Source organism: Leisingera sp. ANG1 (assembly GCF_000203975.2).
GTDB lineage: Bacteria > Pseudomonadota > Alphaproteobacteria > Rhodobacterales > Rhodobacteraceae > Leisingera.
The window spans coordinates 351345-408571 of record NZ_AFCF02000003.1; the positions used below are offsets into that span (position 1 = coordinate 351345).

Here is a 57227-nt window from a genome sequence, read left to right on the forward strand (position 1 = left end):
CAGCAACCGTGTGTTTGCGGCCATCCGGATTTGCGCGTTTCCGGCAAGCTCTGCGAAACGGTTTAGCTGGTTGAAAGTGTATAGGTTGCCCCGGGTGCTTTCCAGCAACTCCTCAACCACCGATCCGAAATGCAGCGATGCAATCAATGCAACCATGTCTGCCGCGGATTCGTGAAATCCATAGTATTCACCCGGAACATCCTCGGAAACCGGCATCCCGGTGACGCTGTAAATGATGGCATGTCCGATCTCATGGGCAACCACGTCAAAATTCAGGCTGTAGGCGCGGTACTCATCGCCGTGTTCGCTGGTACCCCCTGTTTCCAGAAAACCCCAACCGATGTGCGCGTTATCCAGGCTTGGCAGCAGCGACAATTCCAGCCGGTCGTAATCGCGGGCGAAGTGCCAGGGGATTTTATGGCCGAAATAGGCCTCCCACACATCCAAGGTGAAATGCGCCGCGGCAAAAAGATGTGCTGCTTCGAACCTCGGGTCGGAAGGCTCAATATGAAAGAAGTGCCCGTCCTCATCCGGTTCAGGCGGTGCATGCAGCTCACCGTGCCAGGGCGGCAGATACATGCCTGGCCCTTCAGGCCCCTGCACGATCGCTCCATAAGGGATCGTCTTGCCCTGCGCGTTAACTGTATACATCCGCGGCCCCGAAGGCCCCGGACCAATGGTGCCCGGCGGGGCTGAAATCTCGACCAGCTCCAGCACCGGCTCGTCCGTTCGGAACGGTGATTGCGGAAACAGCAGAAACCGCGTTCCCGGCGCTTCTTCTGCCGTCTCAAAAGGATCGTCCATACATCCTCCAATCCTGCGGAGGTATCACCCGGCTTGTCCTGCCTCGTCCCTGCTGTCCGGCGCAGGCCTTGTGTTGACACCCTGATGATACATGAATTCACGCCGGATCAGCTCAAAGAATTCCTCGGTGCCAAGCCCGACCGACAACGCGTGCGCCTCAAGATCCTCCGGGATGTCTCGCTGGAGGACGTATTCGAAATACCATGCCGTCATATGTAACCGCTCGCTCTGCTGTTTGTGACTGTCTGGCTGCGCCTGCTCCGCTATCAGCTTTTCCTTGGCCTCGGCCCGCGCTTTTAATCCGGCGAAAGCGCCTGCCAACTGCAGTTCCGCCAGCAAGCAGGGCTCCAGCTCTTTCTGCAAAGCACTGACAGCCTCGGAGATTTGAGCCGTTTCCCCAAGTTTTGCCTCATATTGCATAGCCGTTAGCCCATTAGCTACCAGCCACGCCTGCAGATCCTTGCTGCGCAATAGGCTGTGCTCCTGCCGGTGACTGTTCAGCTGCGCCAACAAAGCCTTGCGCTCAGGCGGCACTCCTGCCTTGCGCACCTTTTGCAGTGCCAAGCAGCGTAGCGCAGCCCGGTTCCTGAACTCGGCAAAGCGCTCGGGTTTCAGCCGCAGTTCGTCCAGTACCCACCGCTCTGCATCCTGCAATGTTTGTTCCTGCGCCTCCGCGCGGCGCACCAGCCCTTGCCAGGCGAGAGTCTCCTCCATTTGTTCACTCATTTGGCGATTTCCCGGCGCCCCAGCGCCAGAAAACACCGCCATCTGCGCCAGCATCTCCTGCGCGTCATTGCGCTTGGCATCAATCGCGCCAGTCTCCAGCCAAGAGGAAAACCGGTCCCGCCAGGGCGACACCGGAAGATCTGCCAAAATCTGTTTCCAAGTCCGCTGCTGGTAGAAACGCGCCTTAGCTGTCTCAAGGACCGTTGCCGCCTGTGCCGCATCCAAAACCATGCCGCTGACCGCGCGGTCCACCGTCGCACGGATCGAGACCATTGGCTCACTCAGCGGTGCAAAACCCAGCTCGGCAGGGCTGTGCAGGACCGCAACCTCGTCATCGTCGGCGATCGCGCCTGAGGCATAAGCCGCATAGATTCTGCCAACTCCAATCATACCAAAGGCCGAAAGCTCTGCCGCCCGCAAGGCTCCCATGCTGGCGCTTCCGAACACGGTAATGCCCTGCTCCATCGCCCACAGGATCTCCTTGTGCCAGACCGAGGGAACCCCTTCGAAATAACCGTCAATCAGCCCAATTGCTTCGGCACCCTGGCGCGCTGCTCTGTAGATATCCCCCTGACCGGCAGGGGGAAGCACGATGGAGCCTGGCAGCAGAGCTTGCGCCTCCTCCGCACCGATAGTCGGTCCGGCGAACACCACTGCAGTCACTGGCTTGCCTCCGCTGCTTGTAGCGCCCGCGTACCAGCGATGAAGTCAGGATCGTCGTGCGGCGCTTCCAGCCCAGGGATCACTGCACGCACCACGGATACTCCCAACCCAGGACGCGACAGATCCACTGTCAGCACTTGCTTCATTCCAGCTGCTGCCAGCCTGACGAGCAACCATGACTGATCCTTTTCGAAGGAAGAGGAGGAAAACGCCGGGCAGTCTTGAAACCGGACCACGGCCTTGGACTGGGAGAACAACCGGCGCACATATGATGCTCGCTCAGCGGAAGCCGCTGGCGTAAACTCCTCAGGGTTCAGGTCATCACGTGCGCCGGAAATATAAGTCAGCCGGGTCTGCGCCGCCTCTGTAAGCGCCCTTAACGCAGCAATAGCCCTGTCTGGGTGACAGCCGCTGCCAATGCCGATATGTCCGACCCGGCTGCCAGCCTCGCAGATCATGCAATGAAAAGCCGGAACCCCAATGTCAGAAGTGATGTTCCAAATACCGGCGTCCAGCCCCGCCGCGGCAAACCGGCCGATCGCTTCTTGACAGCGTGCGTCATCTATTGTGTCCGGATCAATACGAGGGCCTGGTGCCGCATGGTGCCACAGTGTTATCGCATCGCGTTCAATCAGCTCGCAAATCGCATGGCAGGAAGCTTCCGCAAGGCTATTGCCCGACGCCAGCCCGTTTGTGGTGCGCGGGAACGCCCCCTGCCCGCCGCTTGGAGGACCAGTATAGTCAGTATCCACCATTTCGTAGGGAAGCCAAAACCGGGTTCCAGTTGCCAGGTCGGTGCCTTCAATCCACAACATCCGCCGTTGCGGGTCAAAGCTGGCACCGGTCACACGCGGCAGCCGCGCCACATCCGCAACCATGGCCTCTTTTTGCAATTCATGAAAGCTGGCTGAACGCAGCGGCAGGTTAATCCGCTCCGCGTGCCAGGCCTCAATAGCCTCCATCACACCGGAGGCCTTCGCCGCCTCCAGCGTCAGCCCCTTGCCCAGCGACACTGCAACTGACCGGGAGTTCGGCCGCGTAACCATAACCGTGGGCAGGCCCACTCTGTCCAGCCCGGTCAGATTGGCAATCCGGGTAATCCCCATATCAGTCAGATGCGGACGCACTCTTGCGAGCGTCTGCGCAGGATCACACAGCCGGTGGGTGTCATGCAAATAGCCTTTCTGCTGCGCCTCGGGCATCTGTCAGGTCTCGCAGTCATGACAGCCGCGATAAATCTGTGCTGTCCGAAACAGCAGCTGGCGGCCACAGCCGAAGGATGGCCGGCCGCAGGCTAGCGGTCAACAACAGGGCAGCCGGATGTGCGTAGCCCTGACACCCTTGCCCTACTGATGCGGCTTAAAATCGAAAACAGGCACGAAACTAGCGGGAGCCAGGGTCTGGTCCAGCAAGTCCCCTGACTCTGTGCTGCGGTCAAAGATCCTGATGGCAGGCCCGGCGTGTTTGATATTCAATCGGCCTTCGATTGCGCGCACTGCCATTTCGACTGCCAGCCGCCCTTGAAGCACGGGAAAATCCGTCGGCGCAGCAATAATGCGGTCGCGAAGGACCCCGCGGTAGACCGCATGAGTCATGTAGTCCGACACAACTTGAACTTGCCCCTGCATACCACGGGCACGCAACACTGACACTGCGGCTTCTGCAGCAGGCGCGGAACCGGCAATGTAGTCTAGGTCCGGAACCGCATCTAATGCTTCCTCAACTAGCCGCACCTGAATTTCGCGCCCGGTATCACCATATTTTGTAACCGCGATCTTGGCTGAACTGCCAGCAAGTGCGGCGCGGAAACCCTCCTCGACAAAGGTCACCCAACCCGCCTTTACCGGCCCTGGAAACCAGGCAACCTTGACTTCAGGTGCCCCCTTTGGATGGCGCGCGGCAATGAGCCTGCCTGCTTCGGCCCCCATTTCCGTCCACGACACCCCTACTTTGGCCGTGATCCCGGCATCGGCAATGTCATTGACAGCAGCAATTACCGGAACAGAAGCCGAAATCCGCTCAACCGTGCTGGTAAGGCCTGCGAAAGATACAGTGCCAAGAATCAGCGCATCAGCACCATCTGCGACACAAGCCTCAGTCTGCTGTATTTGCCGCCTGAGGTTGGGATAACCTCCTGCTTCGACCAGCTTGAAAGACACCCCCAGCCGGGCGGCTTCCGCCACCATGCCGTAGTTAACACTAAGCCAATAGGCATCTTTTAAGTGCGGATAGGCAATACACAGGCGCCATTCCTGCTCCGCCCGTTCGAGCGGCGTATAGTCCATGGCCTCCAGCCCGCTGCCGTAGTCAAAAGCGGTCCGCGGCACCTGCAGCCGCCAGCTGTCCGCAGTCGCCATTGTGCTGAAACACGTGAAAAGCAATAGCCACACTGCGCGCATGAGGTCCCCTTCTCCAAGGTTGGAGGATAGGCAGCGGAACCGAAAAGGGAAATTCAAATTTGCGAAAACGGCAAATGCAGGCGAAAGTTCCTGAATGTTAGGAAAGCTCGGCCTTGGCGGAAAACTGAGCCTCGCATTCATCGTGATTGCGGGACTGCCAACCCTTGCCGGGATTCTTGGGCTGATCGAATTGCGTGTGCTTGCACGGCGACAGGCAGAAGTGATCAGCCAGACCATTCCCGCCATCGCCGAGGTCCGCGGCATGGCTGAGGAAAGCACCCGGATCATAGCCATTGCCCCGGAACTGGCAGGTGTCGCAACTCAGGCGGAGCGGGCAAACCGGGCGCAGTTTCTGTCCGCTCAGATCGGGGCGCTCACCCGGCGGCTGGACGCCCTGGAGCGTGGCGGTATTGCCGGATCCAGCCCGCTGCGGGAAACCGTTACAGATGCTGCAAGGGTACTGGCGCTGCTTGATGAACTGGTGGAAACCCGCATCGCGCTGCACAGCGGGCTCAAGCAGTTGACCACCCGCAACCTGACCGCCGCGAATAACCTGCTGAGCATGGCCGACACGCTGGTTGCAAATGCCGAAATGGGCACAACAGCCGTCATTTCGAGCCTCTACGGGCCGGGCAGCTCTCCAGTGGAGGAGCAGGCCCGCACCGATTTGCTGGACAAGCTGATTGAGGTGGACCTGTTTCAGCTTGGCCTGATGTTCGAACTCAGATCCCAAACTGCAGAAATCGGACTGTTGATAAACCGGATCGAGGAAGCCGGAACTGTGGAGGAATTGGAGAAAATTGAAAACGCGTTGACCAGCCGCCTGGAGATCGTATCCAGACGGATCCAGGCAATTCGCGATCCCGGCCGACGGCAGCAGGCAGAAAAGTATGCAGCGCAGTTGCAGACCTTGCCAGAAAGCAACGCAGGCCTATTCGTCCTGCGTGCCCGGATACTGACGACCGAAACCCGCATCACCGCTCTGAAGCAGGAACTGCAGAACACCGCGCTGCAGCTGGGTGATGAGGCATCGGCCGTCGCTGATCAGGCGCAAGCGCGGGCGATCAGTTCGGGCAATGCCGCCGCCGCCGACATTCAGCGGGCACAGCTGCGCAATGGTTTTGCCGCCATCACCGGCTTCCTTCTGTCGCTGGCTGTCTTGTGGTTCTATGTTCGAGGCAGCATCACCCACCGCCTCAACAATCTGGCGGGCACCATGGCCGCGCTTATGCGCGGCCAACTGGACCACCCGGTCCGCCCCCGCGGGCAGGATGAAATTGCCCGTATGGAGGCGGCAGTGGAGGTGTTCCGCCAGCAAGCGCTCGACAAGATGGAACTGGAAAAGGTCCGCGACCGTAACGAGCAAGAGTTGCGGGAGCATCGCAACAATCTCCAGTCGCTGGTGGATGATCAAACCGAGCGTCTGCGGGAAGAAGTCGAAGCCCATGATAAGGCCCGGCAGAAGGCAGAAGCTGCCGATCAGGCCAAATCTGAATTCCTGGCAATGATGAGCCACGAAATCCGCACTCCAATGAACGGTGTGCTGGGTATGCTGCGCAGCCTCTCTGACGACGGTCTGCCGCCCCGGCAAATGGAACGCCTGCGGGCAGCGCTTGTCTCCGGCCAGAACCTGCTTAAAATTCTGAACGACATCCTGGACTACTCCAAGATCGAAAGCGGCGCGCTGAAACGGGATGATGTCACATTTTCCCTTCGCAGCCTAGTGGATGACATCGTCGTCCTTCTGCGCCCGGGGGCGGACGACAAGGGAGTGCACCTCTGGCTCGATGCACCGGAGGAACTGCCTGATGTGGTGAAAGGTGATGCTGCCAAGCTGCGGCAAATCCTGTTCAATCTGCTCTCCAACGCACTCAAGTTCACTGATGAGGGAGAAGTCATTCTGCGGGCCCGCACCACTGGCAGGACAGCCGGGATGCACCGGGTCACATTCGAGGTCAGCGATACCGGCAAAGGTATCTCAAAAGAGGCCAAGGCGCGCATCTTCGAAGCATTTGAGCAAGAGGACACAGACACCGCCCGCAAGTTCGGCGGCACAGGGCTGGGGCTGGCGATCAGCAAGCATTTCGCCCAAGCCATCGGCGCACGTTTGTCTATGGAAAGCACAAAAAATGTCGGCTCAGTTTTCACCTTGGCAGTAGAGCTGGCGCCAGGCGATCCTGCGGCCTTGGAACCCGAGGAGCCGCCGGTTCAAATCAACCATGCCGGGATTGCGCTTTCGATACTGGTGGTGGAGGACAATGAAATCAACCAGATGGTCGCGCAGGGCTACCTTGAGCGTATGGGCCACAACTGCCAATGTGTGACTGCCGCAGAAGACGCGCTGGCCTTGCTGCCTGCATCCCGTTTTGACCTTGTTCTAATGGACGTGAACCTTCCAGGCATCAGCGGAACTGAAGCTACCCGCCGCCTGCGTGCGATGCCGGACCCTCGGCTGTCCAATCTTCCTGTCATCGGTATTTCAGCACATGTGCAGGAGGAGCAGATCGAAACCCACTTGCAGGCTGGAATGAATGGGTTTGTGGCCAAGCCAGTCTCTCCGGAACGACTTGCAAAAGCACTGGAGAGCGTCATCCAAGGCCGCGAAGGCGCGGTCTACCTGTCAGCCCGCCAGCATTCACCTGAGAGGGACAGGCATACCAGTTTACATAGGCAGATGCAGGAAAACACACAGGATCTTGGAGCCGAGAAGGCCTTGGAAATCGCCGCACTCTTCCAGGAGGAACTGCCCCGGGGCCTTGAGAGAATGGACGCGGCCCATACCGCGCAGGATCTTGCCCAGCTTGCAAAAGAAGCCCACCGTGCCAGGGGCGCCGCAGCCAGCTTTGGCCAACAAGACTTGGCTGGCCTGTTTGCTGAACTGGAAGAAGCGGCTGCCAACGGGCACCAGTCAGTGGCTGCAAAGCACATGAGGGAACTGAGCGCTCTAACTCCCAAAATTCTGGAGTCGCTAGACAGCGTATTACGCGACTACAGAAATCAGCCCAAGGGTGCAGTGAAAACATAGCCTTCACCGTGCACGGTGGTGATGACCCGGGGATTGGCAGGCTCTTCCTCCAGCTTGCCGCGCAGACGCCGGATCAGCACATCGACGGTGCGAGGGTTTGCACCATACTGCCGGTGGGTAACCCTGCTCATCAACGCATCGCGGGACGCGACCTCGCCCGCCCGGCTGATCAGCATATCCAGCACTTCAAACTCCGCCCGGGTCAGCGGAATGCTATCGCCTTCAACGGTTTGCAGATGCCGGGCTGCTACGTCGAACCGGAAATTTCCAAAATTGTAAACCCGCCGTGCCAGGCGCCGTGCCTCTTTCGTACGGCGCAGCAGGTTCTTCAATCGGGCCAAAAGCTCACGCCGGTTGAATGGCTTGCAGACATAGTCATCCGCACCAAGTTCCAGTCCAACAATTCTGTCGACCTCGTCATCCCGGCCCGTCACCAGGATAATTCCAATCTCAGATTTCGCCCGCTGCTCCCGAGTGATCTGCAACCCGTCTTTGCCGGGCAAGTTGATGTCGACCAGTAGCAAGTCAACGTCCCTTGCCTGCAATATCCGTTCGGCCTCCTCGGCGGTTTCGGCTTGGGAAACCGTATAGCCTTGCGCATCCAGGTAATTGGCGAGGGTGCTCCGGGTAACCGGTTCGTCCTCAATGATCAAAATATGCGCCATACAGGTCTCACCCCATCAATATTCCCGCCAGTTAACAAATTTTAACACAAATAGCCAGCCCGTTCATCCCTTCAGGCTGACCTGTTCACATCTGCGGCCTAGCCTCCGTCTCCGAAAGCAGGGCTTTCACTCAGCAACAACGCTCAGGCCATCAGGACCGGGGCTGCGACAACAGGGAGACACACATGAAATTCCGGAACCACCTTATGGCCAGTGCTGCGGCCTTGGCGATGGCAGCTCCGATGGCGATGGCCGAAGACTCCTCCGATCCCATCATCATTCCAATTCACAACTGGTCCAGCCAGATTGTGATGAGTCACGTTGTCGGCCAGATCTTCGAGTCGATGGGCAACAATGTCGAATACGTCTCGACCGATAGCCAGGCAGTCTATGAATCTGTGCGCCTGGGTGACGTGACACTGGAATTGGAAGTTTGGGAAGGAGCATTCGGCAAATCATTCAACGAAGCACTGGCCAAGGGCGGCCTGCACGACGCAGGTGACCACAACGCGGTCACCCGCGAGGACTGGTGGTATCCGGCCTGGACCAAGGAAGCCTGCCCGGGATTGCCGAGCTGGGAGGCTCTGAACGACTGCGCAGCGGTCTTCGCTACTCCGGAAACCGGTGACAAGGGCCGCTTCTTGGGCGGACCTGTTGACTGGCTCAAACATGATGCCGAGCGCGTGGAAGCGCTGGACATGAACTTCACCGTGGTAAACGCAGGCTCTGCATCCGCCCTGTGGGCCGAAGTGGCAGCCGCTGAGAAAACCAAGAAACCGGTTGTTATCTTCAACTGGACCCCGAACTTCGCCGAAGCTGTCTGGCCGGGCGAGTTTGTCGAGTTCCCAGCCTGGGAAAACGGCTGCGACAAGGACCCAGCGGTCGGGCCGAACCCGGATGCCACTTACGATTGCGGCAACCCGGCAAACGGCTATCTCAAGAAGGCCGCCTGGGACGGCATGAAGGACAAATGGCCAGCGGCCTACGAAACGCTGACCCAGATAAGTTTCACCAATCCGCAGATCGCCGAGATGGCCAAGTTGGTCGACATTGACGAGATGGAACCTGAAGACGCCGCCGCCGAGTGGCTGGAGGCCAATGAGGATCTCTGGAAACCCTGGACCGGTTCCTGACGTCCGCTTTTCTCTCCAACTCACCGGGGCGGTTCACTGCCCCGGATTTCTTACTAACGAAAGTAGACCCATGACCGCCGCCTCCCCCGTCATTTCCTGCAAGAACGTCTGGAAGCTGTTTGGCGCCAATCCGGAACAGTACCTGAAATCGCTGACCGGCAACCCCGGCTTTGATGAAATCCGTCAGGCTGGCTACATCGCTGCGGTGCGGGATGTGTCGCTGGACATTGCCCAGGGAGAGATGCTGGTGATCATGGGGTTGTCCGGCTCTGGCAAATCGACCTTTGTGCGCTGCCTTTCGCGGCTGATCGACATCACCGGCGGCGAAGTTCAGGTCGAAGGGCGGAACATTGGCGAAATGTCCGAGAAAGAGCTGATTGACCTGCGCCGCAACAAGATGGGCATGGTGTTCCAAAGCTTCGGACTGCTGCCGCACCGCACCGTGCTGGACAATGTCGCTTTTCCGTTGGAGATGCGCGGCCAGGACCGCCATGCGCGGCGCGCCCGCGCGCTGGAAGTGATCGAACTGGTGGGCCTCTCAGGCCGCGAAGACTATTTTCCAAGGGAACTCTCAGGTGGCCAGCAGCAGCGCGTCGGCATCGCACGAAGCCTGGCGATCGAACCCGATATCTGGTTCCTGGACGAGCCGTTTTCTGCACTGGACCCTCTGATCCGCCGCGAAATGCAAGACGAGTTCCTGCGCCTGCAGGAAATGCTGGGCAAGACCATTGTCTTTATCACCCATGATTTCGACGAGGCGCTGCGCCTGGCTGACCGCATCGCCATCATGAAGGACGGCGTGGTCGAGCAATGCGACACCCCCGATCAGATCGTGCTGAATCCGGCCACCGAATATGTCGCCAAGTTCACCGAAGAGATCGAGAAATCACGCGTTGTCCACGCTGGTGTTCTGGCGCGCGATGTGAACGGTCACAGCCTGACAGGCGCACCAGTCGGAGAAAAACAGACCATCTTGGAACTCGCACGGCTGCTGGTCAATGACAGCCGCGACTTCCTGCCGGTAGCCAACAATGCAGGCAGTTTGATCGGCGCAATGAACCGCCAGGAAGCACTGGATGTGCTTCTGGGAGAGGCATCATGACGGATCAAGCCATAATACTGACTGGAAAACCACAGACCTGGACACGGGCCAGAACCGGCTGGGCACTGTTCGCGCTGGCCTGTGTTCTGGCCGCCGGAAATTATGTCCTGCCTGCCGGCTTGGTGCGGCCGCCGGAGTGGCTGATCCTACCCTTCGCTGACTGGATCAACGCGATCTTTGTTTTTCTGCGCGACGATCTGGGTCTGCTCTATCTGACCCGAGCCTTTGCCGATGGGGTCGAATGGCTGCTCGATGTGACTGCCAACCTGCTGTACGGCAAAAACCGCTGGCCCCGCGTCGGCCCCATTCCATGGACCGTGATCGCTAGCATCGGCTTTGTCATAGGCTATGCCCTGCAGGGCTGGCGGCTGTCACTTCTGACCGGAGGCACTTTTGTTTGGATCGCCGTCATGGGCCAGTGGAAATGGGCGATGGAGACCCTTTCCGTGATCGTCGTTGCAGCCCCTTTCTCTATCCTGTTCGGCCTTGTGATGGGCATTCTCGCCTGGCGTTCCAAGACGTTTGAACGGATCCTGAATCCCGTTCTTAACGTTGCGCAAAGCCTGCCGCATTTCGCCTACATGATCCCGGTGGTGGTCTTCATCGGTGTCGGACCCAAGGCAGGCGCCATTGTCACCATCATCTTCTCAGTTCCGCCTATGATCCGCATGTCGCTGCTGGGGCTGCGAAAGGTTCCGCACGAGGTGATCGAAAGCGGCCATATGTGCGGCTCAACCCGCTGGCAGCTATTGCGCTATGTACGTATTCCAACAGCGCGGACCGAGATTCTGGTCGGCGTGAACCAAGTGATCATGCAATGCTTGGCGATGGTGGTGCTGGCCAGCTTTATCGGCATGCCGGGCCTGGGTCAGAAGCTGCTGCAGCTGCTGCAGGCGCTGAAGATCGGCCGTTCAGTTGAAATTGGCATCACTATCGTTCTGCTGGCCGTAATGTTGGACCGCTGCACCAAGGCCTGGGCCACCAAACAGCCTGAGCACTTTGAAAAAGGCACATCCTTTGCTGTCCGCCATAAGTTCTTGCTGCTTGGCATCGGCCTGTCACTGGCCTGTCTGGTGCTCGCACAATTTTTTCCGCTGATGGATCAGGTCGGCCGCCGAGACGCCTTCACGATTTCCAAGCCGATTGACGCTGTGGCGGACTGGTTCATCGTTCTGATCGACCCGGTCACCCAATGGTTGCGCTGGTTCCTGATTACCTGGGTTCTTATTCCAATCCGCGATGCTTTCCTGTGGATGCCGTATGCCGCGGTACTGGCTCTGCTGGCAGCGGTAGGCTGGGCCATCGGTGGCTTGCGCTCTGCACTGGTGTGTCTGGCGTTCTTCGGCCTTATCGCCATCTCCGGCTGGTGGGACCGTGCCATGATCACCGTCTATACAGTCGTCGTCGCTGTCTGTATTGCCGCAGCAATGGGCTTCCCGCTGGGGATATGGGGCTCTTTCAATGAAAAGCGCGCCAGCGTCGCCCTGCTAATCTGTGACACCCTGCAAACATTCCCCAGCTTCATCTACCTGATCCCGGTGGTTATGCTGTTCGGCGTCAATGACGTGGCTGTGGTTGGCGCAGTCGTCCTGTTCGCAGCGGTACCGCTGGTGCGCTACACAATCGAAGGGCTGCGCCAGGTGCCGGAAACCCTGATCGAGGCGGCCGACATGTCCGGAGCTACCCGTATGCAGACCCTGTGGAAGGTGCGGCTGCCGATGGCGCTGCCGACGATCATGGTCGGGGTCAACCAGTCGGTGATGTTCTCGTTGTTCATGGTGATCATCGCCGCCTTTATCGGCACCCAGGATCTCGGCCAAGAAATGCAGCGGGCACTGTCTTCCACAGATGTGGGCAAGGGGCTGGTGCTGGGCCTGGCCGTCGCTTTCATGGGACTGATGGTGGACCATTTGGTCACCACTTGGGCGCGGTCCAAGAAAGAAGCCCTGGGATTGGAGTAATGTCATGACCTTGCATTCCAGCGACTTCGGACCTGCACCGCACCGCCGCATCGGCTTCCTGTTGTTGCCGGGCTTTCCCTTGGCCTGCCTGAGTTCAGCCGTTGAACCATTGCGGAGCGCTAATGAGATTGCAGGACGTCAGGTCTTCACCTGGAGCCTGATAACCGAGACCTGCGCTCCTGCGACAGCTTCTGCCGGTATGGAGTTTTCTGCGGATTTCAGCCTGGCAGAGATTGAGGGACTTGACTGCCTGTTCCTGCTGTCCGGGCCGGAAGCGGTTTTAGAGGATCCGGTCTCAAGCTCAGGCCGATTGCGTTTCCTGGCCCGTCACGGCGTCGCCCTTGGTGCGGTCGCAGGCGGTGTCTTCCCGCTTGCCCGAAGCGGTGTTCTGTCCGGGCGGCGCTGTGCCGTGCATTGGAGCTACCGGACCGCCTTTGAAACCGCCTTTCCGGATTGCACGGTTGTAGACAGGCTGGCTGTGCGTGACGGTTCGGTGCTCACAGTTTCCGGAGCGTCGGCCATGTTCGAGGTATGCCTGGAGTTAGTCTGCCACGCTTTGGGTGAGGCTGCAATGAACGAGGTTGCCTGCATTTTGCAGCACCCCATCATCCGCAGCGCAAACAGTCGGCAGAAAGTTCCGGTGCTGCAAAGCGGCCGGACGGTTGACGAAATGCCGCCAGCGGTCAAACAGGCGATGTCTATCTTTTTGGAAAACGTTGAGTCCCCTGTCGGCATCCGCGATGTCGCCCGCATGGCCGGCATCTCCCCCCGGCAGCTGGAGCGCAGCTTCCGCACTGCCACCGGCCTCAGTCCTGGCGAATACTACCGCCGCCAACGCCTGAAGGCCGCCCGGCAAATGGTGCGTCATTCCTGGGACAGCATCTCAGACATCGCCCATGCCGTCGGCTATGCCAGTTCATCAACGCTGACTCTGCATTACCGAAAGTTCTACGGAATCACACCAGTTCAGGACCGCAAACAGACGTTCCGTCCTGACACCCGTGAGCCGGTCGGCATAACCGCAGTTCCGTAGTAGCAGCTGAGGCAGGAGCTTTTTTTGAGCGCCGGCTGGGTACTTGAAGGATGCTATTTCCTCCGGTTGCGGCCGCCACAATGAGGCGAAGCAAACGCTCCGCCTCATTGTGGTGCATACCGCTTTACAGCGCTGCAAGGTCTCTCAGGAACAGGGCAATCCCCGGGACAAAGATCAGCAGTGCCGTCATCAGCGCCAGGATCAGGAAGAACGGCAGCGTGCCGCGGATCACCTGCAGATAGGGTTTGTTGAAGATCGCAATGGCCGTGAAGATGTCGCAGCCGAACGGCGGCGTTGCCGAACCGATCGCCATCTGCAGCGTGATCATGACCCCCACCAGCACCGGGTCCAGGCCGGAGGCGTCGATGATTGGCACGAAGATCGGCGTCAGGATCACCAGCACAACCAGAGAGTCCACAAACATGCAGCCGACAAAGAAGCACAGCGCGATGATGAACAGGATGTACTCGTGCGAGGCGCCTTCGAGGTTGAGCGGCTCCAGCAGCCCCTGCGGCACCTGCTCAAAGGAGATGTACCAGGAGAACGCCTGCCCTGCCCCGACCAGGATGAAGACAACCGCGGTGATCAGCCCGGTGCTGAGCGCGGAATCCAGCACGTCGTCCAGCTTCAGCTCGCGGTAGATCACGCATTCCACGATCAGCGCATAAAGCACCGAGAAGGACGCCGCCTCGGTTGGTGTCACCGCACCGGAATAGATGCCGCCAACGATCAGCACAGGGAAGCCCAGCGGCAGGATCGCCTTCCTGATCGCCGCCCGCCGCTCCGCGCCCGTGGCTTTGGGCACCAGCGAGATCAGATCGCCCTGCCAGACGCTGTAGAAGTAGCAGTAGACCGAGAACAGCAGCGCCAGCACGATGCCCGGGCCGATGCCCGCGATGAACAGCTCGCCGACGCTGGTATTGGCCAGCGTGCCATAAAGGATCATGCCGATGCTGGGCGGGATCAGAAAGGCAATGTCGCTGGCGTTGATAATCAGCGCCATGACAAAGCTGTCCTTGTAACCGGCCTTGAGCAGCCGCGGCCGCATGATCTGACCAATCGACACCACCGTCGCCTGGGTCGAGCCGGAGACCGAGCCGAACAGCGTGCAGGCGATACAGGCGGTGATCGGCAGACCGGCGCGGCGATGGCCAACATAGGCCTGGATCAGCCCCAGCAGGTTGTTGGCAGTGTGGCCGCGGGCCATGATGTCAGCGGCCAGGATGAACATCGGCACCGCAATCAGCGCATTGGGGGAAATCCCGGTCACCATCTGCTGGATCACCACGCCGGTGTCGCTTTGCGAGAAATGGACCAGGCCGATCAGCGTCGCCACCACCAGCGGCACCACCATCGGGTAGCTGAGAAACAGCAGCAGAACCATCGGCACCACCAGTGCCGCGGTGATGACATAGGTATCCAGCTCACCGGCAAGGATATCGTTCAGAAAATCCATCTCAGACCCCGATCTCTTCAGCTTCGCTTTCCTCAACCTCATAGGACAGCCAGGTTCCTTCGTGAGTGAGGTTCATCAGAAAGGCGATCAGATACTGCAGCCCGGCCATCGCCAGGCCGACGGGGATCACGGCATAGATGATATAGACCGGAAACTGCAGCGCCGGGCTCAGCCGGTTCACAGCCTTAATCTCCAGCACATAGAACACCGCCTGATAGGCCAGGAATATCAACAGCGCGCTGGTAGTGAAGGTGATCAACATCATCAGCACCTTGCGCCCGCGCGGCGGCAGAGTGTCATAAGCAGCCGTCATCCGAATGTTGCGCCCCTTTCGGACCGCATAGGCAAATCCGACGAAAGTCACCGCAACGATCAGAAACTGGTTCAGCTCTTCCGAGAAGAACAGGCTCTTGCCAAAGCCGTAGCGACCGATTGCGTTGGCGGTGGAATTCAGCATCATCAGAAGGATCGCCAGGATGATGACGGTCTTCTCGATGAGCTCGGTGCCTTTGCTCAGAGCAAGCAGCAGGGTCTTCATCTCTTTCTCCCCCGCGCGCCTGCGCGGCGCGCGCTCCAAGGAAAGGCGCGGTCCTCCCTCATCGGGAAGCCGCGCCCTCCAGATTCAGTAAGCCGGATTAGTTGGCAGCCGCGACATCTGCGAGAACACCTTCCAGGATCGCCTTGGCGCCATCGCGGGCGTCGGCTTTCTCTGCGTCGCCGTAAGCATTTTCGACAACGGTATAGAAGGTTTCATGCAGCGTGGTGCTCAGCTCTTCGAACACGGCGCGTTCTTCCTCGGTCAGCACCACAACTTCCAGCTCCGGGCGCTCTGCCTTGATCTTTTCCATGTTCTCGGCGTTGATCGAGATCTGGTAGTCATGCGCCGCCTGTTCCGCTGCTGCGATCGCGGTGCGGACCATCTCCTGCTGCTCGGCCGGCAGACCGCTGAACCATTCGCTGTTGGTCGACACTGTACCAACATAAGGCTGCTGGCCCGGGAAGATCAGGTAGTCCTGCACTTCATGCCACTTGGCGTTGTATATGAAGTAGACAGGGTTCACCATGCCATCGACAGTTTTCAGCTGCAGCGCGCCATAGACCTCGCCCCAGGACAGCGGCGTTGGGTTGGCGCCGAATGCCTTGTATGTTTCCACCGGGATGGTCGAAGTGAAGGTGCGGATCTTCTGACCATCGAAATCTTCCGGCGAGCGGATCGGCTTGTTGGCGCCCCAGGCCATTTCGCCTTCGGAGATCATGGTCAGCAGCTTGAGGTTCACTTTCTCGAACTTCTCGCTCAGCCCCTCATAGATGGTCGGGCTGGTGGTCAGCACCTTGCGGATCACATCGGTGTCGCCGCCCAGCACATAGGGCAGATCCAGAACCTGCGCCTCGGGAACATAGGAACCAAGGTGGCCGGTACCCACGGACACGAATTGCACGGTGCCCTTGGAGGTCAGCTCGACAATGTCATTCTCGGTGCCCAGTTGGCCGTAGTAGTAGATACGCACCTTGATGTCGCCGTCCGACTGCTCTTTGATGCTGTCGGCAAAGGCTTGGGCAAAGATGTCCTGGACGTCGCCCTTGTCTTCCTCAGACGCGAATTTCCAGGTGTCCGCGACAGCTGATGTTGCCAGGCCGGCAACCAGCACTGCCGATGACAGCAGCTTGCGGGTGAAGTTAGTCATGTGGATAGTCCTCTCCTTCGCCGCCTAAGCGGCGCCTTCCGAAATGATCACTAGGGGGCGGAATGCCTTGCCTTGATCAGAAACTGGTGCCCCTTTGCAAAGCGCGCCGTATCCGGCTGCGCCCGAAGGGGTGGTTTCGATGCCGAGGGCAGCGACCGCGCTGGCGGCGGCCTCGCCTTCTTCTTCCGACAGTGTCACGTAGGACACGCCGGCTTTTTCCAGCGCGTGCCAGGCCACGACCGAGGGTTCCTTGCAGTCGAGCCGGCCCATGCTGGAGTCAGGGCCATCAGCGCGGGTGGGCGCGCCGGCTTTGTGGCTGGTTTGCAGACAAGCCGCCGCGTCAGGTTCAACCACGATCAGCTCGGGCTGCTGGGCCCAGTTGTGGCGGATCATATAGGCCATCGCCGCCGCCAGGCCGCCGACACCCGCCTGCAGATAAACATGGGTGGGCCAATTACCGGAGGCTTCAAACTCTGCCCGCATTTCCTCGGCGATGACGCAATAGCCTTCCATCACCCATTTCGGGATCTCGGTGTAGCCTTCCCAGGTTCCGTCAGCCAGCAGCACCGCACCGCTCTCCCCGGCGTCAGCAATCGCCGCAGCAACGCTTTCGTCATAAACATCACCGGAGCGTACCACTTCTGCACCCAGCTCCCGCAGGCGCCCGGCAAAGCTTTCCGGTACAGTTTTTGCCAGATGGATACGCGCCTTGGCGCCCGTCGCACGGGCACCGGCCGCAACACCCATCCCGTGATTGCCGGCACTGGCGCAAACAAAGGTATAGTCTGCGGCAAAGGCGCGGACATCGCCGTCCTTCAGGCGCTCCAGCGGCAACGTCTCGCCGGTCTGCTGCTGCCAGGCCTGGGCCAGGATCCGTGCGACCGCGTAAGGCGCTCCCAGCGCCTTGAAGGCGCCAAGCCCCATCCGGCCGGTTTCGTCTTTGGCCAGAACGGTTACATCATTCGGGCCGCGCAGAGTGCGCAGCGGTGAGGCCTCGTAATTTTCTTGCGCCTGGAAGAAGTCTAGGGCGCGTTCGAAAGCCGGGCTGAAGCTGAGAGTGTCTGAATGTTCCATGGTCAGGAAATTACCACAGGCCGATTGCTTGAATTTTTCATCATCGGCGGTATGGTCGATAAAATTTCTCTGCCTGAATGGCTGCAGTGGCGGGTTTGACTCATGACAACCAATCTGGATGAAGCCGACCTGACCATTCTGCGCCTGTTGCAGAAAGACTGCCGAATCGGCCTGGAGCAACTGGCGCAGGAGTGTTCTCTATCCGTCCCCTCCGTGCAGCGGCGGCTGAAGAAGCTGCGGGAGTCGGACCTGATCCAGCAGGAAGTCGCTATCCTCAACCCTGCGCGCTTCAGCTACAAGATGACTTTTGTGGTACTGGTTGAACTGGACCGGGAATCGCTGGATCAGCTGGATCACTTTCGAAAGCGCGCCAAGGCTGATCCCCAAGTGCAGCAATGCTATTATGTGACGGGCGACGCCGATTTCATCCTGATCTGTACCGCCCAGGACATGCAGGATTTCGAGGCGCTGACACACCGGCTGTTCTTTGAGAATTCCAATGTGCGCCGGTTCCGGACCTCTGTGGCGATGGAGCGTACCAAAGTCGGGATGGCATTGCCGATCTGAGTGCAGCGGTACCAAGCAGACTGAGAGCATCGGTTCGGTTACCGCACTAGCTGCGCCGCATGCTTCGTTTCCTACGAAGCGGCGGGAACACCTTCGGTTCCTAATCCGTGCTCGGTAAATTGGTGATCGCCAGCGGCACACCGAGGTTAAGCCCTGATATTTACAGAGCCCGCCAGTGGTCCTTGATGATCAGCATTAAATCCGGATCAGCGCAAGCGGGGTACTTGTTCAGATACATCAGGGTCTGGCCCAACGGTTCTCAGGTCCGGGCACACAGTGCCCGAGTGAAGTAGAGCTTGTTCTTGCCCCAGCAGTCGGCTGACCACTAAGTTGGGGCGTACATAGAAGTAAGGGTCTTCGTGATAGAGTTCACTGGCTTCGATCCAGTAGAGGTCATTCAAAATCGCCAGCGCCAGTATAGGAACCGAAGCCACTCAATTCGCCCGGTAGGGTCAGGACCCATTGATTTCCGGTTGTCTGCGTGTTTCACGGTTCCAAAGACGAGCGGTGACATGTCTGATCTTTTCTGGTCGAGCGACACGCAGATGGCGCGTCTTGAACCCTTCTTTCCCAAGTCCCACGGCAAGCCGCGTGTTGATGACCGGCGGGTATTGAGCGGCATTATTTATTATTCGCAATGGCTTGCGGTGGCGTAATGCTCCGGCGGCCTATGGCCCGCTCAAGACGTTGTACAACCGGTGGAAACGGTGGAGCGACAAGGGTATCTTCGCCCGGATGATGGCCGGTCTGGCCGCGGAACACGGCGAAGAGAAGACTGTGATGATCGACGCGACCTATCTGAAGGCACACCGCACAGCGGCCAGTTTGGGCGTCAAGTGAAGCGGGCCAGGAATTGATCCGGGGGATCAATTCCCTGCTGAACGGGGGCGTGGCCGCCTGATTGGTCGAACCAAAGGCGGCATGAATACCAAGCTGCACGCCATCTGCGACAGCCAGGGACGCCCGCTGGACCTGTTCGTTACAGCTGGGCAAGTCAGCGACTACATCGGCGCCCGCGCTTTGGTGGGCGGCTTGCCAAGGGTGGAAAGGCCGCTGGGAGATCGAGGCCATGATGCTGATTGGTTCCGAGAAGCGTTGAAAGACAAAGGGATACGCGCCTGCATCCCCGACCGGAAACAGCGGAAGAAACCGGTGAAACACGACAAGCGCCGTTACAACCGCCGCAATCGGATAGAGATCATGTTTGGCAGGTTGAAGGATTGGCAGCGCGTGGCGACCCGATACGATACGTGCCCGAAGGTATTCCCATCAGCAATCGCCCTCGCAGCAATGGTCAGCTATTGGCTATGAACCCTGACCCTAATGCGAAGCATCTGTTCAACTGCAAAATGCAGACAAGCAGGCATTAATTTCAGAACTGTCGACGGCGGCTTCGTCCCGCTCACTGCTAGTCCAAGCCCGACCAGGCGAACGGCCGCTGTCTCGGAGATCAGCCGTTCAAGCAAGCTGCAGCGGTATCAGCGACCCGGGCGAATTCTTCCAGCAGGAAACCGCTACTGGCCTAAGCCGCCCCGGCTTCGCGAAGATGAACGCCAAGCAAGATCAGGCCCGGCCAAAGCATATAGGCTTCGATTTCAATATTCTCCCCGAAAGAGAGCAGCACCATTGTCATCAGTATTCCCAGCGGCAGGCGGCCGCGCGCGTGTTTTGCTGCATCCGCCATGACAAAGCCGATGTGCCAAACCAGCGGAATGAGCAGTGCGGCAAAACCGGCAGCCCCCTTAACGAACAGCAGCCCGTACCAGGTGTGATGGCTGCCGATGGGCATGTATTCCACGGCATGGGACCCGGGTTGAACTGTGCCGTGGCCAAACCAGAAGGCTTCGGTCTGCCAGCGCTCGCTGGCGATCCGCTGCAGTGTTTCGCGGACCCGGGTGCTGTCTGCCCGGGCCCCCTTGAACGCGGCCACCGCATCCGCGACCAGCGCCGCCAAGGTTCCGCCGGTGATGGCCAATGAGGCGGTCAGCCCTGCCGTTACATGCCAGGCCCAGCCGCGCAGGATCAGGGGCATCATGCGCGGCGCAACGGTGCAGGCCACCAGCCCCACCAGCCCCATTCGAGATTTTGACGCCAAAATCATCAGGACCCCGGCAACCACACCGGCCAGCATCCACTTTCGGTTTTTTTCTTCCAGCGCAAACAGCACCATGATGACGCCCAAGAGGGCCGCGAAGGGAGACCAGGGGGCGTAGAATTGCCAGCGCGGTGTCCAGCTGGCCGGATCATAGGTGAACAGGTAGACACTGAAATACTCCGGACCCGGCCCGCCAACTGCCTTCAACGGCGACGTGAAGATCTGTTCCGGCAGGCCAAGGTAGGGCGCTGCCAGCAGAACCGGTGCCAGCGCCAGCGTCCAGGCCCCGATCACGCACTGACCGCGGATCAGGACCTCGCGGCGGATCGGCAGCGCCGCACCAACCAGCGGGAACAGCGCCAGCAGAGCCCAGCCTTTGGCCCAGCCGATCGAGGACTTGATTGTCTTCTTGAGGCCGAGCCCCCAGTCGAGGTGCCCGATCCACAGCGCAATCAGCAAAATGGCCATGCCGATGATCCAGGCCCAGATCAGCACCGGAACCGGACCGGTAGCACGCAAGTCGGGCCGGAACGCTGGGCCAAGGTAGAGTGCCAGCACCGCCAGAGCGCCGAGAACCCAGGCCAGAACCGGGCCCACGACGTATAGCGCACCAACGGCGTAGAAGGGCCAAGTCAGGACCATGGAGCGGTAGATCATCCGCTCTGCCGGGTTTTGCAGGGTCATGCTTCGGCTGCCTTGGGCGCGGCCAGAAGACGGCCGATGACAGCGGATCTGATCCAGCCCAGCAGCAGCGCGATCACAAGCATGAAGGTGGCCGCTGCCCCGGCGGCAATGGCGAGCTTACGGTCAGGCGACGAGGGGCGCTCGGGAAGGGACGGGTTTTCGAGTATCTGAACCAGCGGGTATGAGGCATAAACATCCGATTTCGTCGACTGGGTTCGGGCGATGGCAGAAGCAAACACTGCTTCAGCCACAGAGAAATCTCGCTGCAAATCCTTCAGCCGTGCTGCGCTAGCCGCCAGTTGTTGCAGCCGGGTCTGCTCGAACACCAGACGCTGAGCCAAAGCTTCATACTGCCGGGCTGTGCCCATGCGCTCTGCATCCATCCGCACAAGCTGAGCCAACAACTCTGCCCGCGCCCCGTCCGGGGCCAAATCAAGCCTTTTCAGCTCATCAATTTGGATACCTGTCACTGCCGCTGCCTGTTGGCTTGCACTGTGTTCCGCCGCAGCCTGGGCTGCACGTGCGGCTTGCACCTTCGGGTGCCCTTCACCGTAGGACGCACGGGCTTCGGCCAGTTTTGCAGCATGGATGGCGCTTTCGTCTTCCAGAGCGAGGAAGTCTGCATCGGCAAAGAGTTTCAGGGTTGCGGCCGCGGCGGAGGCCTGGATGCCCAAGGTTTGCTCAAGCGCGGCAACGCTTTGTGTCTTTTCCTCAAGAATACCGGCAATGTCCTCAACCCGGCCTTCCAGTTCGCGGGTGTCTTCGACCATTGCATCGAACTCCTCGCCAGACAGCAGCCCGGAGGATTTCTGAAGTTTGCCGATGTCAGAGCGTGTGGCAGCAACTGAATTCTGGTAATCACCAATGGCGGCCAGACCGCTGTCCTCGCGGGTGGCTTGCTCATCCTTTCGCAGCGCGTCCAGTTCTTCGAAGAAAGCCTGCAGCAGGGCATTGCCGCGCTGCTGGGCGTTTTCTGCGCTGGGGCCTGTCATTTCAACGTGGATCAGGCTGGTTTGATCCACCAGCCGGATCCGCGGCTTGCCGAATTCACGGCGTGTCAGCCCCATCGCGCTGGCAGCCGCGGCGAGGATACGGTCAGCACCAATCAGGCGCTTGTATGTTTCGGTCGGGCTGACGGAGTTGCTGGCAAATGCGGAATTGGCATAGGAAGACGCCTGCCCAATACCATTGAGGTTCATTGAGGCTGACGCCCCGGACCCTGGCAGGATGAGCGACGCATGCGATTTGAAGGCAAGCGGTGCGGTTTGCAGATAACCGTTGATCGGCGCCCAGACGAGTGCCAGCCCAAGCAGCAAGAATGCCAGGTAGCGGCGGATGCGGCTGGTGTCGCCCAAACGCCCGCCGACGATGATGCGGCGGAGGGATATCCGGTGCCAAAGCCGCCGCGGAGCATCAAATTTTCCGGCAAGTTTCTGCAGCATGTCAGTCTCCTTCAACCAGAGACTATCCCGCTACCTTACCCGCCGCGCTTGCGCGCAAGGCTATCCCGGTGCGCATCCGTATTCGCGGCTATCCGTTGGAGTAGGTTTTAGGGCTGCGCCTCCCGCAGGCAGTCAGAAAAGCCCCGCCTCACGCGCGGCCAGTGCTGCCTGGGTGCGGTTTGCCACTTCCAGCTTGCGGTACAGCGTTTTCATGTGCAGCTTCACGGTCGGTTCGGTAATGTCCAGATCGCGGGCGATTTCCTTGTTGGACTTGCCCTCGGTCAGGCCTTTCAGAACCTGAAGCTCCCGCGGCGAGAGCTTCTCCGCCAGCGGGTGGTCTGTTTCCGGATCTGCGGCAGTCATGAAATCAATGGGTGCATATTGCTCCCCCATCGCCATGAACTTGACTGCATTGATCATTGATTTTGCCGGCAGGGTCTTTGGCACAAACCCGGCGGCGCCGGCCTCCAGCGCCTGTTCAGCGATCTGACGGGTGGCCGCACCGGACATCAGGGCAACCCGCTGCCCGTTTCTCATGGCCATCGCCCGCTTGAGGCCGGCCAGCCCGTTCATGCCGGGCATATTCAGATCCAGCAGGATCAGATCAAAGGGATCTTCGGTCTCGATCAGCTTGCATGCCTGATCCAGATCCGCCGCGGTACTGGTCTTGATGGAACCTTGGCCTTCCAGGAACAAAACAAGCGTATCGCGCAGCAGGTCGTGGTCGTCGGCTATCAGTACTCTCATAACATGCTCCTAGATCCCTACATCTACACGTAACGCGTGAATGCGGCGCTTGCACGGCAAAAGTCGTGCGTATTCGCCGCAGCTTGGAAAGCATTTGGATAGTTTCTGATCCGGGCGGATAGGTTCGCACGCCGCAAGGTAAGCCGGGGATGCCAACGGACCTGCGACCTGTCCTCCCGCTCCGTTGAGAAGAACGGCCGCCTGCAACAGCCTGAGAGCAACCAATGACAGCTCAAGGACTTAGCAGATGACACTTGCATATTCCTCTTCCAGTTTCGGTGCTGCCCCAGCAGTCAAAACCGACCGTCTGAACACGGCTTACCTGCCTGCGCTGGACCTCCATCTGGTTGACAGCAGCGCTGATCAGGCTGCTGCCAAGCTGCTGTCGCCTGGCCGCCGGCGCGCTTTCTTCATGAACGCGCATTGCTGCAATATCCGCCGCCGCGACCCGCACTATGCCGAGGCTGTCGCCGGGGCGGATATCCTTCTGCCTGATGGCATCGGAGTTGAACTGGCGGCAAAGTTCACCGGTCATTCTCTGACGACCAATTTGAACGGCACCGACTTTGTGCCGCAGCTGTTGCAGCGTGCGGCCAGCATGGGCAAATCGGTCTACCTGTTCGGCGGGCGGCCGGGCGTTGCGGATGCAGCCGCGGCGCGGCTGGTCTACGACATTCCCGGCCTGCGTATTGCTGGCACCCGCGATGGGTTTTCCGGAGCGCAGGACACTAGGGCGGTTGTTGCGGACATCAACGAAAGCGGCGCCGACATCGTTCTGGTTGCGCTTGGCGTGCCGATGCAGGAGCTGTGGCTGCACCGCAATGCGAATGACCTGACAGCCAATCTCACTTTAGGGGTCGGCGCGCTGTTCGACTTTCTGTCGGGCTCGGTTGCACGGGCGCCGGAACCGGTCAGGGCTGCAAGGATGGAGTGGGGCTGGCGGCTGGCGATGGAGCCACGCCGGATGGCACGCCGCTACCTGACCGGTAACGTCAGCTTCCTGGCTCATGCCGGACTGGCTGCACTGCGGCAGAAGCGCCTCGCCGACGTCCAGCAGCGCGGTCTGGACATCACAGTTGCGGTTCTGGCCCTGCTGATGCTGTCGCCGCTGCTGCTTGCGGCGGCTCTGGCGGTCAGGGCGGACAGCGGAGGACCCGCACTCTTCAAACAGACCCGGGTCGGGCTGAACGGCAAGACCTTCACCATGTTCAAGTTCCGCTCGATGACGGCAAATGCGGAAACCCGGCGCGCGGAGATCCTGCACGACTCGGACCGGGACGGCCTCTGCTTCAAGTCGCGCCAGGATCCGCGGGTCACCCGTGTCGGCCGCTGGCTGCGCAGGAGCTCCATCGATGAGCTGCCGCAACTGTTCAACGTGCTGCGCGGGGATATGTCTATCGTCGGCCCCCGCCCGGCACTGCCGTGCGAGGTTGCAGATTACCCGCCCCGTGCGCTTGGCCGTCTGCAGGTCAAACCGGGCATCACCGGTGTCTGGCAGGTGTCAGGCAGGGCCTCTGTCGGCTTCAAGGAAATGATCGAGATGGACCTCAGCTACATTAAGGCCCGCTCGCTCAAACTGAACCTCCAGCTCATCCTCAGAACCTTTGGCGCGGTTGTTTCTGGCCGCGGCGCCTACTGACCCATTAATTTAGGAGACAAGCCATGACACATATCCGCAAAGCCGTTTTCCCCGTTGCCGGCATGGGAACCCGTTTTCTGCCTGCCACCAAATCCATCCCCAAGGAAATGCTGCCGCTGGTGGACCGACCACTGATCCAATACGCGGTGGACGAAGCGCGGGAGGCAGGGATTGAGGAGTTCATCTTTGTCACTGCCGCAGGCAAGGGCGCGTTGGAGGATTACTTCGACACAGCCGCCGCGCTGGAAAACACATTGGAAGCGCGCGGTAAGACTGCTGCTCTGGATGCCATTGCTCTGACGCGGATGCCGGAGGGGGCTTTGTCCTTTGTTCGCCAAAGCAAGCCGCTGGGCCTTGGCCACGCTGTGGGATTGGCCGCACGCCTGGTAGGAGACGAACCCTTTGCCGTGCTGTTGCCCGATGATGTCATCCGCGCGCCGCGCGGGGCGCTGCGCCAGATGGTGGAGGCGCATGCCGTAAGCCGCGGCCACATGGTAGCAACCATGAAAGTTGCGCGCGAGCAGACCTCTTCCTACGGCATCCTGGATGTCGCAAGGGAGGCCGGAAAACTCGCTCACGCCCGCGGGATGGTGGAAAAACCGGATCCTGCGCTGGCACCGTCAACACATGCCGTTGTTGGCCGGTACATTCTGGAACCTTCGATTTTTGAGGCTCTCGGCGCCATTTGCCCGGGCGCTGGCGGAGAGCTGCAACTGACGGACGCCATCAACGCGGATCTTCCCTCAGCAGGTGTAACCGGGTTCCGGTTTGACGGCGAACGGTTCGACTGCGGCAGTGTGCAAGGATTTGTGCAGGCGACGGCGGCCTTTGCTCTGGACCGGCCGGAACTGGCTCATGAATTGTCCGGCTTTCTTGCCGGGCGTGTCGCCCCGGTTCTGCAGGCGGCATGATTGCCGGACCTATTCGAAAGGATAGGCGGGTATCCGTCTAACCTTTTGGCGCCCGCGCCACGTCGTGCCATATCTGGGTCAATCATCAAAGGAGGCCGCGCAATGCTTTTTAAAGCGCTCAAGATAGTTGCAATTTCCGTGTTCGCCGCGCAGCCGCTGGCAGCGGGAAATCTGGACCAGCCAGCCGGAGAGGTGGTGCTGAAGGTATCTGGCACGCCGAAAGCGGAAAACGCAGGGGAAGCAGCGCAATTCGATCTGGCCATGCTGGAAGGACTGGGTGCCGTGGAGTTTGAAACGTCGACAATCTGGACGCAGGGCGTGCAGCATTTTGAAGGCGTGCCGCTGAATCAGCTGGTTGACCATCTGGGCATCACCGGAACCACGCTGCGGGCCACCGCCATCAACGACTATTCGGTGGACATCCCGCTGGCGGATGCTGTCGAAGGGGGCCCGATCATTGCCTACAAGCACAACGGCGAGGAAATGTCCGTGCGTGACAAGGGGCCGCTCTGGATTGTTTACCCTTATGACAGCAAAACCGAATATCAATCAGAGGTGGTTTATTCCCGCAGCATTTGGCAGCTCGACCGCATCGAAGTGATTGAGTAGCGAGCGCTGAACCCGGCGCTTTTGGCTTGGCTGCCTGCATTTGAGGATGATGGCAATGGCCGGCACAAAACGCAGAAAGATGTGGCTACGGTTGGCTGCTTTTTTGCTGCCCGCCCTTTTGGGCCTCGCAGCCATTGCATTTCTGGCGTTGAATGTGTCCCGCGACATCACGCGGCTGAACTCTGCCAGTTCCGACAACATTCAATGGAACCTGTCTCAGACCGAGGTGGAGTTTCTCCAGTTCGAACTTGAACTGGCGCGGGCGCTGCAGGGCGACAGCCCGGACATTCGCAGACTCCGGCGCAAGTTCGACGTCTTTTTCAGCCGAATACGCACGCTGCAGCAGGCATCCATCTACAGCGAATTGCGCGCAGTTCCAACGTTCGCGGCCAATCTGGCGACAGTTGCAGCCTTCCTCGACCGCGCCGTCCCTGTGATTGACAGCGATGAAGGTGCCTTGCCCGCCCTATTGCCTGCGCTGGAACAGAAAACCGGGGCTGTCCGCCCGGATGTGCGGCGGCTGTCCGTATCCGGCCTCAACTATTTCGCTGAGGAGTCCGACTTCCGGCGCGAGGCCTTTTCGGGCACCCTGATGCATTTGGCGATTGCCATTGCCGCGCTGGTGGCAGCGCTCGCCGTGCTTGCCTGTTACCTGGCTGTGCTGAACGCTCAGAACGTGCGGCGCAGGACACAAGTCATCGAAGCCAGTGAGCGCATGAACATCGTGACAAGCACGTCTCTTGACGCGGTGGTCGTGGCGGATACGTCAGGGCGCATCACGGATTTCAACGCCGCTGCCGAACAGATTTTCGGCTATTCCGCGAAAGATGCAGTAGGATGCGATCTGGGCGAGCTGATTGTGCCCGAACATCACAGGGCTGCGCATCAGGCCGGTATGGCCCGCCTGCGTGAAACAGGCGAAAAGCGTGTTGTTGGAAGTGGGCGCTTCAAGCTTGAAGCGAAGCGGGCGAACGGCGAAGTTTTCCCCGTGGAGCTTGCCATACAGGCGGCGGACACCAAGGACGGGGAAATCTTCATCGCGTTCCTGCGTGATATTTCCAGTCAGGTGCAAGCAGAGGCCGAGCTTGTTCTGGCCCGCGACCGTGCCATGGCCGGCGAGAAAGCCAAAACCGATTTCCTGGCCACCATGAGCCATGAGATCCGAACCCCGTTGAATGGGCTGCTGGGTAATCTGACCCTTCTCGAGGAAACCCGGCTCAGTGCCAAGCAGTCCCGCTACATAAGAAACATGCAGACGTCCGGCAAACTGCTGATGAGCCATATTTCGGATGTTCTGGACATTACCAAATTCGACGCGGGCAAACTGCGGCTGCACATGGTGGACATGAATATCAGCACTCTGCTGAAGGACATCGTGGACAGTCTAAGCGGTGCAGCGGCGGGCAACGGCAGCACTTTGGAGTGGGGCTGGACAGGGGCACCGCTCAACTGGGTTCACGCGGATCGGGACCGCATTCAGCACATTCTGATGAACATCGTCGGCAATGCAGTCAAGTTCACGAAAAACGGGCGGATCTCCATCACCGCTCAGGCCAGTGCCGCTGAGGAGGGAAAGACCATCCTGTGCATTTCGGTACGGGATTCAGGTATAGGTATCGACCCGGGCCTGCTGCCGCATATCTTCGATGATTTCGCGACCGGAGACAGCTCCTATGACCGGGAAGTCGGGGGAACCGGGCTGGGTCTGGGGATTGCCCAGCGGTTTGTGAAAGCGCTGGGTGGCCGCATCACTGTCGAAAGCACTCCGGGAGAAGGCAGTGTCTTTGATGTCAGCTTCCCTGTTCAGGCCATTGCGGCGCCTGAGCCGAAGGGAGAGGCCCGGTTTACTGCGCCCGCCAGGAAGCGGGCAAATGTCCTGCTGGTGGAAGACAACGAGATCAATCGCCATGTCGCCCGGGAAATGCTGACAGCACAGGGGCATTTTGTGACCGAAGCGCACAACGGCCGGGAAGCGATCGAGATGGCAGAAGAAACGGGCTTTGACCTGATCTTGATGGATATCAGCATGCCGGTCATGGACGGGCGCAGCGCCGCGCGGGCGATCCGGACTGGCAGCGGCGCGTCAGCGCGCGCGCCGATTATTGCCGTGACCGCAAACGCGATGGCCGAGGAGCAGGAAGCCTTTTTGAAAGACGGCATGAATGATGTGCTGACCAAACCTTTGACGCGTGAAGGCCTGTTGCAATTGATTGCAGACCACCCTTCCCCAGCTCCGCCAGCACCGGAAGTTGCTGCGCTGCGGTCTCAGCAACTGATTGAACTGGAAGAAACGGTTGGAGCCGAGGCGTTGCTCCCCCTCTTGAACCGCTTTGCAGCTGAAATGGAAGCCTTCCTCAAAGATTTTGAGAACGGGCAGGATTTGGCTACGAATGAAACCGCAGTCGAAGCCCACCGGATTGCCGGCAGCGCCGCAACCTTCGGGCTTCCGGAGCTTCGCAGTGCGCTGATCCGTCTTGAGAAAGCGGCGCTCAGCCAGGACTGCCAAGCGGCCGAAGGCGCGCTGAGCCCGTTGAGGAAGGCCTGGGCTGCCACCAAACCGGTGCTCAACCTGACTTAGTAGTTGAAGGCGCCGATGAGGCGGCCGACCTCTCCCAGGTTGGTGATTGTGCTGTCATAGCAGGCAATGGCATCCCCGGGCAAAAGGAAGGGGTCATAATCGTCCCGGTCAGCGCGGCGCAGCAGGTCTTCGATCCTCCGCTCGATGACGACAGACACCTGTGTGACCGGATTGCGGGAGAACAGAACAGAGGACCGGTGCGCGCTGGTGGCGCGGGCGCCGCCCACGCAGTTGGTGTCCACCACCGCCTGCAGGTACCGTGTGCCATAGGGAAACTCGCGCACCTCGCGGCCAATTGCGGAGAGCGCGTTGCCGGCGGCCGGCTGGGTGAGGTTCGACAAGAAAAGCGTCACCCCCGGAGGGCTGATGGGGCTGGGCCGCATCAGGTCTTCCTGGAAGCATCCGCGGCTGGGCACATGCACCTGATCGCCTGTCAGCAGCATGATGTCGACGGCATTCTGGCCTTCGAACACTCCGCGCATGTCCAGCCGGTAAAGGCTGCTGCCGCGCCGCACCTCGACTGCCGAGATATCCGCATCCGGGCGCACCCCGCCTGCCGCACGCAATGCGGCAGACAGGTTGCGCGCTTCGGTCGAGGCCCCCAGTGCGCCCTGCCTGCGGGAATCCACTTCGTCACCTGGAACACCGCCGATTTCTACGGCTTTAGGCTCAAAGACAGCTCCTGAAACACCGACCGTGACCGAGGCAAAATCAGCTGCCCGGACCGACAGCCGCGGCCGGTCAGAGTAGAAGTCTTCGGCGATCAGTTTCGCGGCAATGTCCTCCTCGATCTGGATGGCCGTTCGGCCCTGCGCACGGATCGGTGAAAGGAAGGGAAGCTTCAGCGTGCCATCCCGCGAGATAACGTAGTCGCCATTGAAGGTCTCATCATCGCCGACACGCACGTTCACCAGGTCATTGCGGGTGAACCGCTCGCCTGCCAACGCAGCCTGCGCTGTTCCAGCGCCCTTGCCGCCGGTTCCGCCGACGGCGGGGCGGCACCTGGACTCGTTCATTGTCTGAGACTGCAGAAAACCGGATTCGCTGCGGGACACCTCCGGTTCACGGTATTGCGCCTGATACCCGTCACCAGAGGCAACCGGCTCCAGGTTGTCTGGCGGGTCGATCTGCGCGCAGCCGCTCAAAGACAAGATCGCCAGAATTGCCGTTCCATTTCTGAGGGGTTTCTTCATTGAACTGCTCGCGGGATCACTGCGGGTTGTACTGGTGATACGGAATTCGGCCACAGCGGTCGAGAGCCCGTTGATATCGCAGCGCTATCCTTTCGGATATGGAACAGTTCTGTTGCACCATTGCCCTGTCCCTGGGGGCAAGGGACAGCAGGTTCTCCAGCCCGCTATGACTTGATCCAACAGCTCTATGGACAGGTCCCGATGCCCCGCACCTTTCAAATTCCCTCCTTCGCAAAGAACCTCTTTGCCTACAGTGCGTCTGAGGCGGCTGCAAAGGTTTCGCGGCTTCTGGTGGTTGTCGCAGTGGCGCGCACGCTCGACCTGGATCAGATCGGCATTGCCGCGGCAGCCCTGGCGGCGGCCGATATTGTCAAGTCGCTGACGGAAAATGGCGTCATTCAAAAGATCATCGCGGCCCCGCAGGCTCAGCTGCAGCAGACCTGTGCTACCGCGCACCGTATTTTCTGGGTCTGGTGCGTCGGATTGTTTTTGCTTCAGTCGCTGGCGGGGCTAGTGCTTTATGCCAGCGGCGGCAGCGTCATGCTGCTGGCACTGGTGCTTCTTCTGGCGGGTGAATACCTGTTCATGCCCGCCGGGATGGTGCAGGCGGGCCTCGCCATGCGGGCAGGAAAGCTGCGCCAGACTGCAGCCATTTCGGGCACACAGATAGTGGCGTCAAACCTGATGTCGGTGGTGATGGCGCTGCTTTGGCCGTCCGCCTTGGTGCTGGTGCTGCCGCGCCTGCTGACAGCGCCGTTCTGGCTGGTCGCAATGCGCCGCCTGCATCCCTGGAGCCCCGATCCGTCCCAAGGCTATGCACCGCTGCGCCCGTTCCTAGCCTATGGGTGGGCGGTTCTGGGCGTCGAACTGGTCAAGGCGCTGCGCCTGCAGGCCGACAAGGTGATCGTGGGCGCGCTGATGGGGGCAGAGACGCTTGGCCTCTATTTCATGGCCTTCAATGCCGGTCTCAGCCTATCCAACTCCTTCACCGTGGCTTTCTCCACTGTTCTGTTCCCGCATCTCTGCGCCAGCGCCGACAAGCTGCAGGCATTGCGCCAAAGCGTGCTGCTGGCGATCGGGATCATCGCACCGGCTGTCATCACGCAGTCGCTGCTGGCACCGCTCTATGTCCCGGTTCTGTTCGGGGCGGGCTGGAAAGGCATCGAAGGTGTTGTGTCGATCCTGTGCTTGGTTGCGATCCCGACCACGCTGTGGTCCGCAACCGCGGGCTGGCTGCGGGCAAACGGCAAGCCGGGCCAGGAATTCCGGGTCACGCTTGCCACCACCGGGGCGCTGATACTGAACACCTGCCTGCTTGCGCCCCATGGTCTGACAGCGGTCGCCACAGGCTATGCCGTTGTCGCCGCGCTGATGATGACGGGCGCATCGCTGCCAACCCTTTCCAGGGCCTTCCGCCACCGCACCGCAGAGGTTTGAGACATGCCATATATTTCCGCTGTCATTCCCAGCTTCAACGCTGCCGCCACGATTCGGGAAACCCTGGCCGGGCTCCAGGCTCAAACCTGCGCCGATTGGGAGGCGATCGTGGTTGATGACGGGTCCACGGATGAGACCCGCGCCCTGGTGCGGGCCGCTGCCGCTGCCGATGCCCGGATCCAGCTGGTGCAAAACCCCGGAAAGGGCCCCAGTGCGGCCCGCAACTGCGGCGCAATGGAGCACGCCTGCGGTGATGTGATCGCGTTCTGCGATGCGGACGATATCTGGCACCGGGAAAAGCTATCGCAGCTCCGTGCGAGCTTCCGGCAGGGGGCCGCCGATGGAGCCTATGGGCGGATCGGTTTCTTCCGCGCCACCCCCGCAGATGCCAGCGTGTTTTCAACAGTTCCCGAGCAGGATCTGAACATCGCCATGCTGCTCGGGGAAAACCCGGTCTGCACCATGTCCAACTTTGCCGTGCGGCGCAGGGTCTTTGCGGCGAGCGGCGGCTTTGACGAGGCAATGGTCCACAACGAAGATCTGGAGTGGCTGATCCGCCTGGTTGGCGGCGGCGCGCGGGTGACCGGAATCGACAGCCTGCATACCTACTACCGCACTTCCGTTGGCGGATTGTCGACGGATCTTGAGGCAATGCGGGCAGGCCGTGAACAGGCAATTGCAACTGCCGCCGGTTTTGGCGTGGTTCCAAGCGCCGCCTCTCATGCCATTCACCACCGCTACCTTGCCCGCCGGGCACTTCGTCTGAATGGGGCACCGGCTTATGCGTTGAAACAATCTGTGTCCGGCATTCTCAAAAGCCCGCGCGGATTTTTTTCCCCGTTCCGCAGGGGCGGCCTGACCTTGGCCGGCTCACTGCTGGCGCCGTTCCTGCCCCGGCCCCTGCGCCGGAACCTGTTTTCCCGTTAACTTTTTCGAGGTTCACAACCATGGCCTTCACATCGATTGTCGTTCCCGCTTTCAATGCCGAGAAAACGCTCGCTGACACTCTTCTTTCCTTGCAGAGGCAAACCAGAACGGAGTTTGAGGTCATTGTGGTCAATGACGGCTCCACAGACACAACCGCCGCGATTGCCGCGGGCTTCTGCAGCGACCCGCGCTTTCGCGTGGTTCACCAGAAAAACCGCGGCCTTGCTGGAGCGCGCAACTCGGGTATTGCTGGCGCACAGGGCGATGTAGTGGCGTTTTGCGACGCAGACGACATGTGGGAGCCGGGAAAGCTGGCCCGCCATATCAGCCACCTGGATGCCAAGCCCCATGTAGGCATAAGCTATGCCGGATCTGCTTTCATCTCGGAAGATGGCGCCCTTACGGGCCAGGCGCAGCGGCCTCGGCTGCAGAACATCAATGCCAAGCACATTTTCAAGCGCAACCCGGTCGGCAACGGCTCTGCCGCCGTGATCCGGCGGGCTGTGTTTGACGAAATCGCCTTCCGGCCCCGGTCCGAGACCGGACGCGACTGGTATTTCGACGAGACTTTCCGCCAATCCGAGGACATCGAATGCTGGCTGCGGATTGCCTTGACGACCAACTGGGCGTTCGAAGGGATCCCGGGCCTGCTCACACGCTACCGGATCAATTCAGGCGGGCTTTCGGCGGCGACTGACCGCCAGCTTGCCGCCTGGGAACGGATGGTTCGCAAGCTGTCACAGATCAACCCCAAGTTTTTTGCGCAAGAAACAGATGTGGCGCGGGCATATCAGCTCCGCTACCTCAACCGGCGCGCCATCAGCGATCTGGACAGCCGCCGCGCAGTAGGTCTTGCCAGGGCGTGGCTTGCCTGCTCCCTGCGGCCGCTTTGGGAGGAGCCGTTGAAGTCCGGGGCAACCCTGGCGGCGACTGCGCTGCTTGCCGTGACCGGGCCGAAGGCTTTGCGAAAGACAATGAAACTGGCCGCACGGGCACACCGGAACGAGGCCATGTCATGACCGTTATCCGTGTAACCCACTTGGTTGATGACACCACTGCAGGCGGAGTGATGCGCGTCATCAGTCACATGATGACAACGCCTGATCTTACGCGCGAGGCTGATCACAGCTTGCTGGAGGTGAAACGGAACAGGCTTTGCATAGGGCGGGTGGAAGCGGATGTGATCGTTTCGCATCTTGCGATCAGCTGGCGCCTTCTCCCCTTGCTGGCCGCCTTGCGTGTCATGAACCCCACAGCACGGCTTGTTCATGTCGAGCACAGCTACACCAAGTGCTTCACAGCTCTAAATGTCAGGCGGAAACGGCGGTTCGGCGCTCTCCTCAAGCTTTCATATGCCCTGTTCCACGATGTCGTTGCCGTCAGTGCCGCGCAGGGGAAGTGGCTGAGGGATGAGGGTTTCGTGCGGCCGGCCGCCCTGCATGTCATTCCCTCCTGCGTTGGTCTGTCTGCTTTCCGGGAACTGGCACCGCCAGAGGGCGCGGTAAAGACAATCGGTGCCATTGGGCGGCTGGAACCGCAGAAGGGATTTGATATCCTGATCAAGGCTTTCCGCGAACTCAGCGATCCCGGCATTGCCCTTCATATCTATGGTCAGGGGGCGGAGGAGACGTTGCTCCGCGACCTTGCCGCCGGCGATCACCGCATACATTTCAAAGGATTTGCCTCCGACCCGGTTGCGGCGATGGCTGACCTGGACGCCGTGGTAATGTCGTCGCGATGGGAGGCCTACGGGCTGGTTGCGATTGAAACCCTGGCAGCGGGACGCAGGCTGCTTGTCAGCAACGTCGATGGACTTACGGATCACTTGCCCCATGGAGCCGCACTGGTTGACGGCGCAGGAATTAAACCCTGGCAGAGCGCATTAGAAGAGCTTTTTGCAGCACCACCGCGCCCCCGCGGGCCAAGGCACGCTCACAACTACGAAAGTCATTTTTCCGACTGTTGGAAATCGCTGTTTTTGTCTCCTGTCATTGCTTCACAGTGAGGGTTTTCACCAGATCGCATCCGCGAAGCTTGCTATCAATTGCCACGTTGAACAGTGCTAGATCGCGCAGGTTGCCCGCCAGTTCGAGCCACGCGCGGATCGCCCAGACCTGTTTCGGCAACAGTGGCCGTTTCTGGCCGATGATCCGGCCCTTGTTCCAGGCTCTTCGTTTCGGGATGACAGCGGGAAGTTGGACTCTTGGCATAGTGCTCCCGCCAACCCCAGACATCATTACCGCGCTGACGATGTCATCGTACAAGCGGAGTGGATGCCTGTTCTCGGAAGTCATCCGAGAACACCATTTCTGCCGATGCATTCGGCGGCAGTGAGCCCAGCATGTACCTTGGATTTTCCCGCCGCGTGCGCTTGCAGCGCGGAAGTTGCGGCAACAGCGACAAACTTACCGCCGCATTGCGGCTGCGAAACATGCCGTTCATGTCGGGGGAAGAAAACCCGAAACTAAAAATTCATGCCACAAGACTCAAAGACCATACTCCGCCCGTCAGCAACCTCGGCCAAGGCAGCTGACGGTGTAAGTAAGCTAGCTGGGGGTACAGACAGCTCGGTACCCCGGGTCGCCCTTTTTAGAGAGGGTGGAAAACAGCAATTGCCTTCCACCTGGATATCAGGATGCCTTTGGTGAGCCTTTTCAGTCAGGCTTCAGCGCCTTCAACAATCACGATGTTGGCGATGCCCGCATCAATGCGGTGATTTTTTGCAGCTTGGTATTCAGACGAATTATAGCAGGCGAGCGCGGCCTCCAGCGTGTCGAACTCGATTACAACATTACGCAGATGGCCGTCGCCTTCGAGCTGCTCGCAGGTTCCACCGCGCGCCAGCACCCGCGCGTTGAACTTTCGGAAAGCCTCCGTCGCCCCGGCGGCATAAAGGGCATAGGGCTCGGGATCCGTCACCGTGACATGTGCAATCCAGTAGGCTTTGGGCATTGGGCATTCTTTCAGATTAATGTCTGCAGCACGCGCCGGAGCGGATTTTCCGCTCCGGAGCCTTGTCTTACCTGTTCAGGATCTTCGACAGCACCAGATAGGCGGCACCGGCCACGAACAGGCCCACGAACCAGGCATAGGTATAGATCGTGGCGAAGAAGTCCGAGGTACCGGCGGTGAGGCCAACACCTGCCAGGAAGCCCGGCAGGTTCGGCAGGATGCCGATCACCAGCGCCCAGACACCGGCCCAGTTGGTGCCGTTGCTGCCGGAGTAGATGCCGTTCATCTTGAACAGATCGGCCACTTCCAGCTTGGTCTTGCGCAGCAGGTAGTAGTCCGCCAGCATCACGCCCGCAATCGGACCCAAGAGCGCCGAATAGGCGATCAGCCAGCCGATGATGTGGTTCACCAGGATCCAGGGGAACATGGCAATGCCGATGCCCGCGGTGATGTAGCCGCCGCGCTTGAGGTTGATCTTGCTGGGCGCCAGGTTCGAGAACCCGTGCGCAGGTGCCACCACATTGGCTGCCAGGTTGGTGGTCAGCGTCGCCACGATCAGCGCAAACAGCGCGATGATCACCGAAAATCCGCCCATCTTCTCGGACAGCTGGATCGGATCCCAGATCGCCTCGCCGTAGATCACTACAGTGGCCGAGGTCACGGCAGAGGCGATGAAGGCAAACAGCGCCATCGGAACCGGCAGGCCGACCAATTGGCCCAGCAGCTGGTCCTTCTGGCTGCGCGCGTGGCGGGTAAAGTCGGGAATGTTCAGCGCCAGGGTCGCCCAGAAGCCGATCATGCCGGTGAGGCTCGGCCAGAACACCACCCAGAACTGGCCTTCCTGCGGCTGGCCGGGATCAAAGGCGCTGGGGGTCGACAGCATCTCTCCGAAGCCGCCCGCGTTGACATAGGCCCAGGCCAGCAGTGCCAGCCCCATCGCCAGCAAGAACGGTGCCGCATAGGTCTCCAGCCAGCGGATCGACTCGGTGCCATTTGCAATGAAGTAGAGATGCAGCGCCCAGAAGGCGAGGAAACAAATGAACTCGCCCGCGCTGATGCCCAGCACCGGCAGCGCCTCGCCCGCCAGCGCGCCGCCCGTGAGGGTGTTCAGGATCACAAAGATCGCCGAACCGCCAACCCAAGTTTGAATGCCGAACCAGCCGCAGGCAACGATACCGCGGGCCACCGCCGGAATCTTGGCGCCGCTGGGTCCGAAGGACGAGCGCAGAAGCACCGGAAAGGGTATGCCGTATTTGGTGCCCGCATGGCCAACCAGCACCATTGGGATCAGCACGATGGCATTGGCCGCCAGAATGGTCAGCACCGCCTGGTCCCAGCTCATGCCCGATCCGATCAGGTAGGAGGCCAGCAGATAGGTCGGGATACAGACCACCATGCCGACCCAAAGCGCGGCAATCGCCAGCCAGTCCCAGGTGCGTTCCACCGCCGTTGTGGGCAGCTGGTCCTCGTTATACAGTTCCGGGTCGATCCCGGTCAGATCGGTCCGCGGCGGCGCCTCGGCGCCGGATGCGGAAAACCCGCTGGTGATATCAGCCATTTTCAGTTTCCTCCCTGTTATTGGCTTACTGCCGCCCTGTCCTCCACAGGGCCGCAGATGCGAAAGCACCCGGCCTGTGCCGGGGGTATGATCAGACGCAGGCCGGCATGTTTTCAGCCGAACGCACGACCTGGCGCGGTGCGGTCACCTCTTTCCACTTGGACAGCGCCTTGTTGACTTCGGGGTACGCGGGCCGGTCCACAAACCGCCCGTGGCCCGGGGTGGCGCAGACGGTGCCGTCATCTACCGCCACCTCGCCGCAGCTGAGCGTGTAGCGGGGCAGGCCGGTGACCTCGCGGCCAGAGAACACGTTGTATTCCACAACCGATTGCTGGGTTTCTGGAGAAATCACCTTGGATTTCTTGGGATCCCACACCACCAGGTCGGCGTCGGAGCCTTCCACAATCGCTCCTTTTCGCGGGTAGATATTGAGGATCTTGGCGATATTGGTGGAGGTGACGGCGACAAACTCGTTCGGAGTCAATCGGCCTGTATTCACTCCCTCGTTCCAAAGGACCGGCATCCGGTCCTCAAGGCCGCCGGTGCCGTTCGGAATTTTGGTGAAGTCATCGATGCCAAAGCGTTTCTGATCCACGGTAAATGCACAGTGGTCGGTCGCCACAACCTGCAGGGAGCCTGCCTGCAGACCGGCCCACAGGCTGTCCTGATGCGCCTTGTCCCGGAATGGCGGCGACATCACCCGCTGCGCGGCGTGGTCCCAGTTGGGATGGCGGTATTCGCTTTCGTCCAGCACCAGATGCTGGATCAGCGGCTCGCCAAAGACCCGCATTCCCTTCTGGCGTGCCCGGCGGATCGCCTCATGCGCCTGTTCGCAGGAGGTATGCACGACATACAGCGGCACACCCGCCATGTCGGCGATCATGATAGCGCGGTTGGTGGCCTCGCCCTCAACCTCCGGCGGGCGCGACAGCCCATGCCCCTCCGGCCCGGTGATACCGTCGGCCAGCAGCTTCTGCTGCATGGTGGCCACCACATCGCCGTTTTCCGCATGCACCATCGGCAGCGCCCCCAGCGCGGCGCAGCGGCGGAACGAGTCGAACAGCTCGTCATCGTCCACCATCAGCGCGCCTTTGTAGGCCATGAAGTGCTTGAAGGAGTTGATGCCGAGATCCACAACCTGCTGCATCTCGTTGAACACCTGCTCGCTCCACCAGGTCACCGCCATGTGGAAGGAGTAGTCGGCGCAGGCGCGTTTCGACTTGGCGTGCCAGGCCTCCAGCGCCGCCAGCATAGACTGGCCGGGGCTGGGAAGGCAGAAGTCCACCACCATGGTGGTGCCGCCCGCAAGGCCCGCGCGGGTGCCGCTTTCAAAATCATCCGCCGAATGGGTGCCCATGAAGGGCATCTCCAAATGCACATGCGGATCAATGCCGCCCGGCATGACATAACAGCCTTCGGCCTCCAGCACCCTGTCGCCGCTGAGGCCCGCGCCGATCTGCACGATTTTGCCATCCTCGATGGCGACATCAGCGGCATAGCTGCGGTCGGCGGCAACAATGGTGCCGCCCTTGATCACGGTTCTCTGACTCATGCCGATTACTCCACGATCTCTGCGGTTTCCAGCACGGCGTGCAGCAGCACATCCGTCCCCGCCGCCGCCCATTCGCGGCTGATTTCCTCGTCCTCGTTATGGCTCAGTCCATCGACGCAGGCGCACATCACCATTGCAGTCGGCGCCACCTTGTTGATCCAGCAGGCATCATGCCCCGCGCCGGAGATGATATTGCGGTGCGAATAGCCCAGCTTCTCCGCCGCACGGCGCACAGCATCCACACAGCCCTCGTCAAAGGTGACCGGGTCGAAATGCCCTGCCCGTTCGATCTCCAGCCCCAGTTCCAGCTCCTCGGCAATCTTCGCCGCACCCTCGCGCAGGCGCTGCTCCATATCGGTCTGGGTGTCAAAGCTGGGCGAACGGAAGTCGATGGTGAACACCACCTTGCCCGGAACAATGTTACGGCTGTTGGGGTAATAGTCGCAGTGGCCAACGGCACCGACAGCGTCGGGCTGGTGGCTCATCGCGATTTCATGCACCAGATCGGTGATCCGCGCCGCGCCAAGGCCCGCATTGCGGCGCATCGGCATCGGGGTGGAACCGGTGTGCGCCTCTTGCCCTGTCAGCGTCACCTGAAGCCAGTTCAGGCCCTGGCCGTGAGTGACGACACCAATGTCCTTGCCCTCGGCCTCCAGGATCGGGCCCTGCTCGATGTGCAATTCAAACATCGCGTGCATCTTGCGGCTGCCCACCGGCTCATCACCCTTGTAGCCGATCCGGGCCAGCTCCTCGCCGAATGTCTTGCCCTCGGCGTCCTCGCGCCCGTAGGCCCAGTCCTGGGTATGAACGCCGGCAAAGACGCCGGAGGATAGCATCGCGGGAGCAAACCGCGTGCCTTCCTCATTGGTCCAGTTCACCACCACGATGGGACGGCGCGGGGTGATGCCCTGATCGCGGATCGAGCGCACCACCTCAAGCCCCGCCAGCACGCCCAGCACGCCATCGTATTTGCCGCCCGTCGGCTGGGTGTCCAGATGGCTGCCCATCATCACCGGGTCCAGATCCGGCTCGGCGCCCTCAAGGCGGGCAAACATGTTGCCCATGCTGTCGACGCCCACCGTCATGCCGGCCTCTTCACACCAGCGCTTGAACAGGTCGCGGCCTTCCTTGTCGGCATCGGTCAACGTCTGGCGGTTGTTGCCGCCGCGCACCCCTGGGCCCTTCTGCGCCATTTCCATAAGCGAATCCCACAGGCGGCTGCCATTGATGCGGGCGTTGCTTTGCACGTCTTTCATGTTGTCTCTCCCTTGGCGGCTGCCGGCCCCGCACGCTCCTCCGCGGCGGACCGGCAGCCGGTTGGTCACGCGATGAGCGACTCGGCCAGGATGCCGATCAGCTCGTCGATTTCAGATTTTTCGATGATCAGCGGCGGCGACATGGCAATGATGTCGCCGGTTGTGCGCAGATGCGCCCCCCTGTCCCAGGCCCGCAGATAGGTGTCAAAGGCGCGTTTGGTCGGCTGGCCCGCAACCGGCTCCAGCTCCACCGCGCCCACCAGGCCGGAACAGCGGATGTCCGCCACATGCGGCAGGCCCTTGAGGCTGAACAGCGCCTCGGTCCAATAGTCCTCCAGCCCTGCGGCCCGCTCAAACAGCTGTTCCTCGCGGTAGGTGTCCAGCGCCGCCAGCGCTGCCGCGCAGGCGACCGGATTGCCGGAGTAGGTATAGCCGTGAAACAGCTCGATCAGGTTCTCCGGACCGGTCATGAAGGCATCGTGGATCTCGCTGCTGATCATAACCGCACCCATCGGAATGACACCATTGGTCAGCCCCTTGGCGGTGGTGATCATGTCCGGCTCGACGCCATAGTAATCCGCGCCAAACGCGCGGCCCAGGCGGCCATAGGCCGTGATCACCTCGTCGAAAATCAACAGGATGCCATGCTCGCGGGTGATCTCGCGCAGCCGCTCCAGGTACCCCTTCGGCGGCAGGATCACCCCGGCGGAACCCGCCATCGGCTCGACGATCACCGCGGCAATGGTTTCGGCCCCGTGCAGCTCGATCAGCCGCACCAGATCCTCCGCCAGCTCCGCGCCATGTTCCGGCTGGCCCTTGGTAAAGGCGTTGCGCTCCGGATCATGGGTGTGGCGCAGGTGGTCGACCCCGGTCAGCAGGCTGCCGAAATGCCGGCGGTTGTTGACGATGCCACCGACCGAGATGCCGCCGAAATTGACCCCGTGATAGCCTTTCTCGCGCCCGATCAGCCGGGTGCGGCCCGGCTCGCCCTTGGCCTTGTGGTAGGCCAGCGCGATCTTCAGCGCGGTCTCCACCGATTCAGAGCCGGAGTTGGTGAAGAACACGTGGTTCAGATCGCCCGGCGCCAAATCCGCCAGCCGTGCGGCCAGCTCAAACGCCTTGGGGTGGCCCATCTGGAAGGCCGGCGCATAGTCCAGTTCAGTGACCTGCTTCTGCACCGCCTCGGTGATGCGCGGCGCGGCGTGGCCTGCATTGACGCACCACAGGCCCGCGGTGCCATCCATCACCTTGCGCCCGTCGGTGGTGGTGTAATACATGCCCTCGGCCGAGGCGACCATGCGCGGGTTCTCCTTGAAATGCCGGTTGGCGGTGAAGGGCATCCAATAGGCGTCCATGGCGTTTGCGCGTTTTGGATCAGTGGTCATATCCAAATCCTTTTCTTGAGAGTGTTCAGGCCGCAATCTGGTTCAGCAGCGTATCGAGGCTCTGCTTTGCATCGCCATAGACCATGCGGGTGTTTTCCTTGAAGAACAGGGGGTTCTCGATGCCGGAGTAGCCGGTGCCCTGGCCGCGCTTGGAGACAAACACCTGTTTCGCCTTCCAGCATTCCAAGACCGGCATGCCCGCGATCGGCGAGTTGGGGTCTTCCTGGGCGGCGGGGTTGACGATGTCGTTGGAGCCGATGACGATGGCCACGTCGGTGTCCGGGAAGTCCTCGTTGATCTCGTCCATTTCCAAGACGATGTCGTAAGGCACTTTGGCCTCGGCCAGCAGCACGTTCATGTGGCCCGGCAGGCGGCCCGCAACCGGGTGGATGGCAAAGCGCACCTCTTTGCCCTTGGCGCGCAGGCGGCGGGTCAGCTCAGCCACGTTCTGCTGCGCCTGGGCCACCGCCATGCCGTAGCCGGGGATGATGATGACGCTGTCGGCCTCATCCAGCGCGGTGGCAACGCCGTCGGCGTCGATGGCGATCTGCTCGCCTTCCACTTCCATCGCGGGACCGGTGGTGCCGCCGAAGCCGCCCAGGATCACGCTGACGAAGGAGCGGTTCATCGCCTTGCACATGATGTAGGAGAGGATCGCACCGGAGGAGCCCACCAGCGCGCCGACCACGATCAGCAGGTCGTTGCCCAGCGAGAAGCCGATCGCCGCCGCGGCCCAGCCGGAGTAGCTGTTCAGCATCGAGACCACCACCGGCATGTCGGCGCCGCCGATGCCCATGATCAGGTGGTAGCCGATGAACAGCGCCGCCAGGGTCATCAGGAACAGCGGCAGGAAGCCGCCGGAGCTGAAGTACCAGATCAGGCAGAGGAAGGAGAGGCCCGCCGCGCCCGCGTTCAGCATATGGCCGCCCGGCAGCTTGGTGGCAGCCGAGGTGACCTTGCCCGCCAGCTTGCCAAAGGCGATGACCGAGCCGGTGAAGGTGATGGCGCCGATGAAGATGCCGAGGAACAGCTCAACCCGCAGGAAGGAGATCTCTGCCGGGGTCTTCTTGGCAATCAGCTTGGCAAAGGTGCCGAGGTCTTCGGTGCTGCCCGCGGCCACGGCGGCCGCCACATTGCCGATCTCAAAATGGGCGATGAAGCCCACAAAGACCGCAGCCAGACCGACCAGCGAGTGCATCGCGGCAACCAGCTGCGGCATCTCGGTCATCTGGACCTTCTTGGCGACATAGGTGCCGATGATGCCGCCGCCCGCGATCAGCAGGATCGACAGCAGCCACAGGCCGGAACCGGGGCCGATCAGGGTGGCGAAAACCGCCAGCCCCATGCCGGCAATGCCGTACCAGACCGCGCGCTTGGCGCTTTCCTGGTTCGACAGGCCGCCCAAGCTGAGGATGAAAAGAACAGCCGCAACGACATAGGCGGCGGTGGTGAAACCGTAATCCATTTGTTCGGCCCCTCTTTTAAGATTTCTGGAACATGGCGAGCATGCGCCGGGTGACGAGGAAGCCGCCGAAGATGTTGATCCCGGCCATGAAAACGCTGAGCGCCGCCAAGAGGATCACCAGGAAGCTGCCCGATCCGATCTGCATCAAGGCGCCCAGGATGATGATCGAGGAGATCGCGTTGGTCACAGCCATCAGCGGCGTGTGCAGCGAATGCGCAACGCCCCAGATCACCTGGAAGCCCACGAAACAGGCCAGCGCAAAGACGATGAAATGCTGCATGAAGCTGACCGGCGCGAACAGCCCGACCAGCAAGAGGAGCGCACCGCCGCCTGCCAGCAGGGTGACCTGGCTCTTGGTCTGCGCCTTGAAGGCCTCAACCTCCTTGGCGCGTTTTTCTTCCGGCGTCAGCTCCGGCACGGCCTCCTTGGGTTTGGCCGCAATGGCCTGCACCTTGGGCGGCGGCGGCGGGAAGGTGATCTCGCCCTCAAACGTGACGGTGGCGCCGCGGATCACGTCGTCTTCCATGTTGTGGTTGACCTGGCCGTCTTTCTCCGGCGTGAGGTCGGCCATCATGTGGCGGATGTTGGTGGCGTAAAGCGACGAGGACTGCGCCGCCATCCGGGACGGGAAATCGGTGTAGCCGATGATGGTGACGCCGTTGTCGGTCACGACCTTCTCATCCGCGACGGTCAGCTTGCAGTTGCCGCCCTTTTCCGCCGCCAGATCAACGATCACCGAACCCGGCTTCATTGCGGCAACCATATCCTCGGTCCACAGCTCCGGCGCTTCACGGTTGGGGATCAGCGCGGTGGTGATGACGATGTCCATCTCCGGCGCCAGCTCGCGGAACTTGGCGAGCTGCGCTTCGCGGAACTCCGGCGAGGAGACCGCCGCATAGCCGCCGGTGGCAGCGCCGTCCTGCTGCTCTTCCTCGAAGTCCAGATAGACAAACTCGGCCCCCATCGACTCGACCTGCTCAGCCACTTCAGGCCGCACGTCGAAGGCATAGGTCACCGCGCCCAAACTGGTCGAGGTGCCGATGGCGGCAAGCCCCGCCACCCCGGCGCCGACCACCAGAACCTTGGCAGGCGGCACCTTGCCTGCCGCGGTGATCTGGCCGGTGAAGAAGCGGCCGAAATTGTTGCCCGCCTCGATCACCGCGCGGTAGCCCGCGATATTGGCCATCGACGACAGCGCGTCCATCTTCTGCGCGCGCGAAATCCGCGGCACCATTTCCATGGCGATGACGTTGGCCTTCTTCGACTTGGCCAGCTCCATCCCCTCTTCATTCCCTGCCGGGTTGAAGAAGGAGATCAGCGTCTTGCCCTTGGTCAGCCGCTTCAGCTCGGTTGCATCCGGCTGGCGCACCTTGGCGACAATATCGCAGGCCTTCCACAGCGCTGCCGGGGTCTTGATGACCTCAACGCCTGCCGCCTCATAGGCCGCATCGGAAAAGCCCGCAGCGGCGCCCGCCCCGGCCTCAATCGCGCACTCATAGCCCAGCTTCTGCAGCTGCTTCGCCGAATCCGGCGTCATCGCAACCCGGTTTTCACCCGGCGCCAGCTCTTTTGGCGTTCCAATCAGCACGGCCGTTCTCCTCCCATTGCGCCAGACCCGCCCCACAGGTGAGTCGGATGGCATCATTCATCATGTTTCTTTTTTTACCAGATAGTCAAATTTTTAGTTTTCAGTCAACAAAATTGTACCACGTAAGCAGGTATTCAACATTTTTTTGCTTTGTTTTCTATAGTTACAGTATTTTGCAGGCATGTTTTTTATCTACTAGTCAAATTTAAGGTTGACAGAATCCAGGAGTCCCACAAACCTGAAAGCAGGAGGAGCCCATGAACATTCAACTGACCAAACCAAGTGAATCCTGGGCGGCGGCCGGGGACCTGCATGACTTGATGGCCCGTGCCCGCCAGATCCGCGATGCCCATTGGGGGCGCACCGTCACCTATTCCCGCAAGGCCTTTGTGCCGCTGACCAACATGTGCCGCGACACCTGCGGCTATTGCACCTTCGTCAAGCATCCCGACTCGCCCGAAGCGAACATCATGACGCCGGAGCAGGTGCTTGCCACGGCCCGCCGCGGTGAGCGGGAAGGCTGCAAGGAGCTGCTGTTCAGCCTCGGCGAGAAACCGGAACTGCGCTACGAGAAGGCGCGCAAAGCACTGGAGCGGCTCGGCTATTCCAGCCTGACCGCCTATCTGGCCGAGATGTGCGCGCTGGTGCTGCGGGAAACCGCGCTGCTGCCGCATGTGAACGCAGGCACGCTGACCAGCGAAGAGATTGACCTCTTGCGGCCGGTCTCTGCCTCGATGGGGATGATGCTGGAAACCGTCAGCCGCCGCCTGACCCGCAAGGGCCAGCCGCATTATGCCTGCCCCGACAAGGTGCCGGTGCAGCGGCTGCGCACGCTAGAACGGGCGGGCGAGAAGAAAGTGCCCTTCACCACCGGCCTGCTGATCGGCATCGGCGAGACTTTTGAAGAGCGTATCGAGGCGCTGCACGCGATCAACGGCGCCCACGCCCGCCACGGCCACATCCAGGAAGTGATCATCCAGAACTTCCAGCGCAAGCCAGATATCGCCATGGCGAACCACCCGGAGCCGCCGCTGGAAGACATGCTGCGCACCATCGCGGCGGCCCGCATCATCCTGTCGCCGGACATCAGCCTGCAGGCGCCGCCGAACCTCAGCGCCCGCCATCCGGCCTACCTGGACGCAGGCATCAACGACTGGGGCGGCATCTCGCCGGTCACCATCGACTTCATCAATCCGCAGCATGAATGGCCGGAGATCCGCCAGCTTGCCGCCTCCTGCACCCAGGCCGGGTTCCAGCTGCGCGAGCGGCTGACGGTCTACCCCAGCTACCTGGCCGCCGGCAGCGGCTTCATCGACCCGGAAATTCTGGCCCGCGCCTCCGGCATGGCGCAGGCCAACGGACTGGCACGCGACCAGCAGCACATGGGAGAAACAGCATGACCATCCAACCCCCCGCAGAGAAGTTTGCCGCAGTCCCGGCGGCCGTCAGCGCCGCCTCCGCTCCGGTTCGCGCCATTCTGGAACTGGCGTTGGAAGGCGGCGAGGTGTCAGAAGCCGAAGGCACAGAGCTGTTCCGCACCACCGGCGCTGACGCCGAAGCGGTCTATGCGGTGGCCGACGAACTGCGCCGCCGCGCCAACGGCGGCCACGTCTCCTTTGTGGTCAACCGCAACATCAACTTCACCAACATCTGCTACATGGGCTGCCGCTTTTGCGGCTTTGCCAAACGGTCCGAGGACAAGGACGCCGAGTGGCTGGAGCCCGCCCAGATCATCGAGCGCGCGCAGCAGGCCTGGGACCGCGGCGCGACCGAGGTCTGCATCCAGGGCGGGCTGCACCCCAAGATGGAAGGCACCTATTACCGCGACATCGTGCGCGCCATCAAGGCGGCGCTGCCCGACATGCATATCCACGCCTTCTCGCCGTTTGAGATTTGGTACGGTGCCTCCAAGACCAAGATGTCCTATCATGACTTCCTGGCCGATCTGAAGGCGGCGGGCCTCGGCTCGATGCCCGGCACCGCGGCGGAAATCCTCGATACCGAAGTGCGGATGCAGCTGACCAAGAACAAGCTGAGCGCCGAGAAATGGGTGGAGATCATCCGCGCCGCGCATGACGTCGGCATCCCGACCACTGCCACCATCATGTACGGCCATATCGACGGGCCGGAGCATTGGGCGGCGCACATCCGCCTTTTGCGCGACATCCAGAAAGACACCGGCGGCTTTACCGAACTAGTGCCACTGTCCTTTGTGCACACGGAATCGCCCCTTTGGGCACAGAACCCGGACACCGTGCGCCCCGGCCCCACCGCGCTGGAGGTGGACCTGATGCACGCGGTCTCGCGCATCATGCTGCACGGCTGGATCGACAACATCCAGGTCAGCTGGACCAAGCTGGGCGCGGCCCGGGCGCAACAGATGCTGTCGCGCGGCGTCAACGACCTCGGCGGCACGCTGATGAACGAAAGCATCTCGCGCGCGGCCGGGTCGGACCACGGCCAGGAAATCACCGCCCGCGAGCTGGCGCAGATCATCCGCGCCGCGGGCCGGGTGCCGGTGCGCCGCAACACCATCTACGAGGTGCGCGAGGTTTATGAGCATCACGACCCCGAGGTGATCGCGCCGCTGGTGGACCGCCAGGGCCGTGACCCGCTGGCCTTCCTGGAAATGTTCCCGGAGCGCCCCGCGCTGGAGGCGGCGGAATGAGCGGCGCAGGCAAGCATAAGGTGACGCTGCTGGCCGGCGGCGTCGGCGGCGCCAAGATGGCCGAGGGGCTGGCAGCCCTGCCGGATGTGCAGCTCTCGGTGATCGGCAATGTGGCGGATGACGATGCCTTCCACGGCCTCTGGGTCTCGCCCGATATCGACACGCTGACCTACAGCCTTGCGGATGTGATCGACCGCAGCCAGGGCTGGGGCGTCGCGGATGAGGGCCACCGGGCGCTGGAAACGCTGACCAAACTGGGCGCGGACACCTGGATGTCGCTGGGCGACCGCGACTTCGGCCTGCACATCTACCGCACCATGCGGCGGCTTCGCGGCGACCGGCCCAGCGAGATCGCCCGTGACGTTGCCCGCGCCTTTGGCGTCACGGCAGAGATCCTGCTGCCCACCGACGGCACCGTGCAAACCCGGGTGCGCACCGATGCGGGCTGGCTGAGTTTCCAGGAGTATTTCGTGCGCGAACGCTGCGCGCCGGAGGTCCGGGAACTGGCCTTCGAAGGCCTCGCCCGGGCCCGCCCAACGCCGGAGGCGCTGGAGGCAATCCGCGCAGCAGACCTGATCGTGATTGCACCGTCCAATCCGCTGGTCAGCATTGCCCCGATCTTGGGCATTCCAGGCATAGCGGACGCGGTGCAGGCCTCCGCCGCGCCCAAGATCGCTGTCAGCCCCTTCATTGACGGCAAGGTTGTGAAAGGCCCCGCCGACCGGATGATGCAGGCGCTGGGGGAGCAGACAGACGCGCTTGGCGTTGCCCGCCGCTACCGCGGCCTCGCCGGTACATTGTTCATCGACCACGCCGACGCGTCGCTGGCGGGCGCCATCCGCGCCGAAGGGCTGGAGCCGGTCTGCAGCCGCATCCTGATGAAAACCCATGAGGACAAGACCCGGCTGGCCCGCGAAATCGTCGACCTGGCATTTGCTCCGGTCCATCTGGAGGCAACCGCATGACCCCGCAACAAGGTACCGGCAAGCGGCTCGCCGTGATCCCGATGAAGGACCCGTCAAAGGCCAAGACCCGGCTCGCCGTCGCCCTCACCCCGCAGGAGCGCAGGGTGCTGGCGGAAGGGCTGTTCCAGGCCACCGTCGCGAAACTGCAAGAGGCCCTGGCCCGCCTCCCCGGCGGCACGGCGGATATTGCCGTGGTCAGCAACAGCCCGGTGATTGCCCGGATCGCCCGTCAGGGCGGCCTCATCTGCATCGACGACCAGGACCCCGGCGCGCTGTCGCTGGCAGTGGAGGCCGCCGCCGTTTGGGCGGCACAGCAGGGATACAGTGCGCTTTGCGTTCTGCCCGGCGATCTCGCCGCCCCGTCCACGGACGACCTCACCCGGCTGCTGGCACACCCGCTGGATAACAACAGCGCGCTGTTCTGCCCGGCCAAGGATCTGGGGACCAATGCACTGCTGGCGCCCCTGCCCTGCCCCTTCCCGTTCCGCTACGGGCCGAAGTCTCTGATCGCGCATCTGCACGCGGCAGAGGCCGCCGGGCTTTGCCCCCGGGTGCTGCCGCTGGCCAGCCTCCGCATTGACGTCGATACAGCCGAGGATCTTGATCACCTGCTGGCCCATAACCCGCAGGCACTGGCGCGGGAGGGCGCGCAATGAGCCTTTCCGTCTCTCTCACCGCCATTCCCGGTGTGCCGGACATCCGCAACGGCGACGATCTAGCCGCGGTTCTGGGCGATTGCCTGGACCGGGCCGGCATGCCGCTCAAACGCGGCGACATCCTTTGCGTCGCGCAAAAAGTCTTCTCCAAGGCCGAGGACTGCATCATCCCGCTGGCCTCGGTGACGCCGTCGGCGGAGGCGCTGAAATACGCCGAAGAGCTGAACAAGGACCCGCGCAAGGTCGAGATCGTCCTGCGCGAAAGCACCCGCGTGGTGCGCGCCTTCCGCCGCCCGGACCAGAACGAGGGCACGATGATCTGCGAGCACCGGCTCGGCTTCATCTCAGCCAATGCGGCGGTGGATGAGTCGAATTTCGGCGAGGAAGATGCGGCGATGATACTGCCGCCCGATCCGGATGCCAGCTGCGCCCGGCTGCAGCAGGATCTGTCGCACCGTTTTGACGCCGAGATCGGCGTGGTAATGACCGACACCTTCGGTCGCCCCTGGAGGCTGGGCCAGGTCAATGTGGCGATCGGCCTGGCCAAAGTGCCCGCGACCATCCGCGAACAGGGCAAAAGCGACGCCTGGGGCCGCCCGCTGCAGGTGACTGAACCGGCACTGGCCGATGAAATCGCCGCCGCCTCGGGGCTGGTGGTGCGCAAGAACGGAAAGACACCGGCGGTGCTTCTGCGCGGGCTCGACTGGCAGCCCGCCGACAGCCGCGGCGCCGACATACTCAGGAAAAAACAGGAGGATATGTTCCGATGAGGATCGCAATCATTGGCGGCACCGGGCCGCAGGGACAGGGTCTGGCTTTGCGCTTTGCCCGCGCCGGCATCAATGTGGCTCTGGGTTCGCGCGACGGTGAGCGCAGCGCCGGCATCGCAGCAGAGCTGATGGCGAAACTGCCCGCGGGCGCCGCCGAAATCACCGGCCTCGGCAATGAAGCCGCCACCGCAGCTGCGGATGAGATGGTGATCCTCGCGGTGCCATTCTCCGCCCACAACGCCACGCTCAAGGCGCTGAAGCCGGGCCTTGCGGGCAAGATCCTGGTCGACATCGTGGTGCCGCTCAAGGAAGGCGACCCCAAGAAGGTGGAAATGCCGCCCGAAGGCTCCGCCACCGAGGCCGCGCAGGCGCTCCTAGGCGACGAGATCCCGGTGATCGGCGCGCTGCACAACGTGTCGGCCACCACGCTCAACAACCTGGACTGGCCGATCAACTGCGACATCCTGGTCTGCGGCAACAGCCTGCCTGCCCGCAAGAAGGTGATGGAGCTGGTCGGCGCGCTGGATGTCCAGGCCTACAACGCCGGCGACGCCGAGGCCGCCCGCTGCATCGAGGCGATCACCCCGATCCTGATCCGCCAGAACATTTCCAAGGCGGTGCCCTTCACCCATGCGGGCATCCGCATCTGGGCCCCCGATCACTGAGATTCCAACGAGGAGGAAAACACACATGGAATTCGGTATTTGCTTCAAGGGCTTCGTTGAGCCCGAACGCGCCCGCGCGCTGGTCCGCCAGGCCGAGAACGCAGGCTTCACCTACTGCTGGTTCTACGACAGCCACATCCTGTGGCGCGAAAGCTTCGTCGCCATGGCGATGTGCATGGAGCACACCACCAACATGCGCTTCGGCCCGCTGGTGACCAACCCGAACTCGCGCGAGTGGTCGGTGGCGGCCTCGCTGTTCGGCTCGCTGGCGAAACAGTCCGGCGGCCGTTTCGACATCGGTCTCGGCCGCGGCGACAGCGCCGTGCGGGTGATGGGCAAGAAGCCCTCGACCATCAAGCGGATGGAAGAGTTCACCCACGTGGTCAAATCGCTGATCCGCGGCGAGGAAGTGCAGTACGGCGAATGCCCCGAGCCGGTGAAATTCCCCTGGGCGCAGGGCTATGAGCTGCCGGTCTGGATCGGCGCCTACGGCCCCAAGGCGCTGGCCTCAGCCGGCAAGGTCGGCGACGGCGTGGTGCTGCAGATCGCCGAGCCCAAGATCATCAAATGGCTGGCCGATCAGGCCAAGGCCGGCGGTGAGGCTGAAGGCCGCGACATGTCAAACTACCGCGTCATGGCCGCAGCGCCCGCCCACACCGGCCCAATCGAGGAAGGCATCGAGAAGACCAAGTGGTTCCCTGCCATGGTCGGCAACCACGTCGCTGACATCGTCGAGAAATACGGCACCGGCGGCGATCATGTCCCGACCAGCCTGACCGACTACATCAAGAACCGCAAAGGCTACGACTATTCCAAGCACGGCCAGAGCGATAACCCCTATCTCGACTTCATCACCGAGGACATCGTCAAGAGCTTCTGCGTGCTCGGCACCCCGGATGAGCATATCGCCAAGATCCGCGATCTGGAGGCCGCTGGCACCACCCAGTTCAACATCTATCTGGACAGCGGCGACGAGGAGAAGATCATCGCCGATTACGGCGATCACATCATCCCGGCCTTCCGGGAGGACGGTTCCGTATCCTCCCCGATGTTGGCTGCCTCCTAAGGGCTGACGCCAGCCATCTCCCCTGACGGCACAGCCTTCCGGCGGGCAGCCTCCCCTGCCCGCCGGTTTTTGCTGCCCGCAGCCGCCGTCGGACCGCCCGCCGGACCGCCCGCTGGCCTTCCCCCCCGAGTTGTGCCAAGACAGCGCCGAGTCGGATTGATATGAAATGGCGGATTCCGCATGGCGCGCATGGCATCAGAGAAACCGAAGACCAAGATCCAGCGTCAGAAAACAGAACAAATCATGGCCGCGGCGCTTGAAGTCTTCTCCCGTCATGGTTCTTCCGGCGCATCTATCAACATGATTGCCAAAACAGCAGGGCTGACTACTCCCAACCTGCTTTATTACTTTGAAAGCAAGGACGCGATCCGGCGGGAGCTTATGGGCCGAACACTGCAGCTGTGGATGGCACCGTTGAGCATGCTGAGCCCGCACGGCGAACCTATTGATGAAATCTGCGAATACATCCGGCGAAAATTGGACGTGTCACGAAGCTTCCCCAAGGAAAGCAAGTTCTTTGCCAATGAGGTCCTGAGCGGGCTGCCGCGTTCCCGCAGCGAAATCTTTGGCCCTCTCAAAGAGCTCTACAGCGCAAAAATCCTGCTGCTGGAAGAATGGATGAATGACGGAAAGATTGCATCTGTGGATCCGCATCACCTTCTGTTTTCGATTTGGGCAACCACGCAGCACTATGCCGACTTCGACGTACAAATCGCGGAAATTGCTCCCAGCAAGGCGGAAGACAGATATGTTGAGGCTGAAGCATTTCTCTTAGAAATGTACAAAAAATTACTCGCCGTTTAAGGTGCGAGTTTAGCTGAGCTATATTTTCAGCAGGCCACTCCCGAAGATATACAAGGAACAGGGTGTTAAACCTCTGAACTGTACAGGATTCAAAAAACAAGCGCGAATTGCGGCGGCATAGCCGGGCCAATGGTAATTGCCTTAAGCACGGTCTGCGCTGCTTGGTTCGCAGTGTCCTCACCGGCTGCATGAACACATACGAACACCGTGCCCTCCTCAACGGGATACCTACGCCACCCGGATGCTGAACAATGGTATGAGGCTAGAGGAGGTATCCCACCTTCTCGGACACGCCACTGTGACCCAGACACAGAAGTACGCCAAGTTCGCCAAAAGGGATGTCGCGGACAGGGCGAGGGAGATCATGAATGGAAGCTGAAATTCCAGCAGCCCCGAAATTGGCCCTTGTATGGACCTACTATATACGGCCCAAGGTCAAAGACGCTACTTACTAACTGATTTTAAAGGAGAAAATGGCGATCCCTGAAGGACTCGAACCCTCAACCTGCTGATTAGAAGTCAGCTGCTCTATCCAGTTGAGCTAAGGGACCGCTCTGCGCCAGTTATGACAGGCTGCCCCCGGGGGTCAAGCCGCGGCGCGCAGATCCAGATGCATAAAGACCGACCACGGATCCTCGGCATAATCCGCAAACGGCGGGCAAGGGGCAAAGCCAAAGGATTCGTACAAACGCCGCGAGGGCAGGAAATCCTCGGTGGAGCCGGTCTCGAGGTAGACCGCGACCGCATGGCTGCGGCGGGCAAGCTCCAGCAGGAAGGCCAGCATGGCACGGCCTGCGCCACTGCCGCGGGCCCCTGCCAGTGTGTGCATCGACTTCAGCTCGCGGGTGCCATCGCCCAGGTCCTTGAGCGCCCCCATGGCAAGCGCCTGGCCGTCCCGTCGCAGCAGGAAGAATTGCACCTCCGGCCCCTCCAGACCGCTGGCGTCCATGGCATGGCAGCTTTCCTCGGGCGATTGCGCTGCCATCTGCGCCAGATGGCGGCGGATCAGGGCGGCAGCCTCCGGATCAGAGGGGCGGGCGGCGGCGATGTCAAAGGCTGTGTCGGTCATCGTCAAAGTCCATCGGGCGGGTTGCCCTAAGGTATTGCCCGGCCAGCGGCGGATGGCAATCGCGCAGGCGCTCTTATGCACCCCCAACGCAGGTGATGCCTGATTTTTAGGCAAGGCCGGGGATGTCAGCGGTAGAGGCTGCACCAGATGGCCATCAGGGTACGGGCAGCTTCCGGCGGCAATACCAGGAGCAGCAAGGCGCCGCCGTCGGAGGCCGCGAGGATGTGCAGTTGCGGCGTGACCGGCAGCAGCAGGCAGTCCGGTTTTGGCACAGGCATCCGGGCAGAGGCGGGGCGGGCCGATTTGGAGGTGAGCGCCTTTCGTACCGCATCCAGTCGGGTGAGCAGCGCGTCCGAGCCGCCCGCCTGCGTCTGTGCGCTGTGTCGCGGGCAGTGAAGCCATGCAACAGCCTGCACTTCGGCTTGGGCGCGAAACTTGTCCAGCCGGCTGCTGCTGCCCCCTGCGGTCAGGGCGGCGGCCAAGGTCCCTGCGGTGCAGCTGCCCGCACCTTGCGGCACGGCGCAAGGCCGGCGGCGAAAACTGAAAGCCTGATCCCGGGCCTGAGCATCCAGTTGCCGCAGGCGGGCAGCAAAGAGCTGGGCTGCGGCTTCCGGATCCTCGGCAGCAGTGGAGGGGTCCGTGCAGCCGTTCAGGCGGATGCCTGCAAGCCTCCGATGCACCACAGTGAGGACCGCGGCGGGCTGCTGGCGGATGTAAAGGATGATTTCGCGCGGCAGCACGGTATCGCGGATTTCGCGCAGCACTGCGGCGCCGAGACTGTCTGTCGCCTCTGCACCGGCAGTGCCGCCGGGTTGCGCCAGCCGGACCAGCGCCTGCTGCAGGGCTGAGGCGGCGGCACTGCCAGGCCGCGGGGGGCGCTGCGCGGGAGTCGCCATCACATACCGCCTTTCTGGCGCGCGAGCAGCTGCCGGGCCGGGGCCGCCAACCGGGCGGCGGCCTCTGCGTCGTCGCAGATACACAGCACAGCATCGCCGGAGCCGCCACCAGCGCGCAGGAACAGGCGAGCCTCGCCCGGGGCGAGCAGCAGAACGTCATCCGCGGGCGTATTGGCGGCGCCGCCGGCCTGAACTGCTGCATCCAATGCCAGGAAGCCGCGGCGGGCCTGCTGGCAAAGGTCGTCGAGATATTCCTGCGGATGGCCGCCATCGCTGCTGCTGCGCAGGACAATGCTGGCGCCGAGGTCGCCAAAGGCGGCCAGGCGGCAGCCGGGTTCAAAATGGCGCAGGGCGTCGAGCTGGCGGGCAAGGGTCATGGCCTATCCCAGCCGCGCGGTGGTGCATCAAATCGAGCAGGTGCTGGCAGCATGGCGGCGTCAGTCTCCGTCAGTGGGGGGTTCGGGGCGCTGGCTGCGCCGGGAGGGGGCAGAGACCCGGCGCGGCATCACCCGGGGGCCCTCATTGGCGGCGGCCGCCTGAAGCTGCGGCTGTGCCTGAGGGTCCGCCTGGGGGCTGCTATCGCGCATCCCGCCGATGTCCAGCACCTCTGCCCGCAGCTGCTGGTCCGGCTGCAGCGCCTCCGTGGCAGTGGCAGGCTTCAACGCAGGGCGGGGACGGTGCGGCTGCGCCCAGTTCAAGAGCAGGTCGACCAGGTATTCGATGAACCCGTCAGCGCCGCTGGTCTTCCAGGCCTCCATATCCTCGCCCGCGGCCAGCGCCTGGCTGAGCGACAGCGGGAACACCGCATTGAAGCCATCGCCGGTTTCCTTCTGTACCCGGCGCAGCACCCGGTCACGGTCGCGCGGGGTCTTGAGCTTGTCGAAATGGGTAATCAGCAGGGTGCTGGGGGCGTCGAGCCGGGCAGAGATTTCCTCCCATACCGCCGCTTCTGACTGGCGCCAGGCCTGGGTGGCATGGGTGCACCAGATCACGCTGTCCACCTCCGGCAGCAGGTTCTGCCAAACGCTGGCGGGCATGTTGGGGTCGGAGATCCCGGGCATGTCGATCAGATCGCAGAGCTCCAGCGCCTCGGCCGACAGAGTCAGGCGGATCAGTGCGGTGGTTTCCAGCGGCACATCGTCCAGATCCTCCAGCCGCACGGGGGTCTCGCTGCCGTCGGTGCCGGTCAGGCAGGCGCCCTCCGCCCCGTGAGAGATCCAGACCGGCGGCAGGCGGGTGGCGGTGACGCGGGTGGGCAGCGGCTGCTGGCCCACCAGCAGATTGGTGAGAGTGCTTTTGCCGGCGCTGAATTCGCCCATCAGCGCCAGCCGCGGCTTGCGGGCCGGGGCGGGTTCGGGAGGCAGCGGCGCCGGGGCGTGCTGGGCAGTCTGATACGTCATGCGGTGAAACTCCTGAGTGTTTCCAAGGCAGTAGTCGTCTGAGTCTGCTGATAGCGGGCCTCGTCGCCCGCAAACAGCGCCTGCATGTCGCCGCCGCCGCGGCGGCAATCGGCGATCTCGAGCAGGATGTCACGCTGGCCGTCGAAGAAGCCCTGCAGCCGCGCGAGGACAGCGGCGCGGACGTCGGCGGTCTGCACTGTCTTGAGCTGGGTCATGAAATCCTCGGTCTCGCCTTCGATCAGGCTGCGGAACTGTTTGGCAAAGGCCTTGTAGCCGCGGGTGCGGCGCCACCAGGAAGCCCACCAGCTGTCGTTGAAATCCAGCGCGATTGACTGAGCCAGCGCCACCGGGGAGGCAGGCTGGGGCACGTCGGGTACTGCCAGCTGGATGCCCTCCACTGCCGGGCCGAAACCGTCATAGAGCAGCTCCGCCACATCCTGCACCGCAGCCTCGTAGCGATTCTGCGCAGCAGATTGCAGACGGCTGGTCATCACCGAGTAGGCAGAGCGCAACAGCATCCGCAGCCCGGCTGGGTCGTATTCCCAGTGGCAATCCTCGCCCCATTTTTCCAAATGGTCGATCAGCGCGTGGGTGGCACGGTCGGTGAAGGTGGCATGGGCCCGGTCGGCGCGGTCGCGGAAAGCATTGAGCACCTGGCCGGCCTCTGCGTCCATTGCCTCCAGATGGGTCTGGCAGATGTCTTCGAAGGCGGTGCGGACGTCGTGCATATTGGCACCGCCTGTGCTGCCTTCACCCTGCACCAGGATTGCATTGGCAGCCTGCTGGCCTGTGGCGGCTGTGGTGGCGGTGGCGGCAATGCGCTGCAACAGCGGCGTGCCCAGGTCGGCAACGATGCGCTCGGACACGGCGCGGTTCAGGGCCGGGAGGCCTGACAGCTCCCACACCATGTTTTGGGGGGTGGCTTTAGCGTGGGAGGCATTGACCGAGGCCTCGGCCCAATTCAGCAGCGCGGCAGAGCTGGACGGGTCCATATCCTCCAGCCCGCCGGTCAGCACCTGGTTGGCCCAGTAAGCACTGCCGAAGATGATCTCGGCCTCCTGCGGCCCATGGTGGGTTTCCAGCGTCTGGCGGATGCTGGCCTCGATCTCGGCAATCTGGTTTGCCGGATCGGCCAGCTCATCAATGCGGTTGACAAAAATCACCACCTCACGCGACTTGAGGTTGGAGATCATCCGGATCAGCCCCATGTCGACAGAGGTCAGCGCCTGTCCCGCCGACAGCACCACCACGCAGATGCGGCTGTCGCGGATCGCCTGGATGGTGATCTGTTCGCGCATCATGAAGGTGTCGTTGACGCCCGGCGTGTCGCGCAGGCACAGCCGGTGCGGCACCGAGCGGCTGTTGAGGAACAGATCGGCGGCGCGGGTGATGTCGGCAAAGCGGCCCTGTTCGTCCACCGTGCCCGGCTCCTCGTCGCCGAAGTCATCACCCAGGCAGATGTAGCGTTCGATCAGGTTCTTGTCGAAATAGCCATAGTCGTGCTTCTGCCCCATCAAAAGTTCGAACTTGCGGCCCAGACGCTGGCGGGAGCGGTCGCGCATTTCCTCTATCTGGGTGCGGATTTTCTGCAGTTCGCTATCCGCGCCGGCGCGGCCAGCCATTTCGCCGATGCGGCCGCCCTTGGTGGTCAGCCGGTCCCACTCATCTTCGGTCATGAACTGGAAACAGGCCTTGTTCCCGGTGCGGGTCTCGCCCGGCTCCAGGTGCAGCGAGGTCACAACCGAGGTCCAGGGGTTCACGTCTGACGGCAGCAGGTCGGCCCAGCCGGCCATCGCATTGACCAGCGAGGTCTTGCCGGATTTCACCTGCCCCAGCAGAGTGACGCTGGGCTCGAAGGTTCCCAGTTCCTCCTGCAAGCGGGTCAGGCTGCGCTTCACCCGTTCACCCGACACGCCGAGCAGGGTAGTCAGCGCGCCATCGAGCCGCCGCGCCTTGC

At 61.7% G+C, this 57227-nt stretch carries 49 protein-coding genes, 1 tRNA gene and 2 pseudogenes (2 of these 52 cut by a window edge); 25 read left to right on the forward strand and 27 right to left on the reverse strand.

All coding sequences use genetic code 11. The annotated features are described in order from the left end of the window. From GC1_RS07735 to torT, 4 genes are all read right to left on the reverse strand, one after another. A protein-coding gene (locus GC1_RS07735; RefSeq protein ID WP_019295380.1) for a hypothetical protein crosses the window boundary here: on the reverse strand, nt 1-804 show its 5' portion. Its footprint begins 498 nt before the window's first position; the window shows 804 of its 1302 coding nt (coding positions 1-804); it begins with the start codon at nt 802-804; its stop codon lies beyond the left edge, outside the window. Nucleotides 805-828: 24 nt separating this feature from the next. Further along, complete coding sequence (locus tag GC1_RS07740) at nt 829-2193, reverse strand: TfuA-like protein (RefSeq protein ID WP_019295381.1); 1365 nt, start codon at nt 2191-2193, stop codon at nt 829-831. Continuing rightward, complete coding sequence (locus tag GC1_RS07745) at nt 2190-3395, reverse strand: YcaO-like family protein (protein WP_036761822.1); 1206 nt, start codon at nt 3393-3395, stop codon at nt 2190-2192. Before GC1_RS07745 ends, GC1_RS07740 begins: the two co-directional genes overlap by 4 nt. Before the next feature lie 144 nt (nt 3396-3539). Next, nucleotides 3540-4592 carry a TMAO reductase system periplasmic protein TorT gene (gene torT, locus GC1_RS07750; protein WP_052260491.1) on the reverse strand — a complete coding sequence of 351 codons (1053 nt, stop codon included), beginning with the start codon at nt 4590-4592 and terminating at the stop codon, nt 3540-3542. A 94-nt stretch (nt 4593-4686) separates the two neighbouring features. On the opposite strand from torT, the gene torS reads away from it, so the two are divergent. Further along, the gene (torS, locus tag GC1_RS07755) at nt 4687-7617 is read left to right on the forward strand and encodes a TMAO reductase system sensor histidine kinase/response regulator TorS (RefSeq protein WP_019295384.1); all 2931 of its coding nucleotides are present in this window, start codon (nt 4687-4689) and stop codon (nt 7615-7617) included. Here the strand turns inward: torS and GC1_RS07760 are convergent. Further along, nucleotides 7590-8282, reverse strand: a complete 693-nt coding sequence (locus GC1_RS07760; protein WP_019295385.1) for a response regulator — start codon at nt 8280-8282, stop codon at nt 7590-7592. The two genes, torS and GC1_RS07760, sit on opposite strands and share 28 nt — an antisense overlap. A 185-nt stretch (nt 8283-8467) precedes the next feature. Here GC1_RS07760 and GC1_RS07765 point away from each other — a divergent pair, with 185 nt between their 5' ends. The 4 genes from GC1_RS07765 (at nt 8468) to GC1_RS07780 (ending at nt 13511) form a co-directional block, all read left to right on the forward strand. Further along, complete coding sequence (locus GC1_RS07765) at nt 8468-9415, forward strand: ABC transporter substrate-binding protein (protein ID WP_019295386.1); 948 nt, start codon at nt 8468-8470, stop codon at nt 9413-9415. A 70-nt stretch (nt 9416-9485) separates the two neighbouring features. Then, the gene (locus tag GC1_RS07770) at nt 9486-10517 is read left to right on the forward strand and encodes a quaternary amine ABC transporter ATP-binding protein (protein WP_019295387.1); all 1032 of its coding nucleotides are present in this window, start codon (nt 9486-9488) and stop codon (nt 10515-10517) included. After that, nucleotides 10514-12478, forward strand: coding sequence for an ABC transporter permease (locus GC1_RS07775; RefSeq protein WP_019295388.1), 1965 nt, complete (start codon nt 10514-10516; stop codon nt 12476-12478). Before GC1_RS07770 ends, GC1_RS07775 begins: the two co-directional genes overlap by 4 nt. 4 nt (nt 12479-12482) lie before the next feature. Then, entirely contained in the window at nt 12483-13511 is a 1029-nt protein-coding gene (locus GC1_RS07780) for a GlxA family transcriptional regulator (protein WP_019295389.1), read from the forward strand. A 124-nt stretch (nt 13512-13635) separates the two neighbouring features. On the opposite strand, the gene GC1_RS07785 is transcribed toward GC1_RS07780, so the two are convergent. The 4 genes from GC1_RS07785 to GC1_RS07800 form a co-directional block, all read right to left on the reverse strand. Continuing rightward, nucleotides 13636-14967: a TRAP transporter large permease gene (locus GC1_RS07785; protein ID WP_019295390.1), complete on the reverse strand. Its 1332-nt coding sequence runs from the start codon at nt 14965-14967 to the stop codon at nt 13636-13638. A 1-nt stretch (nt 14968) separates the two neighbouring features. Further along, the gene (locus GC1_RS07790) at nt 14969-15505 is read right to left on the reverse strand and encodes a TRAP transporter small permease (protein ID WP_019295391.1); all 537 of its coding nucleotides are present in this window, start codon (nt 15503-15505) and stop codon (nt 14969-14971) included. Nucleotides 15506-15602: 97 nt separating this feature from the next. Next, nucleotides 15603-16652: a TRAP transporter substrate-binding protein gene (locus GC1_RS07795; RefSeq protein ID WP_019295392.1), complete on the reverse strand. Its 1050-nt coding sequence runs from the start codon at nt 16650-16652 to the stop codon at nt 15603-15605. Between the two features lie 24 nt (nt 16653-16676). Further along, the gene (locus GC1_RS07800) at nt 16677-17726 is read right to left on the reverse strand and encodes a diaminopropionate ammonia-lyase (RefSeq protein ID WP_019295393.1); all 1050 of its coding nucleotides are present in this window, start codon (nt 17724-17726) and stop codon (nt 16677-16679) included. A 102-nt stretch (nt 17727-17828) separates the two neighbouring features. Here GC1_RS07800 and GC1_RS07805 point away from each other — a divergent pair, with 102 nt between their 5' ends. After that, nucleotides 17829-18293, forward strand: a complete 465-nt coding sequence (locus tag GC1_RS07805; RefSeq protein WP_019295395.1) for an Lrp/AsnC family transcriptional regulator — start codon at nt 17829-17831, stop codon at nt 18291-18293. 512 nt (nt 18294-18805) lie between these two features. Then, nucleotides 18806-19604 (forward strand): annotated as a pseudogene (locus tag GC1_RS22150) (IS5 family transposase). Between the two features lie 211 nt (nt 19605-19815). Here the strand turns inward: GC1_RS22150 and GC1_RS07820 are convergent. The 3 genes from GC1_RS07820 to GC1_RS07830 all read right to left on the reverse strand — a co-directional run bounded on the left by GC1_RS07820 (nt 19816) and on the right by GC1_RS07830 (nt 23261). Beyond that, nucleotides 19816-21072 (reverse strand): membrane protein, encoded by a 1257-nt coding sequence (locus tag GC1_RS07820; RefSeq protein ID WP_019296425.1) that lies wholly within the window; start codon nt 21070-21072, stop codon nt 19816-19818. Continuing rightward, the gene (locus tag GC1_RS07825; RefSeq protein WP_019296426.1) at nt 21069-22514 is read right to left on the reverse strand and encodes a hypothetical protein; all 1446 of its coding nucleotides are present in this window, start codon (nt 22512-22514) and stop codon (nt 21069-21071) included. The genes GC1_RS07820 and GC1_RS07825 overlap by 4 nt, the downstream gene beginning before the upstream one ends. Before the next feature lie 132 nt (nt 22515-22646). Then, the gene (locus GC1_RS07830; protein WP_019296427.1) at nt 22647-23261 is read right to left on the reverse strand and encodes a response regulator; all 615 of its coding nucleotides are present in this window, start codon (nt 23259-23261) and stop codon (nt 22647-22649) included. 247 nt (nt 23262-23508) lie between these two features. Between GC1_RS07830 and GC1_RS07835 the strand changes: the two genes are divergently transcribed. The 4 genes from GC1_RS07835 to GC1_RS07850 all read left to right on the forward strand — a co-directional run bounded on the left by GC1_RS07835 (nt 23509) and on the right by GC1_RS07850 (nt 28998). After that, a complete protein-coding gene (locus GC1_RS07835) occupies nt 23509-24900 on the forward strand; it encodes a WecB/TagA/CpsF family glycosyltransferase (protein ID WP_019296428.1) in 1392 nt (463 codons plus the stop codon). Between the two features lie 23 nt (nt 24901-24923). Further along, nucleotides 24924-25811, forward strand: coding sequence for a UTP--glucose-1-phosphate uridylyltransferase (locus tag GC1_RS07840; protein WP_019296429.1), 888 nt, complete (start codon nt 24924-24926; stop codon nt 25809-25811). Between the two features lie 102 nt (nt 25812-25913). Next, entirely contained in the window at nt 25914-26420 is a 507-nt protein-coding gene (locus tag GC1_RS07845; protein WP_019296430.1) for a molybdopterin-dependent oxidoreductase, read from the forward strand. 55 nt (nt 26421-26475) lie between these two features. Continuing rightward, nucleotides 26476-28998, forward strand: a complete 2523-nt coding sequence (locus tag GC1_RS07850; RefSeq protein ID WP_019296431.1) for a hybrid sensor histidine kinase/response regulator — start codon at nt 26476-26478, stop codon at nt 28996-28998. On the opposite strand, the gene GC1_RS07855 is transcribed toward GC1_RS07850, so the two are convergent. Next, the gene (locus tag GC1_RS07855; protein WP_036762037.1) at nt 28995-30191 is read right to left on the reverse strand and encodes a polysaccharide biosynthesis/export family protein; all 1197 of its coding nucleotides are present in this window, start codon (nt 30189-30191) and stop codon (nt 28995-28997) included. The two genes, GC1_RS07850 and GC1_RS07855, sit on opposite strands and share 4 nt — an antisense overlap. Before the next feature lie 201 nt (nt 30192-30392). Between GC1_RS07855 and GC1_RS07860 the strand changes: the two genes are divergently transcribed. Genes GC1_RS07860 through GC1_RS07875 form a run of 4 tightly spaced genes read left to right on the forward strand, consistent with a single transcriptional unit; the run spans nt 30393 to nt 34560 of the window. Continuing rightward, nucleotides 30393-31628 (forward strand): oligosaccharide flippase family protein, encoded by a 1236-nt coding sequence (locus GC1_RS07860; RefSeq protein ID WP_019296433.1) that lies wholly within the window; start codon nt 30393-30395, stop codon nt 31626-31628. Between the two features lie 3 nt (nt 31629-31631). Further along, on the forward strand, nt 31632-32555 hold the full coding sequence (locus GC1_RS07865; RefSeq protein WP_019296434.1) for a glycosyltransferase family 2 protein: 924 nt from the start codon (nt 31632-31634) through the stop codon (nt 32553-32555). Between the two features lie 20 nt (nt 32556-32575). Then, entirely contained in the window at nt 32576-33574 is a 999-nt protein-coding gene (locus tag GC1_RS07870) for a glycosyltransferase family 2 protein (RefSeq protein ID WP_019296435.1), read from the forward strand. Further along, entirely contained in the window at nt 33571-34560 is a 990-nt protein-coding gene (locus tag GC1_RS07875; RefSeq protein WP_019296436.1) for a glycosyltransferase, read from the forward strand. Before GC1_RS07870 ends, GC1_RS07875 begins: the two co-directional genes overlap by 4 nt. Before the next feature lie 4 nt (nt 34561-34564). Here the strand turns inward: GC1_RS07875 and GC1_RS07880 are convergent. Next, nucleotides 34565-34765 (reverse strand): annotated as a pseudogene (locus GC1_RS07880) (integrase); the annotation flags it as partial. 131 nt (nt 34766-34896) lie between these two features. On the opposite strand from GC1_RS07880, the gene GC1_RS22425 reads away from it, so the two are divergent. After that, nucleotides 34897-35088, forward strand: coding sequence for a hypothetical protein (locus GC1_RS22425; RefSeq protein WP_152610591.1), 192 nt, complete (start codon nt 34897-34899; stop codon nt 35086-35088). A 125-nt stretch (nt 35089-35213) separates the two neighbouring features. Here GC1_RS22425 and GC1_RS07885 read toward each other — a convergent pair whose 3' ends face one another. The 7 genes from GC1_RS07885 to GC1_RS07915 all read right to left on the reverse strand — a co-directional run bounded on the left by GC1_RS07885 (nt 35214) and on the right by GC1_RS07915 (nt 44311). Next, nucleotides 35214-35507, reverse strand: a complete 294-nt coding sequence (locus GC1_RS07885; protein ID WP_019296438.1) for a DUF1330 domain-containing protein — start codon at nt 35505-35507, stop codon at nt 35214-35216. Nucleotides 35508-35574: 67 nt separating this feature from the next. Beyond that, nucleotides 35575-37065, reverse strand: a complete 1491-nt coding sequence (locus tag GC1_RS07890) for an NCS1 family nucleobase:cation symporter-1 (RefSeq protein WP_019296439.1) — start codon at nt 37063-37065, stop codon at nt 35575-35577. A 91-nt stretch (nt 37066-37156) separates the two neighbouring features. Continuing rightward, complete coding sequence (gene hydA / locus GC1_RS07895) at nt 37157-38617, reverse strand: dihydropyrimidinase (protein WP_019296440.1); 1461 nt, start codon at nt 38615-38617, stop codon at nt 37157-37159. A 5-nt stretch (nt 38618-38622) separates the two neighbouring features. Next, the gene (locus GC1_RS07900; RefSeq protein ID WP_019296441.1) at nt 38623-39873 is read right to left on the reverse strand and encodes a Zn-dependent hydrolase; all 1251 of its coding nucleotides are present in this window, start codon (nt 39871-39873) and stop codon (nt 38623-38625) included. Between the two features lie 65 nt (nt 39874-39938). Continuing rightward, entirely contained in the window at nt 39939-41258 is a 1320-nt protein-coding gene (locus GC1_RS07905) for an aspartate aminotransferase family protein (RefSeq protein ID WP_019296442.1), read from the reverse strand. A gap of 25 nt (nt 41259-41283) precedes the next feature. Next, the gene (locus GC1_RS07910) at nt 41284-42723 is read right to left on the reverse strand and encodes an NAD(P)(+) transhydrogenase (Re/Si-specific) subunit beta (RefSeq protein ID WP_039498523.1); all 1440 of its coding nucleotides are present in this window, start codon (nt 42721-42723) and stop codon (nt 41284-41286) included. 16 nt (nt 42724-42739) lie between these two features. After that, nucleotides 42740-44311, reverse strand: a complete 1572-nt coding sequence (locus GC1_RS07915) for a Re/Si-specific NAD(P)(+) transhydrogenase subunit alpha (protein WP_039498525.1) — start codon at nt 44309-44311, stop codon at nt 42740-42742. 257 nt (nt 44312-44568) lie between these two features. On the opposite strand from GC1_RS07915, the gene cofG reads away from it, so the two are divergent. The 9 genes from cofG (at nt 44569) to GC1_RS23015 (ending at nt 52284) form a co-directional block, all read left to right on the forward strand. Next, nucleotides 44569-45711: a 7,8-didemethyl-8-hydroxy-5-deazariboflavin synthase CofG gene (cofG, locus tag GC1_RS07920; RefSeq protein ID WP_019296530.1), complete on the forward strand. Its 1143-nt coding sequence runs from the start codon at nt 44569-44571 to the stop codon at nt 45709-45711. Continuing rightward, a complete protein-coding gene (gene cofH / locus GC1_RS07925) occupies nt 45708-46979 on the forward strand; it encodes a 5-amino-6-(D-ribitylamino)uracil--L-tyrosine 4-hydroxyphenyl transferase CofH (RefSeq protein WP_019296529.1) in 1272 nt (423 codons plus the stop codon). The genes cofG and cofH overlap by 4 nt, the downstream gene beginning before the upstream one ends. After that, nucleotides 46976-47944 (forward strand): 2-phospho-L-lactate transferase, encoded by a 969-nt coding sequence (gene cofD, locus GC1_RS07930; RefSeq protein ID WP_019296528.1) that lies wholly within the window; start codon nt 46976-46978, stop codon nt 47942-47944. The genes cofH and cofD overlap by 4 nt, the downstream gene beginning before the upstream one ends. Next, nucleotides 47941-48600: a 2-phospho-L-lactate guanylyltransferase gene (gene cofC / locus GC1_RS07935; RefSeq protein WP_019296527.1), complete on the forward strand. Its 660-nt coding sequence runs from the start codon at nt 47941-47943 to the stop codon at nt 48598-48600. Before cofD ends, cofC begins: the two co-directional genes overlap by 4 nt. Further along, on the forward strand, nt 48597-49370 hold the full coding sequence (gene cofE, locus GC1_RS07940) for a coenzyme F420-0:L-glutamate ligase (RefSeq protein WP_019296526.1): 774 nt from the start codon (nt 48597-48599) through the stop codon (nt 49368-49370). The genes cofC and cofE overlap by 4 nt, the downstream gene beginning before the upstream one ends. Then, nucleotides 49367-50035 (forward strand): NADPH-dependent F420 reductase, encoded by a 669-nt coding sequence (gene npdG, locus GC1_RS07945; protein ID WP_019296525.1) that lies wholly within the window; start codon nt 49367-49369, stop codon nt 50033-50035. Before cofE ends, npdG begins: the two co-directional genes overlap by 4 nt. 25 nt (nt 50036-50060) lie before the next feature. After that, on the forward strand, nt 50061-51101 hold the full coding sequence (locus GC1_RS07950; protein WP_019296524.1) for a TIGR03842 family LLM class F420-dependent oxidoreductase: 1041 nt from the start codon (nt 50061-50063) through the stop codon (nt 51099-51101). Between the two features lie 180 nt (nt 51102-51281). Beyond that, nucleotides 51282-51905: a TetR family transcriptional regulator C-terminal domain-containing protein gene (locus tag GC1_RS07955; protein ID WP_019296523.1), complete on the forward strand. Its 624-nt coding sequence runs from the start codon at nt 51282-51284 to the stop codon at nt 51903-51905. Between the two features lie 196 nt (nt 51906-52101). Then, the gene (locus GC1_RS23015; RefSeq protein ID WP_443136564.1) at nt 52102-52284 is read left to right on the forward strand and encodes a tyrosine-type recombinase/integrase; all 183 of its coding nucleotides are present in this window, start codon (nt 52102-52104) and stop codon (nt 52282-52284) included. A 95-nt stretch (nt 52285-52379) separates the two neighbouring features. Here the strand turns inward: GC1_RS23015 and GC1_RS07960 are convergent. The 6 genes from GC1_RS07960 to GC1_RS07985 all read right to left on the reverse strand — a co-directional run. After that, a tRNA-Arg gene (locus tag GC1_RS07960) sits at nt 52380-52456 on the reverse strand. A 35-nt stretch (nt 52457-52491) separates the two neighbouring features. Continuing rightward, nucleotides 52492-52974: a GNAT family N-acetyltransferase gene (locus GC1_RS07965; protein WP_019296521.1), complete on the reverse strand. Its 483-nt coding sequence runs from the start codon at nt 52972-52974 to the stop codon at nt 52492-52494. Between the two features lie 125 nt (nt 52975-53099). Then, nucleotides 53100-53870, reverse strand: a complete 771-nt coding sequence (locus tag GC1_RS07970) for a hypothetical protein (RefSeq protein WP_019296520.1) — start codon at nt 53868-53870, stop codon at nt 53100-53102. Continuing rightward, nucleotides 53870-54247 (reverse strand): hypothetical protein, encoded by a 378-nt coding sequence (locus tag GC1_RS07975; protein ID WP_019296519.1) that lies wholly within the window; start codon nt 54245-54247, stop codon nt 53870-53872. The genes GC1_RS07970 and GC1_RS07975 overlap by 1 nt, the downstream gene beginning before the upstream one ends. Nucleotides 54248-54307: 60 nt before the next feature. Then, on the reverse strand, nt 54308-55270 hold the full coding sequence (locus GC1_RS07980; protein WP_019296518.1) for a dynamin family protein: 963 nt from the start codon (nt 55268-55270) through the stop codon (nt 54308-54310). Next, nucleotides 55267-57227, reverse strand: the 3' portion of a protein-coding gene (locus GC1_RS07985; RefSeq protein ID WP_019296517.1) for a dynamin family protein. 100 nt of this gene lie beyond the right edge of the window; 1961 of the gene's 2061 nt are visible here — the last part of the coding sequence; the start codon falls outside the window, past its right edge; its stop codon occupies nt 55267-55269. The genes GC1_RS07980 and GC1_RS07985 overlap by 4 nt, the downstream gene beginning before the upstream one ends.

What these genes read in the sequence shown, in the direction of transcription:
- GC1_RS07770 (WP_019295387.1), top strand. Translation starts at nt 9,486, where the DNA reads ATGACCGCCGCCTCCCCCGTCATTTCCTGCAAGAACGTCTGGAAGCTG.
- torT (WP_052260491.1), bottom strand. Translation starts at nt 4,592, where the DNA reads ATGCGCGCAGTGTGGCTATTGCTTTTCACGTGTTTCAGCACAATGGCG.
- GC1_RS07845 (WP_019296430.1), top strand. Translation starts at nt 25,914, where the DNA reads ATGCTTTTTAAAGCGCTCAAGATAGTTGCAATTTCCGTGTTCGCCGCG.
- cofD (WP_019296528.1), top strand. Translation starts at nt 46,976, where the DNA reads ATGAGCGGCGCAGGCAAGCATAAGGTGACGCTGCTGGCCGGCGGCGTC.
- GC1_RS07980 (WP_019296518.1), bottom strand. Translation starts at nt 55,270, where the DNA reads ATGACGTATCAGACTGCCCAGCACGCCCCGGCGCCGCTGCCTCCCGAA.
- cofG (WP_019296530.1), top strand. Translation starts at nt 44,569, where the DNA reads ATGAACATTCAACTGACCAAACCAAGTGAATCCTGGGCGGCGGCCGGG.
- cofE (WP_019296526.1), top strand. Translation starts at nt 48,597, where the DNA reads ATGAGCCTTTCCGTCTCTCTCACCGCCATTCCCGGTGTGCCGGACATC.
- GC1_RS07865 (WP_019296434.1), top strand. Translation starts at nt 31,632, where the DNA reads ATGCCATATATTTCCGCTGTCATTCCCAGCTTCAACGCTGCCGCCACG.
- GC1_RS07820 (WP_019296425.1), bottom strand. Translation starts at nt 21,072, where the DNA reads ATGACCCTGCAAAACCCGGCAGAGCGGATGATCTACCGCTCCATGGTC.
- GC1_RS07765 (WP_019295386.1), top strand. Translation starts at nt 8,468, where the DNA reads ATGAAATTCCGGAACCACCTTATGGCCAGTGCTGCGGCCTTGGCGATG.
- GC1_RS07745 (WP_036761822.1), bottom strand. Translation starts at nt 3,395, where the DNA reads ATGCCCGAGGCGCAGCAGAAAGGCTATTTGCATGACACCCACCGGCTG.
- GC1_RS07950 (WP_019296524.1), top strand. Translation starts at nt 50,061, where the DNA reads ATGGAATTCGGTATTTGCTTCAAGGGCTTCGTTGAGCCCGAACGCGCC.
- GC1_RS22425 (WP_152610591.1), top strand. Translation starts at nt 34,897, where the DNA reads ATGTACCTTGGATTTTCCCGCCGCGTGCGCTTGCAGCGCGGAAGTTGC.
- GC1_RS07835 (WP_019296428.1), top strand. Translation starts at nt 23,509, where the DNA reads ATGACACTTGCATATTCCTCTTCCAGTTTCGGTGCTGCCCCAGCAGTC.
- cofH (WP_019296529.1), top strand. Translation starts at nt 45,708, where the DNA reads ATGACCATCCAACCCCCCGCAGAGAAGTTTGCCGCAGTCCCGGCGGCC.
- GC1_RS07910 (WP_039498523.1), bottom strand. Translation starts at nt 42,723, where the DNA reads ATGGATTACGGTTTCACCACCGCCGCCTATGTCGTTGCGGCTGTTCTT.
- GC1_RS07975 (WP_019296519.1), bottom strand. Translation starts at nt 54,247, where the DNA reads ATGACCCTTGCCCGCCAGCTCGACGCCCTGCGCCATTTTGAACCCGGC.
- GC1_RS07955 (WP_019296523.1), top strand. Translation starts at nt 51,282, where the DNA reads ATGGCGCGCATGGCATCAGAGAAACCGAAGACCAAGATCCAGCGTCAG.
- GC1_RS07875 (WP_019296436.1), top strand. Translation starts at nt 33,571, where the DNA reads ATGACCGTTATCCGTGTAACCCACTTGGTTGATGACACCACTGCAGGC.
- GC1_RS07885 (WP_019296438.1), bottom strand. Translation starts at nt 35,507, where the DNA reads ATGCCCAAAGCCTACTGGATTGCACATGTCACGGTGACGGATCCCGAG.
- GC1_RS07800 (WP_019295393.1), bottom strand. Translation starts at nt 17,726, where the DNA reads ATGGAACATTCAGACACTCTCAGCTTCAGCCCGGCTTTCGAACGCGCC.
- torS (WP_019295384.1), top strand. Translation starts at nt 4,687, where the DNA reads ATGTTAGGAAAGCTCGGCCTTGGCGGAAAACTGAGCCTCGCATTCATC.
- GC1_RS07840 (WP_019296429.1), top strand. Translation starts at nt 24,924, where the DNA reads ATGACACATATCCGCAAAGCCGTTTTCCCCGTTGCCGGCATGGGAACC.
- GC1_RS07970 (WP_019296520.1), bottom strand. Translation starts at nt 53,870, where the DNA reads ATGGCGACTCCCGCGCAGCGCCCCCCGCGGCCTGGCAGTGCCGCCGCC.
- GC1_RS07860 (WP_019296433.1), top strand. Translation starts at nt 30,393, where the DNA reads ATGCCCCGCACCTTTCAAATTCCCTCCTTCGCAAAGAACCTCTTTGCC.
- GC1_RS07790 (WP_019295391.1), bottom strand. Translation starts at nt 15,505, where the DNA reads ATGAAGACCCTGCTGCTTGCTCTGAGCAAAGGCACCGAGCTCATCGAG.
- GC1_RS07855 (WP_036762037.1), bottom strand. Translation starts at nt 30,191, where the DNA reads ATGAAGAAACCCCTCAGAAATGGAACGGCAATTCTGGCGATCTTGTCT.
- GC1_RS07850 (WP_019296431.1), top strand. Translation starts at nt 26,476, where the DNA reads ATGGCCGGCACAAAACGCAGAAAGATGTGGCTACGGTTGGCTGCTTTT.
- GC1_RS07905 (WP_019296442.1), bottom strand. Translation starts at nt 41,258, where the DNA reads ATGACCACTGATCCAAAACGCGCAAACGCCATGGACGCCTATTGGATG.
- GC1_RS07870 (WP_019296435.1), top strand. Translation starts at nt 32,576, where the DNA reads ATGGCCTTCACATCGATTGTCGTTCCCGCTTTCAATGCCGAGAAAACG.
- npdG (WP_019296525.1), top strand. Translation starts at nt 49,367, where the DNA reads ATGAGGATCGCAATCATTGGCGGCACCGGGCCGCAGGGACAGGGTCTG.
- GC1_RS07890 (WP_019296439.1), bottom strand. Translation starts at nt 37,065, where the DNA reads ATGGCTGATATCACCAGCGGGTTTTCCGCATCCGGCGCCGAGGCGCCG.
- GC1_RS07965 (WP_019296521.1), bottom strand. Translation starts at nt 52,974, where the DNA reads ATGACCGACACAGCCTTTGACATCGCCGCCGCCCGCCCCTCTGATCCG.
- GC1_RS07830 (WP_019296427.1), bottom strand. Translation starts at nt 23,261, where the DNA reads ATGAGAGTACTGATAGCCGACGACCACGACCTGCTGCGCGATACGCTT.
- GC1_RS07900 (WP_019296441.1), bottom strand. Translation starts at nt 39,873, where the DNA reads ATGAAAGACGTGCAAAGCAACGCCCGCATCAATGGCAGCCGCCTGTGG.
- GC1_RS07785 (WP_019295390.1), bottom strand. Translation starts at nt 14,967, where the DNA reads ATGGATTTTCTGAACGATATCCTTGCCGGTGAGCTGGATACCTATGTC.
- cofC (WP_019296527.1), top strand. Translation starts at nt 47,941, where the DNA reads ATGACCCCGCAACAAGGTACCGGCAAGCGGCTCGCCGTGATCCCGATG.
- GC1_RS07760 (WP_019295385.1), bottom strand. Translation starts at nt 8,282, where the DNA reads ATGGCGCATATTTTGATCATTGAGGACGAACCGGTTACCCGGAGCACC.
- GC1_RS07775 (WP_019295388.1), top strand. Translation starts at nt 10,514, where the DNA reads ATGACGGATCAAGCCATAATACTGACTGGAAAACCACAGACCTGGACA.
- hydA (WP_019296440.1), bottom strand. Translation starts at nt 38,617, where the DNA reads ATGAGTCAGAGAACCGTGATCAAGGGCGGCACCATTGTTGCCGCCGAC.
- GC1_RS07795 (WP_019295392.1), bottom strand. Translation starts at nt 16,652, where the DNA reads ATGACTAACTTCACCCGCAAGCTGCTGTCATCGGCAGTGCTGGTTGCC.
- GC1_RS07780 (WP_019295389.1), top strand. Translation starts at nt 12,483, where the DNA reads ATGACCTTGCATTCCAGCGACTTCGGACCTGCACCGCACCGCCGCATC.
- GC1_RS07825 (WP_019296426.1), bottom strand. Translation starts at nt 22,514, where the DNA reads ATGCTGCAGAAACTTGCCGGAAAATTTGATGCTCCGCGGCGGCTTTGG.
- GC1_RS07805 (WP_019295395.1), top strand. Translation starts at nt 17,829, where the DNA reads ATGACAACCAATCTGGATGAAGCCGACCTGACCATTCTGCGCCTGTTG.